At 64.8% G+C, this 57,333-nt stretch carries 49 protein-coding genes and 2 tRNA genes (1 of these 51 only partly in view); 22 read left to right on the top strand and 29 right to left on the bottom strand.

Annotated elements, in window-relative coordinates:
- The 6 genes from wecB to AB4Z10_RS19360 all read left to right on the top strand — a co-directional run.
- Positions 1-242, top strand: the final stretch of a protein-coding gene (gene wecB, locus AB4Z10_RS19385) for a non-hydrolyzing UDP-N-acetylglucosamine 2-epimerase (RefSeq protein ID WP_441472021.1). 1,018 nt of this gene lie to the left of the window's left edge; only the last 242 of its 1,260 coding nucleotides appear in the window; the start codon falls outside the window, past its left edge; it ends in the stop codon at positions 240-242.
- Complete coding sequence (locus AB4Z10_RS19380; RefSeq protein WP_441472020.1) at positions 239-1,429, top strand: glycosyltransferase family 2 protein; 1,191 nt, start codon at positions 239-241, stop codon at positions 1,427-1,429. Before wecB ends, AB4Z10_RS19380 begins: the two co-directional genes overlap by 4 nt.
- 50 nt (positions 1,430-1,479) lie before the next feature.
- Complete coding sequence (locus AB4Z10_RS19375) at positions 1,480-2,469, top strand: hypothetical protein (RefSeq protein WP_441472019.1); 990 nt, start codon at positions 1,480-1,482, stop codon at positions 2,467-2,469.
- A 668-nt stretch (positions 2,470-3,137) separates the two neighbouring features.
- A complete protein-coding gene (locus tag AB4Z10_RS19370; protein WP_441472018.1) occupies positions 3,138-5,324 on the top strand; it encodes a hypothetical protein in 2,187 nt (728 codons plus the stop codon).
- 233 nt (positions 5,325-5,557) lie between these two features.
- Positions 5,558-7,804, top strand: coding sequence for a type I secretion system permease/ATPase (locus tag AB4Z10_RS19365; RefSeq protein ID WP_441472017.1), 2,247 nt, complete (start codon positions 5,558-5,560; stop codon positions 7,802-7,804).
- Positions 7,791-9,776 (top strand): HlyD family type I secretion periplasmic adaptor subunit, encoded by a 1,986-nt coding sequence (locus AB4Z10_RS19360; RefSeq protein WP_441472016.1) that lies wholly within the window; start codon positions 7,791-7,793, stop codon positions 9,774-9,776. Before AB4Z10_RS19365 ends, AB4Z10_RS19360 begins: the two co-directional genes overlap by 14 nt.
- Before the next feature lie 82 nt (positions 9,777-9,858).
- Here the strand turns inward: AB4Z10_RS19360 and AB4Z10_RS19355 are convergent, their stop codons facing one another.
- The 6 genes from AB4Z10_RS19355 to recJ form a co-directional block, all read right to left on the bottom strand.
- The gene (locus AB4Z10_RS19355) at positions 9,859-10,467 is read right to left on the bottom strand and encodes a sigma-70 family RNA polymerase sigma factor (RefSeq protein ID WP_441472015.1); all 609 of its coding nucleotides are present in this window, start codon (positions 10,465-10,467) and stop codon (positions 9,859-9,861) included.
- 97 nt (positions 10,468-10,564) lie between these two features.
- Positions 10,565-11,851, bottom strand: coding sequence for a polysaccharide biosynthesis/export family protein (locus tag AB4Z10_RS19350; RefSeq protein ID WP_441472014.1), 1,287 nt, complete (start codon positions 11,849-11,851; stop codon positions 10,565-10,567).
- 23 nt (positions 11,852-11,874) lie between these two features.
- The gene (locus tag AB4Z10_RS19345; RefSeq protein WP_441472013.1) at positions 11,875-13,449 is read right to left on the bottom strand and encodes a Wzz/FepE/Etk N-terminal domain-containing protein; all 1,575 of its coding nucleotides are present in this window, start codon (positions 13,447-13,449) and stop codon (positions 11,875-11,877) included.
- A 131-nt stretch (positions 13,450-13,580) separates the two neighbouring features.
- Positions 13,581-14,294, bottom strand: a complete 714-nt coding sequence (locus tag AB4Z10_RS19340) for a DUF3102 domain-containing protein (protein WP_441472012.1) — start codon at positions 14,292-14,294, stop codon at positions 13,581-13,583.
- A gap of 430 nt (positions 14,295-14,724) precedes the next feature.
- Positions 14,725-14,799: transfer RNA gene (locus tag AB4Z10_RS19335), tRNA-Glu, on the bottom strand.
- 117 nt (positions 14,800-14,916) lie between these two features.
- On the bottom strand, positions 14,917-16,713 hold the full coding sequence (recJ, locus tag AB4Z10_RS19330; RefSeq protein WP_441472011.1) for a single-stranded-DNA-specific exonuclease RecJ: 1,797 nt from the start codon (positions 16,711-16,713) through the stop codon (positions 14,917-14,919).
- A gap of 128 nt (positions 16,714-16,841) precedes the next feature.
- Here recJ and AB4Z10_RS19325 point away from each other — a divergent pair, with 128 nt between their 5' ends.
- Positions 16,842-18,497, top strand: a complete 1,656-nt coding sequence (locus tag AB4Z10_RS19325) for an FAD-binding dehydrogenase (protein WP_441472010.1) — start codon at positions 16,842-16,844, stop codon at positions 18,495-18,497.
- Positions 18,498-18,522: 25 nt separating this feature from the next.
- Here the strand turns inward: AB4Z10_RS19325 and AB4Z10_RS19320 are convergent, their stop codons facing one another.
- The 7 genes from AB4Z10_RS19320 to AB4Z10_RS19290 form a co-directional block, all read right to left on the bottom strand.
- On the bottom strand, positions 18,523-19,185 hold the full coding sequence (locus AB4Z10_RS19320) for a helix-turn-helix transcriptional regulator (RefSeq protein ID WP_441472009.1): 663 nt from the start codon (positions 19,183-19,185) through the stop codon (positions 18,523-18,525).
- Positions 19,186-19,325: 140 nt separating this feature from the next.
- Positions 19,326-20,324: a class II fructose-bisphosphatase gene (gene glpX / locus AB4Z10_RS19315; RefSeq protein ID WP_441472008.1), complete on the bottom strand. Its 999-nt coding sequence runs from the start codon at positions 20,322-20,324 to the stop codon at positions 19,326-19,328.
- A 47-nt stretch (positions 20,325-20,371) separates the two neighbouring features.
- Entirely contained in the window at positions 20,372-21,718 is a 1,347-nt protein-coding gene (locus AB4Z10_RS19310; protein ID WP_441472007.1) for a homoserine dehydrogenase, read from the bottom strand.
- A 76-nt stretch (positions 21,719-21,794) separates the two neighbouring features.
- A complete protein-coding gene (locus AB4Z10_RS19305) occupies positions 21,795-22,607 on the bottom strand; it encodes a class I SAM-dependent methyltransferase (protein ID WP_441472006.1) in 813 nt (270 codons plus the stop codon).
- A gap of 147 nt (positions 22,608-22,754) precedes the next feature.
- A complete protein-coding gene (locus AB4Z10_RS19300; protein ID WP_441472005.1) occupies positions 22,755-23,186 on the bottom strand; it encodes a hypothetical protein in 432 nt (143 codons plus the stop codon).
- A gap of 111 nt (positions 23,187-23,297) precedes the next feature.
- Positions 23,298-24,518, bottom strand: a complete 1,221-nt coding sequence (locus AB4Z10_RS19295; RefSeq protein WP_441472004.1) for an LL-diaminopimelate aminotransferase — start codon at positions 24,516-24,518, stop codon at positions 23,298-23,300.
- A 183-nt stretch (positions 24,519-24,701) separates the two neighbouring features.
- Entirely contained in the window at positions 24,702-25,157 is a 456-nt protein-coding gene (locus tag AB4Z10_RS19290; RefSeq protein WP_441472003.1) for a hypothetical protein, read from the bottom strand.
- Positions 25,158-25,273: 116 nt separating this feature from the next.
- Between AB4Z10_RS19290 and AB4Z10_RS19285 the strand changes: the two genes are divergently transcribed.
- Positions 25,274-27,097, top strand: coding sequence for a PHA/PHB synthase family protein (locus tag AB4Z10_RS19285; protein ID WP_441472002.1), 1,824 nt, complete (start codon positions 25,274-25,276; stop codon positions 27,095-27,097).
- A gap of 277 nt (positions 27,098-27,374) precedes the next feature.
- Here the strand turns inward: AB4Z10_RS19285 and AB4Z10_RS19280 are convergent, their stop codons facing one another.
- Positions 27,375-28,691, bottom strand: a complete 1,317-nt coding sequence (locus tag AB4Z10_RS19280; RefSeq protein WP_441472001.1) for an OmpP1/FadL family transporter — start codon at positions 28,689-28,691, stop codon at positions 27,375-27,377.
- A gap of 427 nt (positions 28,692-29,118) precedes the next feature.
- Here AB4Z10_RS19280 and AB4Z10_RS19275 point away from each other — a divergent pair, with 427 nt between their 5' ends.
- Entirely contained in the window at positions 29,119-29,967 is an 849-nt protein-coding gene (locus AB4Z10_RS19275) for a fumarylacetoacetate hydrolase family protein (RefSeq protein ID WP_441472000.1), read from the top strand.
- A gap of 274 nt (positions 29,968-30,241) precedes the next feature.
- Here the strand turns inward: AB4Z10_RS19275 and AB4Z10_RS19270 are convergent, their stop codons facing one another.
- The 4 genes from AB4Z10_RS19270 to AB4Z10_RS19255 form a co-directional block, all read right to left on the bottom strand.
- The gene (locus tag AB4Z10_RS19270) at positions 30,242-31,342 is read right to left on the bottom strand and encodes a helix-turn-helix transcriptional regulator (RefSeq protein ID WP_441471999.1); all 1,101 of its coding nucleotides are present in this window, start codon (positions 31,340-31,342) and stop codon (positions 30,242-30,244) included.
- Positions 31,343-31,456: 114 nt separating this feature from the next.
- The gene (argC, locus tag AB4Z10_RS19265; RefSeq protein WP_441471998.1) at positions 31,457-32,392 is read right to left on the bottom strand and encodes an N-acetyl-gamma-glutamyl-phosphate reductase; all 936 of its coding nucleotides are present in this window, start codon (positions 32,390-32,392) and stop codon (positions 31,457-31,459) included.
- Between the two features lie 347 nt (positions 32,393-32,739).
- On the bottom strand, positions 32,740-33,696 hold the full coding sequence (speB, locus tag AB4Z10_RS19260; RefSeq protein ID WP_441471997.1) for an agmatinase: 957 nt from the start codon (positions 33,694-33,696) through the stop codon (positions 32,740-32,742).
- 14 nt (positions 33,697-33,710) lie between these two features.
- Entirely contained in the window at positions 33,711-33,989 is a 279-nt protein-coding gene (locus tag AB4Z10_RS19255; protein ID WP_441471996.1) for a hypothetical protein, read from the bottom strand.
- A gap of 237 nt (positions 33,990-34,226) precedes the next feature.
- On the opposite strand from AB4Z10_RS19255, the gene AB4Z10_RS19250 reads away from it, so the two are divergent.
- Positions 34,227-34,553 (top strand): hypothetical protein, encoded by a 327-nt coding sequence (locus AB4Z10_RS19250; protein WP_441471995.1) that lies wholly within the window; start codon positions 34,227-34,229, stop codon positions 34,551-34,553.
- Positions 34,554-34,729: 176 nt separating this feature from the next.
- On the opposite strand, the gene AB4Z10_RS19245 is transcribed toward AB4Z10_RS19250, so the two are convergent.
- From AB4Z10_RS19245 to AB4Z10_RS19225, 5 genes are all read right to left on the bottom strand, one after another.
- Positions 34,730-35,482, bottom strand: a complete 753-nt coding sequence (locus AB4Z10_RS19245; protein WP_441471994.1) for an SDR family oxidoreductase — start codon at positions 35,480-35,482, stop codon at positions 34,730-34,732.
- Positions 35,483-35,700: 218 nt separating this feature from the next.
- Entirely contained in the window at positions 35,701-36,912 is a 1,212-nt protein-coding gene (locus AB4Z10_RS19240) for a hypothetical protein (RefSeq protein WP_441471993.1), read from the bottom strand.
- Positions 36,913-37,442: 530 nt separating this feature from the next.
- On the bottom strand, positions 37,443-37,922 hold the full coding sequence (rpsI, locus tag AB4Z10_RS19235; protein ID WP_441471992.1) for a 30S ribosomal protein S9: 480 nt from the start codon (positions 37,920-37,922) through the stop codon (positions 37,443-37,445).
- Positions 37,923-37,924: 2 nt separating this feature from the next.
- Positions 37,925-38,386, bottom strand: a complete 462-nt coding sequence (gene rplM, locus AB4Z10_RS19230; protein ID WP_199090932.1) for a 50S ribosomal protein L13 — start codon at positions 38,384-38,386, stop codon at positions 37,925-37,927.
- Between the two features lie 313 nt (positions 38,387-38,699).
- On the bottom strand, positions 38,700-39,128 hold the full coding sequence (locus AB4Z10_RS19225) for a PaaI family thioesterase (protein ID WP_441471991.1): 429 nt from the start codon (positions 39,126-39,128) through the stop codon (positions 38,700-38,702).
- A 128-nt stretch (positions 39,129-39,256) separates the two neighbouring features.
- On the opposite strand from AB4Z10_RS19225, the gene AB4Z10_RS19220 reads away from it, so the two are divergent.
- Complete coding sequence (locus tag AB4Z10_RS19220) at positions 39,257-40,066, top strand: enoyl-CoA hydratase (RefSeq protein ID WP_441471990.1); 810 nt, start codon at positions 39,257-39,259, stop codon at positions 40,064-40,066.
- A gap of 42 nt (positions 40,067-40,108) precedes the next feature.
- Here AB4Z10_RS19220 and AB4Z10_RS19215 read toward each other — a convergent pair whose 3' ends face one another.
- The gene (locus AB4Z10_RS19215; protein ID WP_441471989.1) at positions 40,109-40,537 is read right to left on the bottom strand and encodes a hypothetical protein; all 429 of its coding nucleotides are present in this window, start codon (positions 40,535-40,537) and stop codon (positions 40,109-40,111) included.
- A 145-nt stretch (positions 40,538-40,682) separates the two neighbouring features.
- On the opposite strand from AB4Z10_RS19215, the gene AB4Z10_RS19210 reads away from it, so the two are divergent.
- From AB4Z10_RS19210 to AB4Z10_RS19200, 3 genes are all read left to right on the top strand, one after another.
- The gene (locus tag AB4Z10_RS19210) at positions 40,683-41,213 is read left to right on the top strand and encodes a CoA-binding protein (RefSeq protein ID WP_441471988.1); all 531 of its coding nucleotides are present in this window, start codon (positions 40,683-40,685) and stop codon (positions 41,211-41,213) included.
- A gap of 54 nt (positions 41,214-41,267) precedes the next feature.
- A complete protein-coding gene (locus AB4Z10_RS19205) occupies positions 41,268-42,491 on the top strand; it encodes an FAD-dependent oxidoreductase (RefSeq protein ID WP_441471987.1) in 1,224 nt (407 codons plus the stop codon).
- 68 nt (positions 42,492-42,559) lie between these two features.
- Positions 42,560-43,837, top strand: coding sequence for an O-acetylhomoserine aminocarboxypropyltransferase (locus AB4Z10_RS19200; RefSeq protein WP_441471986.1), 1,278 nt, complete (start codon positions 42,560-42,562; stop codon positions 43,835-43,837).
- A 132-nt stretch (positions 43,838-43,969) separates the two neighbouring features.
- On the opposite strand, the gene AB4Z10_RS19195 is transcribed toward AB4Z10_RS19200, so the two are convergent.
- Positions 43,970-45,097, bottom strand: a complete 1,128-nt coding sequence (locus AB4Z10_RS19195) for a COX15/CtaA family protein (RefSeq protein ID WP_441471985.1) — start codon at positions 45,095-45,097, stop codon at positions 43,970-43,972.
- 69 nt (positions 45,098-45,166) lie between these two features.
- Here AB4Z10_RS19195 and AB4Z10_RS19190 point away from each other — a divergent pair, with 69 nt between their 5' ends.
- Entirely contained in the window at positions 45,167-45,376 is a 210-nt protein-coding gene (locus AB4Z10_RS19190) for a DUF2842 domain-containing protein (RefSeq protein WP_441471984.1), read from the top strand.
- A 9-nt stretch (positions 45,377-45,385) separates the two neighbouring features.
- On the opposite strand, the gene AB4Z10_RS19185 is transcribed toward AB4Z10_RS19190, so the two are convergent.
- A complete protein-coding gene (locus AB4Z10_RS19185) occupies positions 45,386-46,438 on the bottom strand; it encodes a polysaccharide deacetylase family protein (RefSeq protein ID WP_441471983.1) in 1,053 nt (350 codons plus the stop codon).
- A 174-nt stretch (positions 46,439-46,612) separates the two neighbouring features.
- Between AB4Z10_RS19185 and AB4Z10_RS19180 the strand changes: the two genes are divergently transcribed.
- Complete coding sequence (locus tag AB4Z10_RS19180; protein ID WP_441471982.1) at positions 46,613-47,806, top strand: GNAT family N-acetyltransferase; 1,194 nt, start codon at positions 46,613-46,615, stop codon at positions 47,804-47,806.
- Positions 47,807-47,821: 15 nt separating this feature from the next.
- Here the strand turns inward: AB4Z10_RS19180 and AB4Z10_RS19175 are convergent, their stop codons facing one another.
- On the bottom strand, positions 47,822-49,987 hold the full coding sequence (locus AB4Z10_RS19175) for a GumC family protein (protein WP_441471981.1): 2,166 nt from the start codon (positions 49,985-49,987) through the stop codon (positions 47,822-47,824).
- A gap of 181 nt (positions 49,988-50,168) precedes the next feature.
- On the opposite strand from AB4Z10_RS19175, the gene AB4Z10_RS19170 reads away from it, so the two are divergent.
- Together AB4Z10_RS19170 and AB4Z10_RS19165 are read left to right on the top strand one after the other, a co-directional pair.
- Positions 50,169-50,729 (top strand): polysaccharide biosynthesis/export family protein, encoded by a 561-nt coding sequence (locus tag AB4Z10_RS19170; protein WP_441471980.1) that lies wholly within the window; start codon positions 50,169-50,171, stop codon positions 50,727-50,729.
- A 19-nt stretch (positions 50,730-50,748) separates the two neighbouring features.
- A complete protein-coding gene (locus AB4Z10_RS19165) occupies positions 50,749-51,915 on the top strand; it encodes a glycosyltransferase (RefSeq protein ID WP_441471979.1) in 1,167 nt (388 codons plus the stop codon).
- Positions 51,916-51,922: 7 nt separating this feature from the next.
- Here AB4Z10_RS19165 and AB4Z10_RS19160 read toward each other — a convergent pair whose 3' ends face one another.
- Positions 51,923-52,258: an SMR family transporter gene (locus tag AB4Z10_RS19160; protein ID WP_441471978.1), complete on the bottom strand. Its 336-nt coding sequence runs from the start codon at positions 52,256-52,258 to the stop codon at positions 51,923-51,925.
- On the bottom strand, positions 52,255-52,644 hold the full coding sequence (locus tag AB4Z10_RS19155) for a DMT family transporter (protein WP_441471977.1): 390 nt from the start codon (positions 52,642-52,644) through the stop codon (positions 52,255-52,257). The genes AB4Z10_RS19160 and AB4Z10_RS19155 overlap by 4 nt, the downstream gene beginning before the upstream one ends.
- A 292-nt stretch (positions 52,645-52,936) precedes the next feature.
- Between AB4Z10_RS19155 and AB4Z10_RS19150 the strand changes: the two genes are divergently transcribed.
- The 4 genes from AB4Z10_RS19150 (at position 52,937) to AB4Z10_RS19135 (ending at position 57,285) form a co-directional block, all read left to right on the top strand.
- Positions 52,937-54,490 (top strand): undecaprenyl-phosphate glucose phosphotransferase, encoded by a 1,554-nt coding sequence (locus tag AB4Z10_RS19150; protein ID WP_441471976.1) that lies wholly within the window; start codon positions 52,937-52,939, stop codon positions 54,488-54,490.
- Complete coding sequence (locus tag AB4Z10_RS19145; RefSeq protein WP_441471975.1) at positions 54,487-55,755, top strand: O-antigen ligase family protein; 1,269 nt, start codon at positions 54,487-54,489, stop codon at positions 55,753-55,755. The genes AB4Z10_RS19150 and AB4Z10_RS19145 overlap by 4 nt, the downstream gene beginning before the upstream one ends.
- Positions 55,756-56,551: 796 nt before the next feature.
- A tRNA-Pro gene (locus AB4Z10_RS19140) sits at positions 56,552-56,629 on the top strand.
- Positions 56,630-56,805: 176 nt separating this feature from the next.
- Positions 56,806-57,285 carry a DUF5131 family protein gene (locus AB4Z10_RS19135; RefSeq protein ID WP_441471974.1) on the top strand — a complete coding sequence of 160 codons (480 nt, stop codon included), beginning with the start codon at positions 56,806-56,808 and terminating at the stop codon, positions 57,283-57,285.
- The last annotated feature ends 48 nt before the right edge of the window (positions 57,286-57,333 follow it).

Genomic DNA, 57,333 nt, shown 5'->3' with positions numbered 1-57,333 from the left:
ATCGCGCCATGGCGCAAGCCAAAAATCCGTTCGGCGACGGCCACGCCTCCGAACAGATACTCGACGTGCTCGCCAGGTCGCTCGGCAGCACCGAGCGCCGCGAACAGACCGATTCGACAAGAGCGCCCGAGAACCTTGCGCTGGCGCCGAGAGTGCCGGCCGAAGCGATCCTCCAGGCGGCGCTCGCCGCAGAGGGCCCGGCGCGGATGCCAACGAGCGTTCAGGGACCGGGTTCATCATGACAGCCGTGATCGGGACAGCCACCTTCACACTGGTGATGCTGGGTCTCCTGACCGCGATCCCGGTCGCCTTTCTCTTTATACAGATCGGCGCGGCGCTCCTGCCGACGAGGCGATCCACGTCGACCGCCTCCATGCCCTGTCCGCGCTTCGCGGTGATCATGCCAGCCCATAACGAAGAAGCGATCGTCGCACACTCGATTGCTTCGATAATGGCTCAATTGCCCCCGGTCGGGCGCCTGCTGGTGGTGGCCGATAATTGCTCCGACGGCACCGCGCAGGTGGCGGCAGGCGCGGGAGCGGATGTGACCATCCGCCAGGACACGACCCGGATCGGAAAAGGCTATGCGCTGGATCACGGGGTCCGGTCGCTCGGCGCCGATCCGCCGCAGATCGTCATCGTCATCGACGCCGATTGCGAAGTGATGCCTGGCGCGCTCGAAACTCTGGCGATGCAATGCGCCGCGACCGGGCTCCCGGTCCAGGCGCGATACTCGATGCTGGCGCCTCCATCGCCGAGCCCGGCGGACAAGGTCTCGCGGCTGGCCTGGACGATCAAGACCTTCGTGCGGCCGCTGGGCTCGGCGCATCTGGGATGGCCGTGCCAGCTGATGGGCTCCGGGATGGCCCTGCCCTTCTCCCTCGCCAGCCAGCTCGATCTTGCGACCGGCCATCTGGCGGAAGATCAGAAATTCGGCGCCGAGCTCGCGATCGCTGGAAAGGCGCCGTTCTTCTGCCCCGACGCGCAGATCGTCAGCCAGCTTCCCCAGGGCGAGACAGGCAAGCGCCAGCAACGCACGCGATGGGAACACGGACATCTTGCGATCATCGGAGAGTTCTTCCTGCCGCTGATCAGGCGCGCGCTCTCGAAGCGCAGCCTGCACCTCTTCGCATTCACGCTCGACCTCTGCATTCCACCGCTGACGCTGCTGGCAATGTCGATCGTGCTGATGGCGGGCCTGAGCCTGTCATGGTTCGTCATGACGGGTGCCGCGAGCCCGCTGGTCGTTTCCTCCACCGTGCTGGCCTGTTTCACCGGAGCTATCGGCGTCGCATGGTGGCGCTTCGCCCAGGAGATCATTTCCTGGCGCGAGCTGGCGGCGGGGTCGGCGTATTGCCTGCTCAAGATCCCGTCGTTCATCCGCTTCTTCGTCAACCGCCAGATCGATTGGGTCCGGACGGAGCGATGAAGGCGGGCTGCAGCCGGGTTTGGCGCTTTCCTCTCGAGGCAGTCGGTCGGATGAGATCGCATCGCACACTGCAAAGCCTTTGGGCTCTGCCCTTTCCGGTTCTGGCCTTGCTCGCCTGCCCGCTCGCGATTGCCGCGGCCACCGGGTGCTGTTCATCCGCTTTGGCAAATGACGCGCGGAATGCTGCCAACGAAAGACCAAGCGGTCAGTTCACTCTCGGCGAGCGGCCCTTCGTAGCCAGCTCGTCCTGGAACACGCCACTCGCCTCGAACGCCACTTTCGAAGAGATCGATTGGCCAATGGGCGCCCGGTTCGGCGTCGCCTGGAGCAGCTATTCTCCTGCCATTCACGTGAGTTCGGCTTCGGACCCCGTCGTTTCCGTCGAACACCCGGCAAGCTGGGGACTTCCCGCAGGCACCCTCAAGATCCGCATCCCCGCGGATGCGGATGGCGCTCCGGGGACCGACGGGGAATTGCTGGTGATCGACGGCGATACCGTTCACAACTTCTGGCAATTCAAGCGGCTGAGCCCCGAGGCGGCGACGGCGCGGTCCTATGCCGCGACGAACCTCGTCACCGGAGACGGCTGGGGGCGCAGATCGCCCTTTCTCGGCGCCGGCATCGTGGCGGCGGGATCGAGCCAGCTCGCCGGCTTGCTGGTCCAGGCGGAAACCGACCGCGGCGACATCTCACACGCGTTGCAGATCGCGGTCGATATGGCCTACGCGAAACCGGGCCGCGTCGGCGAGGCGATCAATGGCGACGGCGTGAATCCGGATGGGTTGGTTCAGGAAGGCGAACGCCTGGCCATTCCGTCCAGCGTGGCGATGCCGCGAGGGTTGTCGCCTCTCGGGCAAAAAGTCTTTCGCGCCTATCAGGTCTACGGAGCATTTGTGATCGACGTGGCTGGAGGCGTCACTAATTTGCGCGCCCAGGCGAATGCCTACGACCGTATGACGATCGTGGCACTGCAACAGGACCTTGCCCGGATCTCCCCGCTGCTTCAGCGCGTGGGGCAGCCAAGCAAGGGAAATCCCTGACCATCCCGGGAGGGGCGCAGGCAAGGGCCTGTTCGAAACGATCGTCTCGATCATTGCATTAAACGCATAGCGGTCAGCCATACGGCTCGATAGGCCGCCTTTTGCGCATTGCAGCTTCATTCTGCATATCGAGAGAATCGCTGATTCTATATAGCGTTTAGCCAAAAGCGCAGATCATATAGTCAAGATATCCCCAGATTTTCGTGCCCAAACAATTTCATTTTGGCATCACATTCCAAACACGATATCTGGCCACGTTCGCTGGTGGATGGGCCTTTGATTCGCCGCCTCATATGGCGATGACCCGTCATCCGACCGCTAATCGCGCGGCGTGCCTGTCTATTTCGCTGCGTTTCCACGGAACGGCGAGGACTACCCGGCTGGCCTACTAATTCCGCTCCCGTTCCTTTCTATATAAAACTAAGGAAAATAGGCTTATGAGCTCACTCGAAACTCGCCCATTTACTGCGTCTTCGAGTTGGAATACAGAAGTAGCTAGCGATGCAAACTTCACAAAACTCAATTGGCCCGCGTCAACAGGCTACAATTACAGCGTTGCATGGAGCAGTTATTCCCCAGCGGTTTACGTTGCTTCTTCTTCAGATCCACTTGTACAAGTCACTTACCCCCCGGGATGGGGTTATCCTGGCGGCACCATCAGCGTTCACATGCCGGCCGCCGCGAATGGCGCCGCGGGTACTGATGGCGAACTAATCGTCATCGATGGCGACGTCGCCTACAACTTCTGGCAGTTCAAAAGAACCAGCAACACGAGCGGTTCGGCCGCTTCATTCGCGTCCGAAAACATCGTCACGGGCGATGGCTGGGGCAGCAAGTCGCCCTTCCTCGCCGCGGGCATCACGGCTGCCGGCGCAAGTCAGCTCGGCGGTCTGCTCGTCAAGGCGGAAACAGACGACGGGGTGATCGATCACGCGCTGCAGCTCGCGGTCGACTTCTCGCTCGCCAAGCCCGGCGCTGTCGGCCAGGCCATCAACAGCGACGGCAGCAGCGCGTCGGGCATCGTCCAAGAAGGGCAGCACCTCGCGATCCCGCCGGGTACCCCTATGCCTGCCGGCCTCTCCCCGCTTGGCCAGCAGGTCTTTAAGGCCATGCAGCAGTACGGCGCCTATGTCATCGACGTAGCCGGCGGCACGACCAATATTCGTGCGCAATCCAACGCCTATGACGACGCAACGATGACCGCGTTGTGGCACGACATGGGGAACATCACGCCATTGCTGCAGGGCGTGAGCGGTGGCACGCCGGGTTCGGGCAATTCGGGCACCAACCCTACCAATCCGACGAACCCGACCAACCCGACAACACCGACGAACCCTACGAACCCGACGAACCCAACCACGCCCAGCGGCGACACGACTGCGCCGACGGTGCAGTGGGTTGCGGCCAACGGGCCGGGGGTCACGAATGGTACCGGCACGGTCAAAGCCGGCGACACCGTGAGCCTGACGCTGAAGTTCAGCGAGTCGGTCAACGTCAGCGGCACGCCGACTTTGTCGCTCAACAGCAGCGGCACCGCCAAGTATGTCGGCGGCGCCGGAACGGACACCTTGCAGTTCGAGTACAAGGTTGCCGCAGGTGAGAATGCTGCCGATCTCGAGATCAGCGGTTTCAACCTGTCCGGTGTGAAGGACCTGGCCGGCAACGCCGCCAATGTGACTGGTGCCCCGCACCAGCCCGGCGGAACGCTTGCCATCAACACCACGGCGCCCGTCGACCCTGCGAAACCGGTCGATACAACGGCGCCGAACGTCCAGTGGATCGCTGCCACCGGGACGGGCCTCAGCAACGGCAACGGCACGGTCAAGGCCGGCGACACCGTTCGGTTGTCGGTCAACTTCAACGAGGCGATGACTGTCAACGGCACGCCGACCTTGTCGTTGAACAGCAACGGCACCGCCAAGTATGTCAGCGGCGCCGGCACCAACACCCTGCAGTTCGACTACAAGGTGGGCGCCGGCGAGAAGGCCTCGGACCTCGCGGTCTCCGGGTACAATCTGGGTGGTGTCACGGATCTGGCGGGTAATGCCGTCAATCTTGCCGGCGCGCCGCTCCAGCCTGCCGGAACGCTGGTCGTCGACACCAAGACGTCGTCGGCCGACACCACGAAGCCCAAGGTCCAGTGGATCGCGGCCAACGGGTCCAGTCTCAGCAATGGGAACGGCACCGTTCGCGCCGGCGACACTGTCCGGTTGTCGGTCAACTTCAACGAAGTTGTCACCGTCAACGGCACGCCGACCTTGTCGCTGAACAGCAACGGCACCGCCAAGTACGTCAGCGGCGCCGGCACCAACACCCTGCAGTTCGACTACAAGGTGGGAGCCGGCGAGAAGGCCTCCGACCTTGCGGTCACCAAGTACAACCTGGGTGGTGTCACCGATAAGGCAGGCAATAGCGTCAACCTCTCCGGCGCGCCCCTCCAGCCCGCCGGAACGCTTGTCGTCAGCACGACGTCGGCCAGTCAACGGACCACAGCACTCACCTCGTCGGCGACCGCTCTTGCGGCCCCTGCGACGGTGGCGTCCACTGTGGACCCGTCGGCTAGCAGCTCGTCCTCGACTTCACCGACCGCCACAGACACCTCGCTTAGCACCACCAGCCAAGCGAAAAATCTGTTGGACCTGACGTTCGGTAGCCGCAAGACGGTTGGTTTCCCCGGCTTCCAGGATCAAGGCGCAAGCGCTGCGCCGTCCGACAGCTCGGTGACGCCCAAGCTTGCCCTGTTGAGTCAGTATGCGGCATCGAGCTTCGCCGCGCCTTCGGCGACATCCAGCGCTGCTCAGATGCAGGGATGGTTGAACAACGTCGCCCAGACCCTGGCGAAGCCACACGCGTAATGCATCAGCCCGAAAGGTGGCATCCCACCTTTCGGGCATCCGATGCGTCAACGATGACGCCGTGCGCCCGGAAGGGCGCACGGCGATCTGAAACGACAATCAAAATCAACGAAACACCGAATCTGGCGTCTTCGTATCAACGCGGCATGAGAGCGTTCTGACGCTCGTCGTGGTTTGCATGTGGGGGAACTCCCCGCGCATGCGTCAACGATTTATACGCGGGACAGAAAAGCTTGAAAAAGCCCGATAACGACACCCTTCCGTTGCCCGATGGCGGCCTGGCCGCGCTTATGTTCATCCTGAGCAGTCAGGGCGTGAGCGTAACCCCGGAGCAGATCCAGCATCAGTTTCCCGGCCGCCGCATCGGCGTCGTGGAGATGATCCGCTGCGCCAAAAGCCTCGGTCTCAAAGCCCGGTCTGTGACGACGAACTGGGAGCGCCTGGCGCATACGCCGCTCCCCGTGATCGCCGCCATGCGCGACGGAAGCTTCCTCCTGCTCGGACGATGCGGCGAAGACAGCATCCTCGTCCAGGCCCCGAACGCCCCACGGCCGAGCATGATGTCTCGGGCCGAGCTGGAAGCGGCTTGGGACGGCCGGCTCGTGTTGATGACGAAGCGGGCTTCGCTGACCGATCTCGCCCGCCGTTTCGACGTCACATGGTTCATGGGCGCCATCCATAAGTACCGGTGGCTCCTCACCGAAGTTCTGGTAGCGTCCTTCTTCCTCCAGCTCTTCGGCCTGATCTCGCCGCTGTTCTTCCAGGTCGTCATCGACAAGGTTCTCGTGCATCGAAGCATGAGCACGCTGGACGTGCTCGCTTTCGGGCTTGTGGCCATCGCCGTGTTCGAGGTCGTCCTCGGCGCCTTGCGAACCTACCTGTTCTCACACACCACGAACCGGATCGACGTCGAGCTCGGCGCGCGCCTGTTTCGTCACTTGCTGGCGCTGCCGATCGGCTATTTCCAGGCGAGGCGTGTCGGCGATTCCGTGGCCCGCGTACGCGAGCTCGAGAACATCCGTAACTTCCTCACCAGTTCAGGGCTGACCCTCGTCATCGATCTGTTCTTCACGGTCGTCTTCGTCGCCGCGCTGTTCTTCTATTCGCCGCAGCTGACCTGGATCGTGCTCGCGTCGCTACCCATCTATGTTGCGATATCCGCGGGCGTGACGCCGCTCTTTCGTCGGTATCTCGACGAGAAATTCGCCCGTGGCGCGGAGAACCAGGCCTTTCTGGTCGAGAGCGTGACGGCAGTCGAAACGCTCAAGGCCATGGCGATCGAACCCCAGATGCAACAGCGCTGGGAGGAGCAGCTGGCGGCCTATGTCGCAGCAAGCTTCCGGGTGCTGAGCCTGGGCAACGTCGCCAGCGAGACCGTTCAGCTCGTCAGCAAGATCGTGACCGCAGCGATCCTGTATGTCGGCGCGAAGCTGGTCATCGGCGGCAGCCTTTCTGTCGGCGAGCTCATTGCGTTCAACCTGCTCGCCGGGCGCGTCAGCGGCCCCGTGCTGCGGCTGGCGCAGATCTGGCAGGAATTCCACCAGACGCGGCTGTCGATCGCCCGCCTCGGCGATATTCTCAACACCACGCCAGAGCCGGCCTACAACCCCAGCCGCACGGCCCTTCCGTCGGTCCGCGGCGACATCTCCTTCGAGCATGTCACGTTCCGTTACCGGATCGACGGGCCGGAGATTCTTCGCGACGTCAGCCTCAACATTCCGGCCGGGCAAATGATCGGCATCGTGGGCCCATCCGGGTCCGGCAAGAGCACCCTGGCCAAGCTCGCCCAGCGGCTCTACGTGCCGGAAAGCGGCCGGGTTCTGGTCGACGGGGTGGATGTCGCCCAGATCGATCCTTCCTGGCTGCGCCGTCAGATCGGCATCGTTCTGCAGGACAATATCCTCTTCAACCGCTCGATCCGCGACAACATCGCCTTGGCCGACCCTGCTCTTCCGGCGGAAAAGGTGATCGAGGCCGCGACGCTGGCAGGCGCGCACGATTTCATTCTCAAACTGCCCGAGGGCTACGACACGATCGTCGGCGAGCGCGGCGGCAGCCTGTCGGGCGGGCAGCGGCAACGCATCGCCATCGCTCGCGCCCTGGCGACTAATCCGCGCATCCTGATCTTCGATGAGGCGACGAGCGCACTCGACTACGAGAGCGAGCACATCATCCAGCAGAACATGGCGCAGATCGCGCGCTCCCGGACCGTGCTTATCATCGCGCATCGCCTTTCCACCCTGCGGATGGCCGATCGCATCGTGACTATCGAAGGCGGCCGCCTGATCGAGGATGGCACGCACGAAACACTGATGCGGACAGGCGGCCGGTACGCCACGTTGCACCGCCTCCAGTCCGGATTGCCGGAGGCCGGAAGCACGCCGGCGGCGGCGAGCCAAGCGGCCGCGCGATCCGCGACCACGAATACCATCGAGACAACCGCTCTTTCCATAGCCCAGGGGACTCATGCGGCGCGCTGATTTCCCGGAGGGAAACAGCCGCGGCGAAGCAAACGCCATGCACGCGCTCACAAACGATCAGTCTGGCCTTCTTGCTCTGGAGATGCTGCTGCGGCTGCGCGGCGTCGCTGCCACGGTAGAAGAGCTTCGCCGCCATATCGGCAACGGCGCCGTCGGCATCGCCGAGATGCTCCGAGGTGCTCGGGCATACGGCTTCGCAGGGCGGTCTCAGTCCGTCACCTGGGACAAGCTCGCCGATCTTCCGCTGCCCTGCATCGCAGAGCTTCGCGGCGGGGGTTTCCTGCTGCTTGGCAAAGTGAGCGAGGAAAAGGCGGTTGTCGTGGCCTCGAACATCACGCAGCCCACCTTGCTGACGCGGGCCGAATTCGAGGCCCAATGGGCGGGGCGTCTCGTCTTGCTGAAACAGGCCGAGGAAGTCGCGGGGCTCATGCCCCGCTTCGACAAGGCTGTCGCGATCCGGGCACGCCAGGCTCTGACGACGACGGCACAATGGGGCGAGCGCAGTACCCGCGCGGCGGTGACGGGTCTAGCGACCCGCTCGCAAGCCCTTCAAAAGGCAATTATCGCACGATCCATGAATGAAAATCGTATGAGATCCCAGGAACTTGCGTTCCTGCCGGCTGCGCTCGAGATCGTGGAAACCCCGCCTTCGCCTTTGGGGCGCACCATCGGCCTGAGCATCATCGCCGTCTTCGCCGTCGCGTTGGTCTGGGCGTGCATCGGCACCGTTGACATTGTTGCCGTTGCACCCGGGAAAATCATTCCCAGCGGCCGGACCAAAACGGTCCAGCCATTCGAGACCGGCGTCGTACGCGCGATCCGGGTCCATGACGGCCAGAGCGTCAAGGCCGGCGATGTGCTGGTCGAGCTCGATACGACCACCGCCGATGCCGAGCTCGGACATCTGCAGAGCGACCTGATGGCCGCGCGCCTCGATATCGCCAGGCTGCAAGCAGGGATCGCCAACAAGGACGACCCGCTTTCGGCATTCAACCCGCCTGAGGATGCCCCGGCCGATCTGCTCCGGATGTACCGTGGCTTCCTTGTTAGCCAAAACGGCGAGCAAAAGGCCAAACTCGCCGCCATTGACGGTCAGCTCGCACAAAAGGGAGCCGAACGCGATACGATTCAAGCCTCCGTCGACAAGCTGAAGTCCACCATCGTCCCGCTCCAGCAACGGGTCGAAATTCGCGAGCAGCTTTTCCAGAAGGAGCTCGGATCCAAGGTGACTTATCTCACCGAACTGCAGGATCTCGTCGGCCAGCGCCAGGACATCCTCGTTCAGGAGAAACGCGGCAACGAGACAAATGCCGCGGTTACCGCACTGATGGAGACACGCACGAAAACCATCGCCGAGTACGAGCGGACCCTTTTCGACGAGCTGACCAAAGCCCAGCAGAAGGCAGCTGGCCTCAAGCGGGATATCGTGAAGGCCGAGCAGCGCAAAAGCCTGCAAAGGCTGACGGCACCGGTCGATGGCATCGTGCAGCAACTCGCGATTCACACGATCGGCGGCGTCGTGACGCCCGCACAGTCGCTGATGTTCGTCGTTCCTGCGGAAAACCGGCTGGAAATCGAGGCGATGATCTCGAACCGGGACATTGGCTTCGTGAGCGCCGGCCAGGAGGCCGCCATCAAGATCGATACCTTCAATTTCACACGATACGGCCTGCTTCGCGGAACCATTCTCAGCGTTTCGCAGGATGCTATCGCGCGCGACAAGATTCCCGACAGCTCAAGCGACAAGACGTCGGGCGCGAACAATAACAGCAGCGAGCCGCGCGGCCAGGAACTGCTCTATTCTGCGCGCATTTCCCTCGACCGCACGCAACTGGCGATCGAGGACAAGCAGGTCAATCTATCGCCCGGCATGGCTGTGACGGCGGAGGTCAAGACCGGACGGCGGCGGATCATCAGCTATCTGCTCTCGCCGCTCTCCCGCTATCAGCACGACAGCTTGCGCGAACGGTAAGCGCGGCTGTCTCGCCAGAGCTCCGGGCGGGAACTTTCAGAGAGCCAAGAACCATATCGCCGGAGCTTACCTGCTCCGGCGATCAAAAAAACCACCGCGTGGAATCGCCGCCCTGATGGCCGACCATGACCGCGCGTGTCTGACTATCGGAACCGATCTCGCTGACGCTCTCGATCGCAAGCAGCGCCGCGAGTCGCGAGCGGGCTCGGTTGATCCTGCTCTTGATCGTTCCGGTCGTGGTGCGGCAAAGCGTGGCCGTATCTTCGTAGGATAGTCCGGCCGCGCCGACCAGCAGGAGCGCCTCGCGCTGGTCGAACGGGATTTCTCTCAGAGCCGCGCAGAACTCCTGATATTCAAGCTGGCCTTCCTGCTCCGGCGCCGAGCGCAACGCCTCGGAATAGCAGCCGTCCGCGTCCTCCACCTCATGCCGGCGCCTCCGGAGATCGGAGAGGTAGCAGTTTCGCAGGATCGTCGTCAGCCAGGCGCCAAGGTTCGTGCCCGGCCGAAAGGTGTCGATTTTGCTGATGGCACGCAGCAGCGTTTCCTGCACCAGATCGTCGGACCTGTCTGCGCTGCGACTGATGGACATGGCGTAGGCACGTAGCTGCGGCTCAAACGCCAGCATCTGCTGCTGAATGGAGGGCCCACCAGCTTCCTTCGTCTTCCCGGAACCATTGTCTCCGAAGGCCATCGTCGATCTCCCACTCACATCCACGGGACGCAACAATCCATCACTCGCAAGCGAAACGAGGCCGGCTCGCGGCTGCGCAGATCGCGCAGCCGCGCTGCTACTGCTTGACCCGCGCAGGAACCATGACGTTGGTCTGTTCAAGCGGACCGATACCCAACCCGCCCGGAAGGATGCTCCTCTGGACCCTGAGCACATCTCCGGGCAGGAGTTCGGTGCTCTCCAGCGCGTCGATCGTCTGCGCCTTCCCGTCCTGCATGCGCACGACCGTCAAGCTGCGGGTTTCGACAGCGCCGTCGGAATTGCCGACCAGGGTCGGGATCGTCACTTGGGCCTCGACCAGAAGACTCCTGTTGGTCTCGAATTTGACGCTGATGTCGTCGAGATCCATCCGAACTTTCTGCACTTCGGCAGTCAGGGACGCATTCCGTTCGCTCTTCAGGTCGAAGATCCTCTGATCGGCCTGCGTGATGTTCTGGCGCGCCCGCAAGATCAGCGTCTGGAAGCCCTGCTCGTTCATATCGAGCTGGGCCTGCATCCGTTCGAGGTTCGTCAAACGGCTCAGGGTCGACAGGCCACGCTTGACCAAATCCCGAACTTCCACGAGCTCCTTTTCAACGCTCGCATATTGGGCCTTGGTCGCTTGGATCTGGAGCTTGATCGCGTCGATCTCGCGTTCATACAGGCCGCGATTCCGCTCGACGCTATCAATCTGGGTTTTGAGCGCGTCGACGTGAATGTTCAGAAGCGAGCGCTCTTCGTCGATCAACTGCCGTACCCCCGTGTCGTTCTGCGACCGCGACACGAGATCGGACGGAAACTGGATATCGGCCTTCATCACCAGCTCGGCGTTCAGGCGAGCCCGGCGCGCCGTCAGCTGCTGATACCGTCTGACGAGAGTCCGCATTTCGCCGGTTATGTTGATGCTGTCGCGATCCAGCCGCATCAGGCCGGGATCGTTGAACCGCAGCCACCCGCCGGACAGGCTGACGACCTGCAGAACGGTCATTCCCGGACGGAATGGATACTCACCGGGCTTCTGCACGTCGCCCAGGACATAGACCGGCCGTGTCTCGAGAATCTCGACCGACGCGCCGGGCTTGTCGGAAATGCCCGCACGGATAAAGCGGTCGGAAATCTGGTTCGCGATCTCCTTGGCCGAAAGGCCGTCGACCGGAATATCTCCAACGGGAGCAATCGAAATCGTACCGTTCGCGCGAACCGTGTATTCGCCGCTCAGCTCAGGATACTGGAAGATCTTGATCTTGAGCTTGTCGTTGGCACGAACACTGTAATCGGATGTCGCACGGACGGCACTTCCGCTGAGGACGCACAGAACCAAAGAAATTGATCCGGCGACGTTAACCCATGAACGGTTCTGCTTCATTGTAGCACCTCTCCGATTCATGATTACACGGCGGCAGGCTCGGCTGGCATCGCCAGTCCGAAGGGGAGCCGTCGGGTAGTCGTTGCTGCTTCCGCCTCCCAGAGCTTGTCTCCGAACTGTCCGATCATCCGATCGTCGACCATGTTCAGGACCGCTCCGATGAAGTCCGATGGCATAGCGCCAGATACTGCGAAGGCGCGCTCGACCCGTTCCGTCTCCGTGTCACCCCACTTGATAACCAGCAGGATTCCGTCGAGGTTCTGCGCGGCCATGCGAAATTCGGCTCCGCGTTCAAGCGGTGGCAAGCTGACGACGATAAGGTCATAATCGACCGAGAACTTTTGATTGCTGTGCATCCACCAGTTTGCGGCGCCGTCGATATTGTCCGAGACCGAAGTCACGAGAACATCGGGGCCGCTTCCACGGTTGTTCCGGAGGCTGCCGTCAAGCGGCCGCACGTTCGTATCGGAAGCAGCTGCCCCCCCGGGCGGCACTTCTTGAGCAGGGGTGCGCGACGTCCGGTTCCGATCGAGTTCCACAAGCAACACTCTCCGCTGGCTGCGAGCGGCCAGGTGCGCGAGCTGCCTTGCAACGGTCGTCGCCCCCTCTCCTGCTATCGAAGAAGCAATGCCGACGACGCGCGCCTTCGATGCTTCGATCGCCACCGTCATCCGAAGCAGCGTCTGGTTCAGCAGCGGAGCGGGTAGAAATTGATCGTCCCTGGCCGACTCTTTTGTCGAATGGAGGGACCTCGAAACCGCCGGAACACCGCTTTTCAGCAAAGGGATCGCGCCTATGCATTCCAGGCCGAAATCTTCAACCTGCGCGGCAGTGCGGATCGTCTTGTCCTTGAAGTCCAGCAACAGAGCCAACACCGATCCGACGGCAAGCCCGGCAATGACGGCCGCCAGGATGACGAGAATCTTCCGCGGCCCGCTCGGCTTGTCCGGAGCAAGGGCCCGCGTCATCACATACACACTGGGACCCAACCCCTGCAGCCGCTCCCGCAGCAACGGCGACCTGCTGCCGTCCTCCGCGCTGACTCGCGCCTGAAGCATGATCTGGCTGATGCCGTTCGCGATCCGCTCGGACTTCTCCGGATCGGAGGTCGTTACGTTGACGAGAATCGTGTGGCTTGTTCCAACCCGCTTCAGTTCGATGCGCTTGGCGAGCGTGTCGACGGCGAGCTCCTGTCTGCCGCGGCTTTCATCGGGCGTCGCCGACGGCGCGCCAAACAGCCGCTGCGCGATGCTATGAAACGGCATCGCGGTCGGAACGAATTCGGGATCCTCGGACAAATTAAGCGATTGCACGACCTTGGTCAGGGTGCCGCGCGAGCGGATAATCTCGATCTCGTTCTCGACCTGCGTCAGATCGGCACGTCCCAGAAAAATGACCAGATCCGGACCCGGCTGAACTTCCTTCACATAGATCAGGAGTTGGGTTGATGCGGTATAGTTCGCTGGCTTGAGGAAAGCGAAAAACAAGCCCAGCATCATGGACAATACGACACACGCACCAACGAGCTTCCAGCGGCGACGGAGGCTGCCAAAGCCGAGCGGTGTTAAAGATTGGCGCTCTCCAATATAATCCGGCATCGGGCTTCCGATCTTTATCTACCCGCCATCCGATGCCCGCGCGGCGATGTCGTCTCTTGAAAAGACTGCATTAACGCCCTCACTCGACTTCGGTACGGCAGAGAACGAATAAAAAACAACCGCAACAATTGTCACTGCAACTTGGCCGGCAGCGCCTCGAAGCTCTGAGCGGCAGGAGCGTTGGACAAAGTGAGCTCTACCCGTTCGGAATCCACGATCCGCGCGGCCCTCATCCAGACGAAAGCCCGGTTCCACACTTCCCAACTCATTCCTTCCATGATGCTCTCGTAGTCTTGCGGGCTGAGACGACGAAGAATCAGTTCAGCCACCATCCGGGCGCGGTCGCCGCCCGCATTGCTTCGCTTCTCCTCGGTCCTCCTCAGAAGTTCGGGCTTGGAGAAGAATGACGAGGCAATCTCTTCGCGCTCCGGGCGATCACCTGCGTCCACCTTTTCCTTCGTCCTTGAATCCGAAACCTGAGAATAAATATCGCTGCGCGACACGCGCTCGCCGCTCTCGAGCCGCTTCAGAATGGTGTTACGGACCGCAGGCGGAGTTTTCTTGGAGAGGTAGACGCGAAGCGTCGAGGGAACCATCAGCGCGACAAGTTTCGTATCGGACTCTGCCTCACGCGCAAGCTTCATCAAGTCCTGCGCGGTCCTTATCTTGAACTCGCACGCCTTTTCGACCCATTTAACGAAAGCGCCATGGGGCATCTTTTCTTTAATGCAGAGAAGTTCAYGCCCGATTTCGACAGCGTGTTCAGTCGCCGCCCGTCGAAGTGCCTTGATCCTCTGTGCGGCATCATGCAATTCCGTCGCGGAGATTTCTGCGTCCGATGCCACGATTACATCCTCACTACTCAACCCACGAGAGTAATGAGCTTACGCTTGGAGCAGTGCACAACGAAGCGAGCAAAGGGATTCCCGCCCGCACAAATGAGGTAGCCCTTCTGGATTACCTCGAAATTCGTCGCGTATGCTCTGAAGATCAGGCGAGGCGCCGGATGAGGCCATGGCGGACGTGATATAGAGGGATGCGCCGACCGCGGAGATCACATCCCGGCGTCATTCCCGGGCCGCCGGGCGCGCCAGATCCAGACGAAGAGCGCCCTATGAGCCCTCGGGCTGAACGGCGAGAGGCGAGCCCATCGCGTTTGGCTTTCGCGGCTTGGTCGTCCGCACCTTCAACGACGAGGCACCACGAGGGGCTTCCTCGATTCCCGCAACAACATGACTCGTTGCTTTCAGCAACTTACGCCACACACCGAATCAGTGGCGCGGTCTACGGGAATCGAACCCGTCTTCCCAGCGTGAAAGGCTGGTGTCCTAACCGATAGACGAAGACCGCTTTGTCTCGAACCGTGTAGATCCGTGCCGAAGCGGGGCGAGGTATAGTGGCAGGCCTGCCGCTCTGCAAGCGCCCGTTCACAAGAAATGTGGATGACGTGCCTTGGCGGGCAGGCAGCTAGACCGGGCGAGCAAGATCGAGGATGCGCAGCTCCGCCGTTTCACTGCCGCCCCAACGGTTGAGCGAGAGCGTCGCGGCCAGATGCACGGTCTCGCCCCGTGCCGCCAGCAGGGCTTGCCCCAGCGGCTCCTGGGCCGCGCGGAAAGCGATGCCGCCAATGCTGGCGCCATCGCCCGAGCGCAGCTTGATGCGGACATGGCCGCCGCTGCCGATCTCGATGGCGTCCGTCAGGCGGTGCGCCGGAAAGACGAAGACCGGCTCCGGGCTGCCGGAGCCGAACGGTCCGGCCTTATCGATCTCGGCGATCAGGCGCGGGCTGGCACCGCCCGCGCTGAGTGCGGCATCGACGAGGAGCGCCTCTGCCTCGCCGGCGGCGCCGACCTCGCGCGCGAGATAATCGTTCAGGAACGCGTGGAACGGCGCGGCCTGCCCGCTTGCCAGCGTGACACCGGCCGCCATGGCATGGCCACCGCCCTTGATCGCCAGGCCGGCCTCGACGGCGGAGCGCACGGCCCGCCCGAGATCGACGCCAGCGACCGACCTGCCGGAGCCTGTTGCCCCGCCCTCACCGTTCAGCGCGAGCGCAAAGGCCGGGCGGCGGAAGCGCTCCTTGAGCCGCGCCGCGACCAGACCGACGATACCGGGGTGCCAATCGGCGCTGCCTGCGAGCAGGACCGGCAATTCGGCCATGCCGGCAAGCTCATGCTCGGCCTGCGACACCGCCTCCAGCACGGCGAGCCGCTCGATCTCCTGACGCTCCTGGTTGAGGCGGTTGAGCTCGGCGGCGATGCCGCGCGCCTCCACCTCGTCATCGCTCAGAAGCAGGCGCGCGCCGAGCGCGGCGTCTCCGATGCGTCCGCCCGCATTGATGCGCGGCCCGAGCAGGAAGCCGAGATGCCAGGGCTGGATCGGGCCGTCCAGGCCCGAGACATCCATCAGCGCCGCTAGGCCCGGCCGCGCGCGGCTGCGCATCATCGCCAGCCCCTGCCGCACGAAAGCGCGGTTGAGCCCCTGCAGCGGCACGACGTCGGCGACCGTTGCCAACGCGACGAGATCGAGCACCGCCAGCAGGTCGGGCTCGCCGCCGCGCGCCGCCCAATGGCCCTGGCGGCGCAGCGCCCGGCTGGTGGCGACCAAAGTGAGAAAGACCACGCCGGCGGCGCAGAGATGGCCGAGCCCGGAGAGGTCGTCCTGCCGGTTCGGGTTGACCAGCGCCTCGACAGCCGGCAGCCGCTCGGGCGCCTGGTGGTGATCGAGGACCACGACATCGAGGCCGAGCCTGCGGGCCTCCGCCAGCGGCTCCTCGCTGGTCGTGCCGCAGTCGACCGTGACGAGGAGGGTCGCGCCCTCGCCTGCGAGCATGCGGATCGCCTCGCTGTTGGGGCCATAGCCCTCGATCAGCCTGTCGGGGATATGGATCCGCGGGCGGGCTCCGCCTTGTGTCAGGAAGCCGGCGAGCAGCGCGGAGGAGCAGGCGCCGTCGACGTCATAGTCGCCGAAGATCGCGACACGCTCCCCCTTCATCGCCGCCTGGGCGAGCCGCGCCGCAGCGGGCTCCATGTCGGTGAGGACGGCCGGGTCCGGCAGCAGATCGCGCAGCTTCGGCTCGAGGAAGCGCGCAGCCTCGGCGGGCTCGACACCGCGGGAGGCGAGCAGGCGCGACAGGATATCGGACAGCCCCTCGCGCTGGGACAGCGCCTCCGCCCGGCCGAGACCCGCGGTATCGAGCCGGTCGCGCCAGGGGCGGCCAAGCGCCGAACGGGTCACACCAAGGAAAGCGCGGGATTGCTGCATCGGACTCATCGTCCCAACGGCGTCGCGCAAGCTGGGCGCCAGGTCAACCAGCGTCGACCTTGGCCCGGCTCTATACCGCCGCCATACTGCCACCAAGCCGCCAGCCAAGGCGGCGCCCGGGGTGGATCATGCAGCACGAAACCGATGTGGCGATCGTCGGCGCAGGGCTTTCGGGCCTCGTCGCGGCCTGCGAGATCGCGGAAGCCGGGCGCAGGGTCGTGCTGCTTGATCAGGAGCCGGAGCAATCGCTCGGCGGTCAGGCGTTCTGGTCGCTGGGCGGGCTGTTCTTCGTCGACAGCCCCGAGCAGCGGCGGCTGCGCATCCGCGATTCCCGCGAACTGGCGCGGGACGACTGGTTCGGCTCGGCGGGCTTCGACCGGCCGGAGGATGAATGGCCGCGGCGCTGGGCCGAGGCCTACCTCGAATTCGCAGCCGGCGAGAAGCGCAGCTGGCTGCATGCGATGGGCATGCGCTGGTTCCCGGTCGTCGGCTGGGCCGAGCGCGGCGGAAATCTCGCGACCGGCCATGGCAATTCGGTGCCGCGCTTCCATGTGACCTGGGGCACGGGCCCAGGCGTGCTGGAGCCCTTTTTGCGTCGGGCGAGGGGGGCGCAGGCAAAGGGTCTGCTCTCCTTCCGCTTCCGCCATCGCGTCACCGGCATCACGCGCCGCGGCGGCGCGATCGACGGCATCGAAGGCGAGGTTCTGGAGCCGAGCGACGTCGCGCGCGGCAAGAAGAGCGGGCGCGGTGTCACCGGCTCCTTCAAGCTGAAGGCGCAGGCCGTGATCGTCACCTCCGGCGGCATCGGCGGCAATCACGAGCTCGTCCGGGCGCATTGGCCGGCGCGCCTCGGAACGCCCCCTGCCCGGCTGCTCTCGGGTGTGCCCGACCATGTCGACGGCGCGATGCTCGCCGTGGCGCAGGCTGCCGGCGGCCGGCTGATCAATGGCGACCGGATGTGGCACTATGTCGAGGGCATCGCCAACTGGGCGCCGATCTGGCCGCGCCACGGCATCCGCATCCTGCCCGGCCCCTCCTCGCTCTGGTTCGATGCACGCGGCAATCGCCTGCCAGTTCCGCTCTTCCCGGGCTTCGACACGCTCGGCACGCTCGAGCACATCATGAAGACCGGCTACGACTATTCCTGGTTCGTGCTGAACCGCAGCATCATCGCCAAGGAATTCGCGCTGTCGGGCTCCGAGCAGAACCCGGACCTGACAGGCAAGAGCTGGCGGCAGGTGCTAGGTCGCGCCGGCGGAGGCGTACCCGGCCCCGTGCAGGCCTTCATGGACAAGGGCGAGGATTTCATCGTCGAGAGCGATCTCAGCCGCCTCGTCGAGCGCATGAACGAACTGACCGGTGAAAAGCTGATCGACGAGGCGTATCTGCGCGGGCAGATCGAGGCGCGCGACCGGGCCCTCGCCAACCCCTTCGGCAAGGATCTGCAGGTCACGGCGCTGCGCGGCGCGCGCAACTATCTCGGCGACAAGCTGATCCGCACGGCCAGGCCCCATCGCATCCTCGATCCGGCCCATGGCCCGCTGATCGCTGTGCGTCTCAACATCCTGACCCGGAAATCGCTCGGCGGGCTGATGACGGATCTGTCGTCGCGCGTGCTGGACGCGGCGGGTGAGCCGCTGCCGGGGCTCTATGCCGCTGGCGAGGCCGCCGGCTTCGGTGGCGGCGGTGTCCACGGCTATCGCGCGCTGGAGGGCACCTTTCTCGGCGGCTGCATCTTCTCGGGCCGAGCCGCCGGGCGCGCGGCCGCTGCGGCCATAGCCTGAGGGCGCAATCCCTTCCATCAACAACTTACGGTGGTGTATTTCCGAAAAGCCGCGCCACGGCTTGCGCGCGGCTGCGGGCACCGAGTTTGCGCTTGGCATTCTCGACGTGGCTGTGGGCGGTCGTCTGCGCGATGCCGAGCTTTTCGGCGATCTCGCCATCGGACAGGCCATCGGCGACATAGGCAAGGCAGTCACGTTCGCGTTGGCTGAGGCCAAGCGCAAGCGGGGCGGGCATGGCGGTGAACCGTGTCATCCGCTCATGTGTCATCACGGCAGCCAGGGCGATGACCTGAATGTCGCGCGGGGAGAAATCGAAGCGCTCGAAGCTCATGCTGATGACACCGACGCGCCCGTCCGGCTCGTGACAGGGAACGGCCAGGCCATCCTCGACGCCGATCTCGCGCGCAAGCTCGAGGCCGCGCCAACCGGTCAGCTCCGGAAAGCCCGGCGCGCTCCAGCGAAAGGGCGAGACGCGTCTTGCCGGCGCGAAGATCACGGGGTTTCCCCGATCGAGCCCGCGCCTCATATATTCGTCCAGCCAGCCGGGCGGTGAGAACTGCGCATAGCGCCGACCACCGGCAACGATGCGCTCCAGGGGCAGCGCTGGAGAGGCGGGAAACGACCCCGCAAAGAAACCGCAACTTCCAAGCGGAGACAGCGCCTGACGTAGAATAAGCCCTGCAGCCATCGGCGACGCGGCCCGATCGAGGCCGCCGACGAGGTCAATAGCTCGGGCGAATGCGGGCAAAACAAACCCCGGAAAGATTGCTTTCCGGGGCTAGCACAAGTTCCGCTAGGTTAGAATGCCATTCGACATGTGAAACCCGCTCAATCGAGCTGGAACTTCGAGAACTCGCGGTGCTCGCCATAGATGCGGCGGACCGTGCCGGTGATCGAGCGGTAGACCAGCGTCTCGGTCTCGATCATGTCCTTGCCGAACTTCACGCCCGAGAGGAGGCCACCATCGGTCACCCCCGTGGCGCAGACGATGACGTCGCCCGAGGCCATCTCCGACATGTCGTACTTCTTGTTCGGGTCCTTGACGCCCATGCCCGCCGCGCGCACGCGCTTCTCCTCGGTGTCGAGGATGAGGCGGCCCTGCATCTGGCCGCCGACGCAGCGCAGGGCAGCAGCAGCCAATACGCCCTCGGGCGCGCCGCCGATGCCGAGATAGAGGTCGATGCCGGTCTTCTCCGGCTGGGTGCAGAAGATCACGCCGGCGACGTCACCGTCGGTGATGAGGCGGATCGAGCAGCCGGTCTTGCGGACTTCCTCGATCAGCTTGGCATGGCGCGGGCGGTCCATGATCAGCGTCGAGATCTCATGCGGCTTCACGCCCTTGGCCTTGGCCAGCGCGTTGATGTTGTCGGCCGGCGAGGCATCGAGGTCGACCACGCCCTTGGCATAGCCCGGGCCGATCGCGATCTTGTCCATGTAGACGTCCGGGGCGTAGAGCAGGCTGCCGGCGCCGGCCATCGCCATCACGGCGATCGAGCCCGGCATGTCCTTGGCGCAAAGCGTCGTGCCCTCGAGCGGATCGACCGCGATATGCACCTTCGGGCCCTGCTTGTTGCCGACCTTCTCTCCGATGAAGAGCATCGGCGCCTCGTCGCGCTCGCCCTCGCCGATGACGATCTCGCCGTCGATCGGCAGGCGGTTCAGCTCGCGGCGCATCGCGTCGACGGCGGCCTGGTCGGCGGCCTTCTCGTTGCCGTGGCCGCGCAGGCGGGCGGCGGAGACGGCGGCGCGCTCGGTGACGCGTACGAGTTCCATCGAGAGATAGCGCTCGATGATCTGATCGGGGGCGATTTGAAGAGCGACGGACATGAAATGGTTTCCCCTTGCAATGCTGCGGGTGGAATCGACCCGAAGGCCTATTCCCGCTCTATGCGGATAACTTGCGGCGGTTCCGCGACATGACCGTCCGCGGTGACCTTTTCGAGCGCGGCACGGATGGCTGTCTCGCTCGTGGCATAGGTGATCAGCACGACCGGAACCGGCGCGCCGGAACGGCCTCCCGGATCACGGTTGGCGGCTTCGGGCGAGCGGCGCTGGACGATGCTCTCCAGCGAGATGTCCGCCTCGGCCATGCGGGTCGCGATCGCGGCCGCCGCACCCGGCCGGTCCGCGACGGCGAGGCGGACATAGTAGCCGCCTTCATGACGCTGCATCGGCGCGCGCTTGGCCTCCTCCAGACGGGCAACCGGCAAACCGAACGGCAGGCCGGCCGTGCCGCGCGCGACATCGGCGATGTCGGCGACCACCGCGGAAGCGGTCGGATCGCCGCCGGCGCCCGGGCCGACCAGCGTGATCTCGCGAACCGCATCGGCATCGACGCTGACGGCGTTGAGCACGCCCATCACCTGCGCGATGGCGGAGGATTTCGGCACCATCGTCGGGTGCACGCGCTGCTCGATGCCGGTCTTGGTGCGCTCGGCGACGCCGAGCAGCTTGATGCGGTAGCCCAGCTCATCGGCCATCTTCAGGTCGAGCGGCGTGATCGCGGAAATGCCTTCGACATGAATCGCTTCGGCATCGATCTTCGTACCGAAGGCGAGGCTGGTCAGGATCGCCAGCTTGTGGGCGGTGTCGAAGCCCTCGACGTCGAAGGTCGGATCGGCCTCGGCATAGCCCAGGCGCTGTGCGTCCCTCAGGCAGGCCTCGAAGGTCAGCCCCTCCAGCTCCATCCGCGACAGGATGTAGTTGCAGGTGCCATTGAGGATGCCGGAGATCCGGCCGACATTGTTGCCGGCCAGCGCCTCGCGCAGCGTCTTCACCACCGGGATGCCGCCGGCCGATGAGGCTTCGAAGGCTAGCGCTACGCCCTTGCTTTCGGCCAGTTCCGCCAGTGCCACGCCATGGGCCGCGAGCAGGGCCTTGTTGGCGGTGACGACATGCTTGCCGGCCGAGAGCGCGGCTTCGACCGCCGCCTTGGCCGGGCCGTCCGAGCCGCCCATCAGCTCGACCACGCAATCGACGTCGTCGGATTTCGCCAGCGCGACCGGATCATCGAACCAAACCAGGCCGCCAAGATCGACGCCGCGGTCGCGCTTGCGATCGCGGGCCGAGACGGCAACCACCCGGATCGACCGGCCGCAGCGTGCCGCCAGCGCATTCTCCTGCCGTTGCAGGATCTTCAGCACCGAGGCGCCGACCGTGCCGAGGCCGGCGAGGCCGATGCGCAGAGGGGACGATGAAGCTTGCGGCAGGGTCGAGATCATGGCGCCGGGTTGGCATGCGGCACGGGGCAAGTCAACGGAGAGCAATGCTGCACCGCCCTCCGAAATATCGTCGGCGCTACTCGCGCTGGGCCGAAACAACGAATGCGGCGATGCCTCCCTCGATCGGGCCGGAGCCGAACCGACGCTCCAGCGCCCTCGCCACAGACTCGGTCGCAGCCATCAGCCCCGGCGCGCCCCGTGCCTCGATTTCGCCGCGGATCGGCGTGCCCTGGCAGAAGCCCGTCGCGACATCGATCGCGGATTCGGCGCGGGAGCGCTTCTCGACACGCTCGATCACCGGCCGCGCGAAGCCGCCGGCCAAAAGATCGAGTTCTATCGTTCCGACGTCATGATAACCATGCGGCGTGCGCTCGATGAAGCGAGGAGGATCGGCCGGGAATGTCTCCGCCAACGCGTCCAGCAGCACCGCAGCGAAGTCGTTACTGGCGACCGCGTCCCAGACATTGAACAGATAGCGGCCGCCCGGGCGCAGAACGCGCCGCACTCCGCTATGGCTTTTCGGCTTGTCGGGAAAGAACATCACCCCGAACTGGCAGACTACGACATCGAAGCTCTCGTCCGCGAACGGCAGATCGAGTGCGTCCGCCTGCTGCCAGACGACCCTGTCGTCGCCCGCCAGCTGCGCAGCGGCAAGGTCGAGCATCGGCTGATTGAGATCGGTCGCGACGATGCTCGCGCCATCGAGACGCGCAGCCATCGCGCGCGTCAGCGCGCCCGTCCCGGCTGCAAGTTCGAGAATGCGCGAGGGCCGTGAGGCCATGACGCGAGCTGCCAGATCCTCGGCATAGGGTCGAAAGATCAGAGGTACGAGCAGCCGGTCGTAGATCTGCGGAATGGGACCGGCGAAAACCTTGTCCGTCGCTTCCATGGCAGCACCTGTTACAGCACCCCTCGGACAGGATAGCTCAGCGACTGACGTAACGAAACCGCATTATTCAAGCCACCGCGCGCATGCGCGCGGTGGTGAAGCACCGGCCCGAAGGACACGGCGCTTCAGCGATTTCCGCAACCTGTCTCAGCCGAAATGGCAGACGACCTCGGCAGCGACGCGCTTCACCTTGCCGTCCTCGAAGCCGAGATAGATGCGCAGCAAGTTGCTGCCGAAGGCCGTCGCCTTGATGGTGTGCAACGCCTCGATGGAGTTGCCTTCGGAAACCGTGCTGTTCTCGACCGCCGGGGTCCAGAACCAGGGCTTCGGCGGATCGATCGTGATCTCCGTGAGCTTGCGCTCGGCCTCGGCCCGCTCCGTCCCGACGGGGATGAAACGGGAGACGATCTCGGTGGCGTCGCGGGCGCATTCACGCCCGTTCGTGACCGACAGCACGTCGGAAACCAGCGCCGAGCGGGTCTGCGGGATGCGCCCCTTCGAGTAGTCATAGGTCGCAACGAGGCAGACCAGGGCGAAGACGGCAAAAGCGACGCCGAGCAGGCGGCCTTTTCGGAGCATGGAGACGGGCCTCGGACGCGGTGCGGAGCAGGCTGTCCGCACCGCATCGGTTCCCATGTTTTGCGCCCCCGTGTCCAGAGGCCGCAGCACCACACCCTCCGGAGATCCGCCCTACCCCGCCTTCGGCATCTGGATGACGTTGTGCAGCGTGGCGTCGGCGCCCTTCAGGAAGCGGCCGACATTGCGCGCTGCCTGGCGGATGCGCTGCTCGTTCTCGACGATGGCGATCCGGACATAGTCATCACCATGCTCGCCGAAGCCGATGCCGGGTGCGACCGCGACCTCGGCCTTCTCGATCAGGAGCTTGGAGAACTCCAGCGAGCCCAGATGGCGGAACTTTTCGGGGATCGCGACCCAGGCGAACATCGAGGCTTCCGGCGCCGGAAACTCCCAGCCCGCCTTGCCGAAGCTCTCGACCAGAGCGTCACGGCGCTTGCGGTAGATGTCGCGCATCTCGCGAATGCAGTCGTCGGGCCCGTTAAGCGCAGCCGCGGCCGCGACCTGGATCGGCGTATAGGCGCCGTAGTCGAGATAGGACTTCACCCGCGCGAGCGCGGCGAGCAGGCGCTCGTTGCCGACGGCGAAGCCCATGCGCCAGCCGGCCATGGAAAAGGTCTTCGACATCGAGGTGAATTCGACCGCGACGTCGATCGCGCCCGGCACCTGCAGCATCGAGGGCGGCGGGTTGTTGTCGTCGAAATAGACCTCGGCATAGGCGAGGTCCGACAGCAGGATGATGTCGTGCTTCTTCGCGAAGGCGACGAGGTCACGGTAGAAGTCGAGCGTCGCGACATAGGCCGTGGGGTTCGCGGGATAGCAGGTGACGAGCGCGATGGGCTTCGGCACCGAATGCGCCATCGCCCGCTCCAGCGCCGGGAACATCGCCGGGGTCGGCTCGGCGGGAACCGAGCGAATCACGCCGCCCGCCATCAGGAAGCCGAAGGCGTGGATCGGATAGCTCGGATTCGGCACGAGCACGACATCGCCCGGGCCGGTGATGGCCTGCGCCATGTTGGCGAAACCCTCCTTGGAGCCCAGCGTCGCGACGACCTGCGTCTCGGGGTTGAGCTTCACGCCGAAGCGGCGCTCGTAATAATTCGCCTGGGCGCGGCGGAGGCCGACAATGCCCTTCGAGGCGGAATAGCGGTCTGTGCGCGGCTTGCCGGCCGTCTCGACCAACTTCTCGATCACATGCTTCGGCGCCGGCAGGTCGGGATTGCCCATACCGAGATCGATGATGTCGACGCCCTTGGCGCGCTCGGCTGCCTTGATCTTGTTGACCTGTTCGAAAACGTAGGGCGGCAGGCGCTTGATACGGTGAAAATCGGTCATTTCGAACAGGTCCTCGGCCGGCGGCGCCGGCAGTGTCTTTTCGGGCGCGTGTCACTTCTTTGCGCAGGAGGTGCTTAGCACCGCATCTTTCGTCCGCACAGAACAAAAAACGCAATATTTTGCTGCTGCGACGAAATGGCGACACGAGCGCCGAACACCCCCTCTCTTCGCCGAGGCCGAAAATCAGTTCTGAGGAATCTTCGCAGGCTGAGGAGCGGGCGTCTCGCCCAGCGACTTCGCCTGAGTGCCGGCGCTTTCATTGGCCTGGCGCTTGGCCTCGAGCTGAGACTCGATCTTCTGGAAGTCCGAGCGCTTCTTGCACGGGTCATTGGGGCCGCGGGCCGGCTTCGGCGCCGCAAAGCGGGCCGCCTGCCCCGTCGGCACATAAGGAGCCGGTGGATTCGGCCCCGGGCAAAGCTGATCGACCCCGATCGTGCTGCCAACGGGGATGTATTGCGCATCCGCAGGGCGCGTCTCGCGGACGAAGCTCTTTGCCTCCTGCGGCGTCGTCGCCATGCCGGCCGCTTCCGCCACGCCCTTGACGCCCTCATCCCCGGCGCAGCCCGCCAGGGCGATGCCAGCAGCGGCCATCACCACCGCGATCCGAAGCGGCTTCCTCGCAGGCATCTCGATCGGCATGGGTTCTTCCAGCAAGTTTGTCGAATGTGCTTGGTAAAGCACAGCGGTTGCGTCCTTAATAGGACCAAAGTGGGAAGCCATGCGCTATCCTATGACGACAAGGGGGAAGACGACTCATGAACCGCCATGTCGACGACCGAGCAAAGGACCACAAAGGTTCCGCCGAGTCTCCGGTTCCTGACTTCGACCAGTTCGCGCAGAACATGGGACGGCTCGTAGAGGAATACGGCAAGGTCACCGCCGCCTATCTGAAGCCTCTGGAACGCGGCCAGACCAAGACCGGCCAGGCCGACGAGGCGAGCGACATGGTCAAGACGCTCGGCCGTGTCGCCGAGCAGTGGGTCAACGACCCCGCAAAGATCATCGAGGCGCAGGCTTCGTTGACCCGCGACTTCATGAATCTGTGGAGCGCGGCGCTGAAGCGCGCCAGCGGCGAGGAGGTCGCCCCGGTCGCCGAGCCCGACAAGCGCGACAATCGCTTCAAGGATCCGGACTGGACGAACCTCCCGACCTTCGACTTCATCAAGCAGGCCTATCTCATCGGCTCGCGCTGGGCCGAGACCATGGTCGAAAAGGCCGACGACCTCGACCCGCATACGCGCAACAAGGCGCGTTTCTACATCAAGCAAATCGCCGGAGCGCTCTCGCCGACCAATTTCGTCGCGACCAATCCCGAACTGCTGCGCGAGACGCTGCGTCAGAACGGCGAGAATCTGGTGCGCGGCATGAAGATGCTCGCGGAGGACGTCGAAGCCGGCGGCGGCGAGCTCAAGATTCGCCAGTCCGACGCCAAAGCCTTCGAGGTCGGCGTCAACATTGCGATGACGCCCGGCAAGGTGATTTTCCGCGACGACGTCATGGAACTGATCCAGTACACGCCGTCGACGCCGCAGGTACTGAAGCGACCGCTGCTGATCGTGCCGCCCTGGATCAACAAGTTCTATATCCTCGACCTCAACCCGGAAAAGAGCTTCATCCGCTGGTGTGTCGAGCAGGGGCTGACGGTGTTCTGCATCTCCTGGGTCAACCCCGACGCCCGGCATGCCACCAAGGATTTCGAAAGCTATATGCATGAGGGCATCTTCGCCGCCCTCGATACGATCGAACGCGCAACGGGCGAGAAGCGCGTTTCGGCCATCGGCTACTGTGTCGGCGGCACGCTACTTGGCATGACGCTCGCCTATATGGCCGCCATCGGCGACAAGCGGATCGAGAGCGCCACCTTCTTCACCACGCAGGTCGACTTCTCGCAGCCGGGCGAGCTTTCGGTCTTCGTGGACGAAGAACAGATCCACGCGATTGAAGAGCAGATGGCCAAGACCGGCTATCTCGATGGCTCGCGCATGTCGGGCGCCTTCAACATGCTGCGGCCCAACGACCTGATCTGGTCCTACGCGGTCAACAATTACCTGAAGGGCAAGACGCCCGCTGCCTTCGACCTGCTCTACTGGAACTCGGATTCGACCCGGATGCCGGCGGCGAACCATTCCTTCTATCTGCGCAACTGCTATCTCGACAACAAGCTCGCCAAGGGCGAGATGACGATCGACGGGAAGAAGCTGAATCTGCGGCGTGTGACGATGCCGGTCTACAATCTCGCCACGCGGGAGGATCACATCGCCCCGGCGCAATCCGTCTTCAACGGCTCGCAATGTTTCGGCGGCCCGGTGGAGCACGTCGTCGCGGGCTCCGGCCATATCGCAGGCGTCGTCAACCCGCCGAGCAAGGCGAAGTACCAGTACTGGACGGGCGGCCCGGCCAAGGGAAGCTATGCCGACTGGCAGGCGAAGGCCGAGGAACACCCGGGCTCGTGGTGGCCGCATTGGTTCGCCTGGCTCGAAGCGCAGGCACCGAAGAAGGTGGCGGCGCGCGAACCGGGGGGCGGCAAGCTGCCGGCGCTCGCGGATGCGCCCGGCACCTATGTCAAGGTCCGGGTCTGAGACGGTCCGAGGCGTGCCATCATCGGCGGATGGGCCGATACGCTGCGCAAGCCCGCGCCGCCTCGTCGAAGTCATCGAGAGGGCCAGGTATCGGAGCCCCGGAATAAGCAGGTGGATTGGCGCGCTCGCGAGCAGATGAACGAGCGGCCGATCCGCGCCTGCCGCTGAAATATCGGCCTGAACCCTTCGGGGCGGATCGCCGCCAACGACCTTGCCAGCATCGGAAACAGAAAAGCCGGCCCGAGGGCCGGCTTTTCGAGCACGTTCTGCGCTGAAGTCAGTACTTGCGAACCACCGGATGGACCGGGACGGTCTGAGTCGGGTCGTCCCAGCGATAGGTGATGCCGACCGAGGCGACGTGAACATAGGGCTTCGCTTCGGCGGTGTAGAACACGGCGCCCTGCTGCGGATGCGCGCCGTCGTAGTTCACCTTGGCCTTCTTCACGTCGATATAGGTGTAGCCGAGGTCGAGCTTGATCTTGTCGGTCAGCTGGTAGCTCGCGCCGGCGGAGAGCCAGAGCCGGTCGTTGTCGGAGATGAAGATCGTGCGGTTGCGGTCGTTGACGGCCGAGAGCTCATAGCCGACGCCAGCGCGCAGGGTCAGCGCGTTGCTGTACTTGTATTCCGCGCCGAGCGAGAAGAACCAGGCATCGTCATACTGGAAGTTCAGGCTCGTCGCCGGGATGCCGGCCTTGCTGACGACCGGGATGTTGCGGAAGCGGCTCCAGTTCGTCCATTCGACGCCAGCATGCACCTGCCACTGGTCGTTGATGACCTGCGAGACGCCGAACACCACCGAATCCGGCAGGTTGAGATTGGCCCTGACCGGGATGACCGCAAGTGGGGTGCGCAGCGTGCCTTCCAGCGTCTGGCGCACTTCCGAGCGATAGGCCAAGCCGATGTTGGTGCCCTGGAACGGCGTCAGCGTGAAGCCGAAGCGGTAGCCGAAATCGATCGTGTCGCCTTCGATGATGACCGGCGGTGCCGTCGGGCCGATGCCGGCTGCCTGCTTGAGGCTCGTATTGAGGTACTGGACCTGCAAAGCGGCACCGACGGAGAGCCAATCATTGACCTGGTAACCGATGGTCGGCGAGACGTTGATGGTCGTGACCTTGGCGGAACGGCCATAGATCTGAGCGGCATTCACCTGATCCTCGGCCTTCGAACGCAGGCCATAGGGCGCGCCGGTGTGCATACCGATCCAGAGGCGATCCGTGAGCTGCCAGGCCGAATAGGAGGCCGGGATGAAGCCGCCGTCACCGCCGATATTGCCCGTCCCGTTCTGGATCGGGCTGGCCGGCCCGAATGGCGAGCCGAGGCGTGTGACCGAAGTCGGATCGTAGCTGGCATTGGCGTTGAGGTAGGTGAAGTTCCAGTTGCTGGTGCGACCCGGGAACATGGTGATGGTCGCCGGGTTCCAGGCCATCGCGCCCATGCCGATGCCGCCGGACGCCGCGCCGGCAAACGCCATGCCGAGGCCTTCGGCACTCTGTCCGCTGCGGATCGCAAAGGAGCTCGCCGAAGCAGCGCCAGCAGCAAGGAGAGCAGCAAGTGAAACCGTGGCGGCTGCGGCAGTACGAACGAGGCCCTTCATCGAATCCATCCCGGCTAAGGTTCTTCGAGGTTACGCGCCCTCGCTTGATTCGAAGCATGCCGCGAGCGGTTTCCTGCCGCAATCCCGCCGGCATCGCCCAAAAACGGCCTCTGGATTTCCTTATTCGCGGTTGCGAGAGGCCAAAAATGGCCAAAAGCGACCGATTTCGCGACATCGCTCGCTCGATCGTTCAGAAAAGGATGGTTTATATCAGAACTATTGCCGATTTTGCGCCGGCAGCATCCCCCCGGCCTGCCGCGCACTCATCGTTGAGAAAGTCGCTTTGGAGCGCGCCGTTGCAATCGGGCAACATCTTGGGCACCCTGCTGCCGCGGGCGGGCCATGCACAGAGACGGACTTGTGTTTCGCCGTCACATCCGTTCAGAGTCAAAAACCCATTTAGATCGTTTGAAACGGGGGAAACACCTTGAAACTGCTCCGCTACGGCGCGCTCGGCCAGGAAAAACCGGCCCTTCTCGATGCCCAGGGCAAGCTGCGCGACCTGTCCGGCGTCATCCCCGATGTTGCCGGCAAGGCGCTGACCTCGGCCTCGCTCGCCAAGATCAAGGCGGTCTCGCCTGAATCGCTGCCGCTGGTGTCGGGCGCGCCGCGCATCGGCGCCTGCGTCGGCGATGTGCGCAACTTCATCGCCGTCGGCCTGAATTTCGCCGACCATGCCGCCGAGACGGGCGCGGCGATCCCCAAAGAGCCGATCCTGTTCAACAAGACGCCGAACTGCATCGTCGGCCCCAATGACGACGTCATCATCCCGAAGGGCTCGAAGAAGACGGATTGGGAAGTCGAGCTCGCGATCGTGATCGGCGACGGCGGCTCCTACATCGAAGAGAAGGATGCGATGGCCGCGATCGCCGGTTTCTGCGTCTGCAACGACGTCTCCGAGCGCGAATTCCAACAGGAGCGCGGCGGCCAATGGGCCAAGGGCAAGGGCTGCCCGACCTTCGGGCCGCTCGGCCCCTGGCTGGTGACCGCCGACGAGATCAAGGACATCCAGGACCTCGGCATGTGGCTCGAGGTCGATGGCGAGCGCGTCCAGAACGGCTCGACCAAGACGATGATCTTCGGCGCCGCCTATCTCGTCCACTATATCAGCCAGTTCATGCGCCTCGATCCAGGCGACGTGATCACCACCGGTACGCCCCCCGGCGTCGGCCTCGGCTTCAAGCCGCCGCGCTTCCTGAAGGGCGGCGAAGTGGTGACGCTCGGCATCGAAGGCCTCGGCGAGCAGAAGCAGAACTTCGTCGCCTACAAGGGCTGAGTTCTCGCGCGGGACGCGCCAGGCGCCCGCTCAGCGACAGCATGAGACGCCGGCCATCGCCGGCGTCTTTCTGTTTGATCGATGGAAACGCCGCAAGCCATCCGATGGATGCGCGGCGCAACCGGTGGCCAGCGCGCATAAAAAACGCCGCCAGAGCCGCTTGACCCGGCCTTGACGGCGCAAAGTTACGTTCGCTGACGGCCACGCCGTCTTTGCCTCGCCACTCTCACCCGCTTTCGACGGGCTTACATCCCCCAAATGGGGGGTCCCGCACTCAACGCGGCGGCGCGGCCGTCTTGAGCAGTCCGACGAGGTCCGCCTGCCGGCGTGAGCCCGTTTTTGCCAGAATGCGCTTCAGCGTCGTGCGGGCCGTCGCCTCGGTCACGCCGAGGCGCTGCGCCGCTTCGCGGGGCGTGTGCCCGCCCGCGATCGCAGCCGCCAGACGCGCTTCCGCCGGCGTCAGATCGAAGAGCCCGCCGATCAGCCCGGCCTCAGGCCCGGCCCCCGCCGTTACCGGCGTCGCGACCACGATGGCGCTGGCGAAGGAAAACACGTCACGGGCCTGCCCGCGTACCGGCGAGAGATGCAGCACCATCGGCGCCCCGCCACGGCGTGCCGGTATCGGCAGAGACCGCACCGGTTGGGGCAGATCAGGCCGCGACAGAGCCGCAATGGCGGCAGCCAGCAGATCGTCCGCGGGAGCATGCGCCACGGCAAGGCGTGCCGCGCGATCCTGGAAGACACCGGGCATCAGATCCTGAAACAGAGCGTTGGCATCGATCACCTGCCCCCGCAACCCAAGGACGGCGGCGGGAAGCCCCATCACTTCGAGGGCCTGCGAGGCGGCTCGCGCCCGCTCCATCGCCAGCCGACGCCCAAGCAAACCAGCGCGCGCGAAATGCGACCGCAGGCTGTCCAAGGCGGAGATGCCCCTGGCGTCGACATAGCCTTCGGTCAAGGACCGCTCGCAATGAACGATCGTCATGTCGCCTGACGGCGCCGCGATGGCGGTCGCGACAGCGGAACCATAGCCGGCCGGAATCAGGATGTCCTGATAGAGCGGCGCGCTCGCGATCTCGTCCGGGCTGAAAACGTCCTTGTCCGTGATGAAGCCATGCCGGCCATGGACGAGCAGACGTTGCGCCCGCTCGTTGATGCCGAACGGGATGCGCCGCAGCACTTCCTCGTAAGCCTCGCCAAACTCGGGAGAGGATGCGATCAGGCGTGCGTCGTCATCAAGTACCGTGCCGAGCAACGCTTCCTTGCAGCCGGCGAGTCTGGCCGTATCCCGCAGGACGCGAGACCAGCCCTCAGGCACGATCGCGGCTTCATAAATGCCGTCGATCAGCGTGTTTTCGAACTCACTGCCCGCCACGATTTCCCTCTGCCCAGGAGGGTAACCTTGCCGCAGCAAGCTGGCCTCCCCCAATTGGTGGAGGCCAGCTTAGCCTTTAGACGTAATCGGCGGTCGGGAGCCCTCTGCGCGCGCTCAGCCTTCCGGCAGGCCGAGCATCAGGCGGATGTTCTGGACAGCCGCGCCCGAGGCACCCTTGCCGAGATTGTCCAGGCGAGCGACGAGCACGGCCTGGCCGAGATCGTCCTGCCCGAAGACGCGCAGCTCGAGCTTGTTGGTGTCGTTCAGCGCTTCCGGCTCGATCTTGCCGCCCATGCCGTCCTGGGAGTGCACGCTGACATAGGTCGAGCCGGCATAGCGCTCGGCCAGCGTATGGTGGAGATCGCCGACGCTCGGCCGCCCCGGCAGCGTATCGAGATGCAGCGGAACCGAAACCAGCATGCCCTGCCGGAAATTGCCGACGGAGGGCACGAAGATCGGCCGCCGGGTCAGCCGCGAATAGGCCTGCAACTCGGGCAGGTGCTTGTGGCGCAGGCCGAGCCCGTAGAGCTCGAAGGCCGGCGCGACACCGGTCTCGAACTCCTCGATCATCGACTTGCCGCCGCCGGAATAGCCGGAGACGGCGTTGACCGTGACGGGATAGTCATGCGCCATCAGCCCGGCATCGACGAGGGGGCGCAGCAGCGCGATGGCGCCTGTCGGGTAGCAGCCCGGATTGGCGACGCGATCGGCCTTGGCGATCTTCTCGGCATGGCCCGGCTCGAGCTCGGCAAAGCCGTAGACCCAGCCTGGCGCAACGCGATGGGCGGTCGCGGCATCGACGATCTTGGGCGCGTCCGTGCCGAGCTGGTCGGCAAGCGCAACCGATTCCCTGGCAGCTTCGTCCGGCAGGCAGAGCACGACGAGATCGACGCTCGCCATCATGTCCTTGCGGGCAGCCGGGTCTTTGCGCTTGCCCGGGTCGATGCTCTTGACCGCAACCTCCGGCACGGCCGCCAGCCTCTCGCGGATACCGAGACCCGTGGTGCCGGCTTCGCCGTCAATGAAGATGGTTTTCAGGTTCTGGCTCATCAGGACCCCCGATCGCTGGACACGCGCGTCAATGGATGGGCTTCAGGCATAAAAAAACCGCGCTTCACGGCGCGGTCGCGGGCGTTCGGTCACAGGCCGAGCGTCATCGCGGGCGCGCCGGAGCGGCCGGAAACGAGCGACGTCGGGAAAGGTTGCTGACCATGGGCTCGATATGAGGGAGCCACAGCGCCCTGTCAATAACGACACGGCGCAGCCTGAAGCATAACCGCACCGCGCCATGTTCGCGGCGGTTCCGGTGGTCGACGGCGGCGCTCGTCTTTTCCGAGTCGCTGCAACGGCTTGCAGGCGCTGGCTCCGACTTCAAATCCGCGGCTTCGCAAACTGATTCAACCCGCGTTCTTCAGCGCCAGCGACTGGATATGGTGCTGTGCGATGGTCGCGGCGGCGATCGCGGTGATGTCGGCATGGTCGTAGGGCGGCGAGACCTCGACGACATCCATGCCGCGGATGTCGAGCTCGCGGAACGCCCAGAGCATGCGCAGGGCCTGATCCGCGCTGAGCCCGCCCGAGACCGGCGTGCCCGTGCCGGGCGCGAAGGCCGGGTCGAGCGCATCGATGTCGAAGGTGAGGTAGGCCGCCCCCTGCCCCACCCGCTCCCGGATGCGCTCCGCCGTCCCGGCGACGCCGAGCGCATGCGCATCATAGGCGTCAATCCTGGCGATGCCGCAGTCGCGCGGTGCGACCGTGCGGATGCCGATCTGGATCGAGCGCTCGACATCGATCAGCCCTTCCCGGACCGCTTCCAGCACGAAGCTGCCATGACCGATCCCGCCGGGACCGTCGTCCCAGGTATCCTGATGGGCATCGAACTGGATCAGTGCCAGCTTGCCATGGCGGGCGACATGGGCGCGCAGCAGCGGCAGGGTGATGAAATGGTCCCCGCCCAGCGTGACGAGATGGGCGCCAGTGGCGAGGATGCCAGCAGCCTCCGTTTCGATCGCCGCGGCACAGCCCGGCAGATCGCCGCGCGGCAAGGCGCAGTCGCCATAGTCGACGGCCGAAAGTCGTGCAAAGGGGTCGATGCCGGACGGGTATTGCGGATCGCCGTCGAAGATCGCGCTGGCGCGCCGGATCGCCTGAGGCCCGAAACGCGCGCCCGGCCGATTGGTGACGGCGAGGTCGAAGGGTACGCCCCAGATCACGAGATCGCAGCCCGCGACGTCCTTGCCGTAAGGCCGGCGCATGAAGGACAGCGCGCCGGCATAGGTCGGATCCGCAGCGCCGTCGCGCCTGCCGCCAGTGAAGGCGTGATCGATAGGCGGCTTGTCGCTGGCTTCGGTCATGATCGTCCTTCGAATCAGCGGCGCGCGGTGAACCAGACAAACAGGCACCAGGGCAGGATCAGCGCGAGCGCCGTCAGCACGAGCCGGAACATCGTCCAGGCGTTGGGATTGTTGAGCGCGCGGCCGTCCAGCTCCGGCACGCCATGGATGAAGCCGAGCGCCACCGCCGGAGCGAGGAAGATGGCCAGCGCCCGGCCGATGCGCCGCGCACGCGGCATATCCTCGCGCGCCAGCATCAGCAAAGCCGGCACCGCAATCATGCCGAAGGCGATGAGAGTGAGAATGACGCGCATGGGCTCTTGCTACATCAGGGGCGAACAGCGCGCGAGAGGCAGCTCTCTCCTTCACGCCCGAGCGCAATTCGTAAGCCTCCGCATAATAAGGAAGCACATGATTGTGATCGCCGCTCCAAAATGCCACGGATCAAGCCGCAGGAGCGTCTCTTTCCGGGAAGCATCCTTCGGTGTTCCTGCAAGCCTGCGGGAACGAATAACCCTTGCCTATCAATGCAGTGGTTTCGGAGGCAGCTTATGAAGACAACACTGGCCGCAACGGCGTTCGCCCTGACCCTCGCCCTTGGAGGCATCGCCGTGCAATCGGCCGCCTCAGCCCATCCGGCAGCACCAAATCCGGCGCTGATGGGTACCGGGGGCCTGGTCACCACCGTAGCCGCCAAGGCGCATCAGCCGGCCGAGAACAAGCTCGCTCCGCAAACCCAGCAGGAGCCGCAGGAATATCCGAAGTACCACGACCAGGCGACGGACGCCTACTACTCGCCGCCCCTGAAGGCCAATCCCTGCCGATTCACGCAGGCTCCCATCGATGGCGTGATGAAGCAGGTCGAGGTCTGCGACTGACGATCTCGAGTTGCTCGGGGCCATCCTTGCCCCGCAACGAGTTGTTGAGTGTGGCGTTGCGTTGCGTTGCGTCGCGAGCGGGTCATCCGACCCGCTCGCTCCGAGGCCCGATCACGAGGCCTGCGCGCTTTGAAGCCGCCGAGCTACAGCCTCCGGCGGAAGCCCGCGCGGCGACATCAGCGGCCGCCGGAGACCTTCAGGATCACGCCCGTCGTGTAGCTCGATGCTTCCGACAGAAGAAACAGCACCGCCTCGGCGATCTCGTCGGCAGTCGCTGCGCGCTTCAGCGGGATCAGCGGCGCGATGCGCGCGACACGGCCGGCCTCCCCCGTCGAAAGCGCGTGGATTTCCGTCTCGGTGATGCCGGGCGCCACCGCATTCACGCGGATGCCATGGCCCGCCAGTTCCTTGGCGAGGCCGATGGTGAGGGAATCGACGGCCCCCTTCGAGGCGGCGTACCAGACATATTCGCCGGGAGAGCCCAATTCCGCCGCGACGGAGGATATGTTGACGATCGCCCGTGCCGGCGCCGCTTCGTTGGCGAGAAGCGCCCGGGCCGCCTCGCGCGCGACCAGAATCGCACCGGTCACGTTGACGTCGATGCACTCCCGGATCACGGCGGTATCAGCCTCGGCCAACGAGCTCGACTTGCCGGTGATGCCGGCATTGTTGACGACATGGGTGAGCGGGCCGAGCGCTGCCTTGGCTTCCGCGAAGATGCGGATGATGTCGGTTGCGCTCGCCATGTCGCCCCGCAACGCGACAGCTTTCGCGCCGGCGGCCTGGCAGGCTTCGACGACCTCGGCCGCGGCCTTGTCGTTGCTCTGGTAGTTCACCGCGACATCGTAGCCGCGCCCCGACGCCATGATGCAGGTCGCCGCGCCGATGCCGCGGCTGCCACCGGTGACGAGAAGGACGGGGCGGGTCATGGCGGGCTCCTGCTGATCGGTCGAAGAGGCGCCAGAGAATACGAAAAGGGCGACTCTTGCGAAGCCGCCCTTCCGCATATCGGATGATCCGGAAACGATCAGCGCTTCGAAAAATAGAATCTTACATTTACGAATAGCGTCGCGCGCGAAGGTCAATCACGCGCTCGTCGCACGGCCTTCGACACGAACCGCCTGAGCGCTCCCACCGGTCGAGACGGTCAAGGACGTGATGTGACGCGTTCGAGCCAGATCTCGTGCCAGAAGATCAGTTCATTCTGGGGGCATAGCCCGAGATATTCTCCGGTCGCGGCCACACCTGCCAGGACAATGCAAGCACTGCCCATCGACAACATTTTTCCGCTGGCCTCGTCGACAATGGTTCGCACAACCGACGCGACGCGAAACTCCCCGCCGCAAAACCGATGCATTTCGCGATCGAACCACAACCCACGATTTTTCGACAGGTAATTCAACGTTTGTTCGATCTCCAATCGCGTCTTCACGCGCACGATTTCTCCCGGCTGGAGATCGAGCACTTCCTTTGGACTGGTCTTGCGGTCTGTCGGCTCGCGGTAGGGCGCCTCCGCACCGCGGAGTTTGCGCTGCACGGTGTTGAACAGCGCGAGTGCGACGGCCACGATGAACGGACCGAGCCGGACATTGCCCGAACGCAATTCACGCCAGTAGTGCCTCGGGTCACGCCAACTCAATCGTGCTGTCGCCGTCGGCAGCTCGGTCATTTGACAAGCGTACCGCTCCTCGCCATCGGCCGATCTGACCCTCGTGTATGTGTTCAGCCTCGACGCGTCGGCCGCTTCCAGCGCGGGCAAATCCACCTCGGCGCTGTCGCTCGGGGCGAGCCAAGCCTCTTTCCAGATGAGTTGACAACCGGCCTGGCAGCCACCGTGTCCTGCGCCATCACACCGCAATTCATCCAGCAGCACCGCGTCCTGCAAACGCCGCAGATGAGGTGCCGTAGGGCCGTAATAATAGTGGATCTTCTCGACACGCCGAAAGACGCGGAGACGTTTACCGCAGTGGCGCGACATCTCGGGCATGAACGGCAGGCCGTCCAACCGACCTTCGTCATCGAGTGTCGTCGCGATTTCCGCGAAGGGCCGGATCTTGACCCACTCGCCCGGCCGGAGCCGCAATCGAGCCGGCGATCCGGGAAGCAGGCTTAGCAGCTTCCGTCGTAGGTGAACGAAAGCACCGGCGGCGCATTCGCGCGGACGCTTGGAGTAGTAGGGTTGGCCGCGCAGTTCCATCGCGTCACGGGACAGACCAATGAGTCCGCCCAACACGACGAGACCAGCGAGGGCTGCGGCCGCCAAACAAAACACGAAGAACAGGATCGCGACGAGCCAGGGAACAGCAAAGGCTGCACCTCCGGTCAGTATCGCTATTAAAAAGAAGGCCGATGCGGCCACAGACGTCCTTTGGTAACTGCTCCGATTGTTCGACATGCAGTTGGCGCCCCGTTAAAAATTCATAAAAATCTCTCTTTTTAAAACAACTACACGGCTTAACTTGATTTATACGTCGATATAATCGGCCTATAACCAATTATCGTAGTTTCAACCTATTACATTCCGTAACTGACTTCAAGTTTCCACTCTGTCGAACCCAGTTGCCGGTCTTCTCGGTCAATTTGCGAAAACTGGAGCGCCTGTGAAAGCCAATCAGAGCCGGTACCGGCGTTTCCAAAGATTCTGCCATCTTATATTTCCCGCAATCCCTCGGGCGCATTGACGTGCCCCGCCCGAATTCCAGTCATCGACAAGCTTGGTCCATCGCACCGGAGATGGACCGTGCGGCGCGATCGTTTCAATGTGGAGATGTCAAAAACCGAGGCTGGAATCCCGGCCCCGTCAGGGGCGTTTCCGAGCCCATGTCAATAAAAAAGAGGGTTGGCATTTCTGCCAACCCTCTGATTTTGAAACTCTTTTGAAGAGTGTAATCAGCGCTTCGAGAACTGGAAGCTGCGGCGGGCCTTGGCCTTACCGAACTTCTTACGCTCGACGACACGCGAGTCGCGGGTCAGGAAGCCTTCCTTCTTGAGCGGGCCGCGAAGCTCCGGCTCGTAGAAGGTCAGCGCCTTGGAGATGCCATGGCGCACCGCGCCGGCCTGGCCGGAGAGGCCGCCCCCCTTGACCGAGACGACGACGTCGTACTGGGTCACACGGTCGACGAGCTGCAGCGGCTGCTTGAGCACGAGGCGCAGCACCGGGCGAGCGAAGTAGATCTCCTGATCGCGGCCGTTTACGGTGACCTTGCCCGAGCCGGGCTTGATCCAGACGCGGGCGATCGCGTTCTTGCGCTTGCCGGTGGCGTAGGCGCGGCCCTGCGCATCGACCTTCTTGACGTGGACGGGAGCAGCGGGCTGCTCAGGCTTGGCGACTTCGCCGAGCTGGGCGAGAGACTGAAGAACTTCGGCCACGGTCAGACCCTCTTGTTCTTGCTGTTGAGCGCGGCGACGTCGAGCGCCTCCGGCGACTGGGCAGCGTGCGGATGCTCCCCGCCCTTGTAGACGCGCAGGTTGCCGAGGATCTGGCGGAAGAGCGGGCCGCGCGGCAGCATGCGCTCGACAGCCTTCTCGACGATACGCTCCGGGAAGCGACCTTCCAGGATGAACTTGGCCGAACGCTCCTTGATGCCGCCCGGGAAGCCAGTGTGGTGGTAGTACACCTTCTGGTCACGCTTGCGGCCGGTCAGGGAGACCTTCTCGGCGTTGATGACGATGACATTGTCGCCGCAGTCGACGTGGGGGGTGTAGGCGGCCTTGTGCTTGCCGCGCAGACGCATCGCCACAACGGAGGCGAGACGGCCGACGACGAGCCCGGAGGCGTCGATCACAACCCACTTCTTTTCGACATCGGCGGGCTTGAGCGAGACGGTCTTCATCGCGGTACCCCTTCGGTTGCGTAAAAAAGGACAAGCCGCCGGAGAGCCCGGCGGCGGTGTGGCGTCGGGATAGGGGCAAGGAAGCCGGCTGTCAAGCGTTACCGTCGACACTCAAAAGCAGAAAACGCCGATTTTTCAATTGCCTGAGAAAAACGGTATCATGATACCGCATTAATTTGCGCACCCCCGTCATTGCGAGCGCAGCGAAGCAATCCAGGAGAGCCGGGCCGAACGGTCCCAACCAGTCCTCCTGGATTGCTTCGTCGCTTCGCTTCTCGCAATGACGGGATAGGCTTGCAGAACGGACATCGACTCACCGCTCCGCCGGGATCGAATAGGTCCCCGTCGCATGGCAGACCATCTCGGTCTCACCCTGCGAATAGAGGCGGACTTCGCCGACGGCGAGCCGCTTTCCGAGTTTCAGGAGCTTCGCTTCGCCGATCAGGGCCGCCTGCCCGGGCTTGCGCAGGAAGTTGAAGCTGAGGCTCGTCGTTACCGCGAGGCCGACCGGGCCGATCTGGGCGAGGATCGCCGCATAGAGCGCTAGGTCGGCCAGCGCCATCATCGTCGGCCCCGAAATGGTCCCGCCCGGACGCAGATGCTTCTCGTGGTAGTCGCAGCGCATCCGGGCCGTCATGGGCCCGACCTCCTCGATGAAATAGGTGCGGCCGCCATGGTGGAGCTGCGGGAATACCTCGTCGAGATAGCTCTCGATCTCGGCGGCGCTCATGCGGATCGTCATGCGAAAAACCGAAGCCTAAGGCGGAAGTTCTCCCCTTGCAGCATGGTCGGCCGCCCCCGACAATAGGGCAAAATGCGAAGGCGGCTCGCGCAAATATGGCGGCGCGGGCGGTGCCGGGAAGGATCGTCATGAACGCGCATCACCAACCGGACACCGCCATCCTCCTGCGCGAGGATGCCGAGGGCATCGCGACGCTGACGCTGAACCGCCCGCAGGCTCGCAATCCTCTGAGCGAAGCAATGCTGGCCGCGCTGAGCGAGGCCTTCACCGCCATCGCCGCCGACCGCTCGGTGCGGGCCGTCATCCTTGCCGCCGCAGGCCCCGTCTTCAGCGCCGGGCATGATCTGAAGGAAATGACCGCCCATCGCGCCGATGCGGATCGGGGCCGCGCCTATTTCGAAGATATCCTCGGGCGCTGCTCGGCGATGATGCAGCAGATCACCGCCCTGCCCCAGCCGGTCATCGCGGCCGTCGAAGGCACCGCCACCGCCGCAGGGTGCCAGCTCGTCGCGAGCTGCGACCTCGCTGTCACTGGCAGCGACGCCCGTTTTTGCACGCCGGGCGTCCATATCGGCCTGTTCTGCTCGACGCCGATGGTCGCGCTCTCACGCAACCTCTCGGCCAAGCACGCCATGGAGATGCTGCTGCTCGGCGAGATGGTGCCAGCCGACGAGGCCTTGCGGATGGGGCTCGTCAACCGCGCCGTGCCGGCGGGCGGAGCCCTGGCGGAAGCCCGTCGTCTCGCCGCGACCATCGCCGCGAAGTCATCAGCGACGGTCAAGATCGGCAAGCGCGCCTTCTACGAGCAGCGCGAGATGGGGCTGAAGGCCGCATACGACCACGCTTCGGCGGTCATGGTCGAGAACATGCTCGCGCGCGACGCCGAGGAAGGGATCGGCGCGTTCATGGAAAAGCGCGCGCCGATCTGGGAATCATAGCAGGCCCGGCACATCGACTGCCGGGCTTGTCCTGCAGTGTATTCAGACGATTTCCCGATAGTGGTGTTCCACGACCGGTGCAGGCGTGGCGGCCTCGCCCTCACGAGCCGGCTCCGCCGGCAGTTGCAGGACTGTGGCGCGCTGGCCCTCCACCAAGCTCGTCACCATCACCAAGCGGCCGTCCGGCAGTTCGAGCGCATCGTGATGGACATAGGGCTTGTCGAGATCGACCTGGCGGAAACGCGCGACCCTGGCACGATATCTCCGGTTGGGCAGCAGCCCCATGCCGCGATCACACTCGATATCGGCCGCGAAGGCCAGCTCCGTCCCGGGCATGACGCAGACGGCCACGTCCGCCCGGCCGACAGCGCAGAAGCCGCGGGTGCTCGCTTGCGGAAAGCGGGTCGAAACCAGCTCGTCGCCGACCTTGGCTGGAGTGGACATCACATTGTGCAGGCTATAGTCGCACATGGCAGGCCCTCCTTTTCACTGACAGGTCGGGGGCCATCCCCGACGCATCAGCAAAGCACGAAAGCATGGCGGGCCTATGTTGAGCGTGCCTTGACATGCCGCAGGAGCGTTTTGATACCCTTCACTTTTCTGCGAGTGCCCGCAATTGAGCCACGATTCCTACGACGATGCTGCGATCCGTCGCATCCTGCGCGAAACGAAGCGGATCGCGCTGGTCGGCGCCTCCGCGAATGAGGCGCGCCCAAGCTGGATCGTGACGAAATACCTGCTCGACCGCGGCTACGATGTCGTTCCGGTCAATCCCGGCCTCGCCGGGCAGACCATCCTGGGCAGGACGGTCTACGCCTCGCTCAAGGACGTCCCCGGCCCGATCGACATGGTCGAGATCTTCCGCAACTCGCAAGCCGCCGGGCCGATCACCGACGAGGCATTGGCGCTCGATCCCCTGCCCAAGGTGATCTGGATGCAGCTCTCGGTGCGCAATGACGAGGCCGCGGCCCGCGCCGAGGCGAAGGGCGTCACCGTCATCATGAATCGCTGCCCGAAGATCGAGTATGGCCGGCTGTCGGGCGAGATCGGCTGGCAGGGCATCAACTCGCGCATTCTTTCCGCCAAGAAGCCGGTACTGGCCGGCAAGGGCTTCCAGAAGCTGACGATCAATCGGCCGGGGACATAAATCCGAGTTTCTCGGGTCAAGCCCGAGAATGACGCGCAAGGGAGAGGCAGGACAATGCGCGAGCTCGCGACGACCTGCTGCATCGTCGGCGGCGGACCGGCCGGGATGATGCTGGGCTTCCTGCTGGCACGGGCCGGCGTCGACGTGACGGTGCTGGAAAAGCACGCCGACTTCCTGCGGGATTTCCGCGGCGACACCATTCACCCCTCGACGATGCAGTTGATGCAGGAACTCGGCCTGCTCGACGACTTCCTGAAGCTGCCGCACACCGAGGAACGGCGCATCGTCGCGCGCTTCGGCAACGAGGACGTGCCGATAGCGGATTTCAGCCATCTGCCGGTCGCGGCGCCCTATATCGCCTTCATGCCGCAATGGGATTTCCTGGATTTCCTCGCCGATCGAGGCAGGGACCTGCCGCATTTCAACCTGCTGATGCGGGCGAAGGCGACCGGGCTCATCCGCGAGGGTGGGCGCGTGACCGGAATCACCGCGGAAACGGAGGACGGCGAGACGACGATCACGGCCGATCTCGTCGTTGCGGCGGACGGGCGCCATTCAGACCTGCGGCGGGCGGGCGGCTTCACCGTCAACGAGATCGGCGCGCCGATGGATGTGCTCTGGTTCCGCCTGTCGCGGCGCGAGAGCGATGCGGCGCAGACTTTCGGGCAGGTCGCGCGCGGGCGCTTCGCGGTGATGCTCAACCGCGGCGACTACTGGCAATGCGCCTATGTGATCCCAAAGGGCACGCTGGAAAAGCTTCAGGCTGCCGGCCTCGACGCCTTCAAGGCGAACCTCGCCGAACTGCTGCCGATCCTGGCCGATCGCGCCGGCGAGATCGCAAGCTGGGACGATCTCAAACTGCTCTCGGTCGCCGTCGACCGGCTGGAGCGCTGGTGGCAGCCGGGGGTGCTCTGCATCGGCGATGCGGCCCATGCGATGTCGCCGATAGGCGGCGTCGGCGTGAATCTGGCGATCCAGGATGCTGTGGCCGCCGCCAACCAGTTGGCGGCCCCGTTGCGGGAGAGACGAGTCTCAGACAGCGACCTTGCCGCCGTGCAGGAGCGCCGGACCTTCCCCACGAAGGCGACGCAAGGCCTTCAGGTCGCGATCCAGAACCGCGTCATCACGCCTATCCTCGCCGGTAGCGGACCGGTGCAGCCGCCGCTCCTGCTCAAGCTCCTGCAGTGGTGCCCACCGCTACGCCGCATCCCGGCGCGGCTCGTAGGCATGGGTTTCAGGCCCGAGCATATCGGGCCGGAGCTGGCGCTGCGCCCCTGAATTGACGCTGCCGGCAGCGTTCGTTAAATCGAACGAACGGTTTCATCAAAAGTGTCAGGGAGAACGCCATGTCCGATCGTGCACCCGGTTTCAGCACACTCGCCATCCATGCCGGAGCGGCTCCCGATGCGGCGACGGGCGCCCGCGCCACGCCGATCTACCAGACAACCTCCTTCGTCTTCGACGATGTCGACCATGCCGCCTCGCTGTTCGGCCTGCAGGCCTTCGGCAACATCTACACTCGTATCGGCAACCCGACGAATGCGGTGCTGGAGGAGCGCGTCGCGGCGCTGGAGGGCGGTACGGCGGCGCTCGCCGTGGCCTCGGGCCATGCGGCCGAGTTCCTGAGCTTCCACGCTTTGCTGCAGCCGGGCGACGAGTTCGTCGCGGCGCGCAAGCTCTATGGCGGCTCGATCAACCAGTTCAACCACTCCTACAAGAACTTCGGCTGGAACGTGATCTGGGCCGATTCCGACGATATCGAGAGCTTCGCCAAGGCGGTGACGCCGAAGACCAAGGCGATCTTCATCGAATCCATCGCCAATCCCGGCGGCGTCGTCGTCGACATCGCCGCGATCAGCGCAATCGCCAAGAAGCACAATATCCCGCTCATCGTCGACAACACGATGGCGACGCCCTATCTGCTGCGCCCCTTCGAGCACGGCGCCGACATCGTCGTGCATTCGGCCACCAAGTTCCTCGGCGGCCACGGCAACTCGATCGGCGGGCTGATCGTCGACGGCGGCTCGTTCAATTGGGTCGGCGACGACCGCTACCCGATGCTCTCCAAGCCCCGGCCTGAATATAACGGCATGGTGCTGGGCGAGACCTTCGGCAATTTCGCCTTCGCCATCGCGACCCGCGTGCTCGGCCTGCGCGATCTCGGCCCGGCGCTCTCGCCCTTCAACGCCTTCATGCTGCTGACCGGCATCGAGACCCTGCCCTTGCGCATGCAGCGCCATTGCGAGAGCGCGCAGAAGGTCGCCGAGCATCTTGCCAAGCACCCGGCGGTGGAATGGGTCAGCTATCCCGGCCTGCCCGGCGACAAGTACCATGACCTCGCCAAGCGCTATGTGCCGAAGGGCGCGGGCTCGGTGTTCACCTTCGGGCTCAAGGGCGGCTACGACGCCGGCGTGAAGCTGGTCTCGAACCTCAAGCTGTTCTCGCACCTCGCCAATATCGGCGATACGCGCTCGCTGGTGATCCACCCGGCCTCGACCACCCACCGCCAGCTCACCGACGAGCAGAAGGCGGCATCAGGCGCCGGCCCACAGGTCGTCCGCCTCTCGATCGGCCTCGAGGATGTCGAGGATCTGGTCGCGGATCTCGATCAGGCGCTGGCGTGACGTCCCGCGTCATTCTCGGGCGGCGCCATGCGCCGACCCGGGAATCTCCTGCCGGAAAGGGCGCCCTTCCGCGTTGGCAATCGGGAGCTCACCGTCAAGAGATGCTCGGGGCGAGCCCGAGCATGACGAGCCTCATGCTCCCGCCACCCGCCCCGTCCGGGTGACATGGACCACCGCCATCGCCAGCACTGCGAAGGCGAGCGCCTGATGCGCCAGCCCGGCCCAGAGCGGCACGACCAGCAGCAAGGTGACGATGCCGAGCGCAGCCTGCGCCGTCATCAGGCCGGCGATCGCCGTCGCGCGCTTCGCCGCGCTCGATTGAGGGCCGACCCGCCGCAGGCGAACCGCCTGCCAGAGGGCGAAGGCGAACAGCACATAGGCGCCGAGGCGGTGGTTGAACTGCACCAGCGCGACATTGTCGACGAAGTTCTCCCAGAACGGCGTCTGGGCGAAGAGCAACGAGCCGGACGGCACAAGCGCTCCGTCCATCAGCGGCCAGGTGTTGAAGGTGAAGCCCGCCTTCGAGCCGGCGACGAGCCCGCCGAGCGCGATCTGGACAAAGGTCAGCGCAAGGAGCAGCCAGGCCATGGCGCGGCTGCCGACGGTTTCGGGCCGGCGCAGCGGCGTCAGCCATGTCGCGAAGGCGACGACCGAGGCGAAGAATAACCCGGCGAAGGTGAGGTGCAGCGTCAGCTTCACCGGCGCGACGGCGACCATGCCGGGCTGCAGGCCGGAAGCCACCATGATCCAGCCGATCGTGCCCTGCAGGCCGAGCAGCAGCCCCATGCCGAACAGCGTCGCGATCTGGCGCGCCGGCAGCAGGCGGCGCAGCGCCACGACGAGGAAGCCGGCGAGATAGACGAGCCCGATGAAGCGGCCGAGCTGACGATGGCCCCATTCCCACCAGTAGATGAACTGGAATTCGCCGAGGCTCATGCCGTTGTTGAGGATCTGGTATTGCGGGCTCGCCTGGTACTTGGCGAACTCCTCGGCCCAGGCCTGTGCCGAGATCGGCGGCAAGGCCCCGGTGATCGGCTTCCATTCGGTGATGGAAAGGCCCGAACCGGTCAGCCGCGTCGCGCCGCCGACCACGACCATCACGAAGACGAGGCCCGCCACTGTCCAGAGCCAGCGGCGGATGCCGGCATGATCGGCCTTGGCGATATCGCCGGCAGTCTGGTTGAGCGCAACGGTCACGGGTGCGGGGCTTTCGGTCGCAGAAGCTGGCTGGCGCTTCACAAGCGCCTTCGCCGGTGACATAGACCCCTCGCGACGGCGCGACAACGCCCGCAATGCCGCAGCAGCCGCGTCCGCGCGGCGGAGAGTCTGATGAAACAACGCAACCGCAAGCTGCTCGGGACGGTGCTGATCCTTGTCTTCGTCTGCGTCTACGCGCTGGTCGCGATGGCGCTGGCGCAGGGACGGATCACCGAGGCGCCGAAGCTCGTGCAGACGATCGCCTATATCGCGCTCGGCCTCGCCTGGGTGCTGCCGCTGCTGCCGCTGATCAAGTGGATGGAGCGCAAGGACCAGGCTTGAGGCCTCGCCTCAACCGACATCGAGGCTGCTCCCGCGGTTCCGCAGCCAGAACGGCAACCCCGCCAGCAGCGCCCGCAGCGCCGTCTCGTTCTGGTGCAGCCCGTTAAGCGAGACGCGCGGCAGCGCGTGAAAATGGCTTACATGGTCCGGGAAGAGATGCCCCGGCCGCGTCGTCACCGCACTGACGAACCCCGCGTCCTGCGCCAGCGCGAATTCGCGCGGCCCGGCGGAGCCGGGATCTCCGACCGGATAGGCGAAGTGCCGGATCGGTATCGCCAGCTCCGCCTCCAGTCGCGCCTTGCTTTCAGCGATCTCGCGGCGCGCGGTCTCGGCATCGTGCTTGGCCAGCATCGGATGCGTCAGGGTATGAGCGCCGATGGTAACGCCCGGCGCGCCGGAGAGCGCGCGCAGCGTCTCCCATGGCAGGCATTCGCGCTCGACGAGTGCAGCCGGGTCGATGCCAGCCCGGGCCGTCAGCTCGGAGATCGCCGACAGCAGGACGGCTTCCGGCCCCTTGCGCAGGCGCCAATAGAGCCTGTCGAAGGCACGGTTCTTTTCGGCGTCGGTCTCGGTGCGGGCGGCGAAGGGGCCGTCAGACAAGGCGATGTCGAGGCGCGGCAAAGCACGGATCGCCTCTTCCAGCTCCAGCCACCAGAGCCGCGCCGTACGATCGGCGAAGCCCGGCGTGACGAAAAGCGTCCAGGGCACGCCATGCTTCGCCAGCACCGGCCAGGCGTGCTCGACATTGTCTCGGTAGCCGTCGTCGAAGGTCAACGCCACGAAGAAGCGCCCGCGCTTCGGCTGCCGCAGTCGCAGGATGGCCTCGTCGAGCGAAACGATGTCGTAGCCCTCGGCCTTGATAAGGCTCAGAGCCTCGTCGAGGAATTCGGGCGTGATCTCCAGCAAGGCATTTGGCGCGAAGCCGCGCGCCATCTGCGGACGCACGTGGTGCAGGGTCAGGATCATCCCGGCGCCTTGCGTGAAGCCGCGGCTCCAACGATCGGCCCGCGTCGCCGCCATCAGCTTGAATGCGGCCGCGATGGCCTTGTGACGTCCGTTCATCGCCAATCCATGCAACTGCCCGCTAACGCTGTTGCGCAATAGCGCTGCCGGGCCGAACGATCATGACCGATCCGTTCACAATGGCGGGTTAAGGAGGACGGCCTCAATCCTCCAAGGGGCCGAGGGACCATGCCCGCCATTGCCGCCGAAACATCGCATCCCAGAACCGCGGCCATGGACAGTCGCGCAGGCGAGCGCGCCTGGGCGTCGATCGCCATCGAAAGCGATATCCGGTCGCTCGAAGACATCTGGCGGCCCTTCGAAGCAACGGCGCTGGCGACCCCCTATCAGGCCTATGGCTGGATCCGTCCTTTCGTGGAGACGATGGGCGCCGACCACGGGATGACGTTTCGGTATGCGCTCCTGCGTGATGCGCAGGGCGCCCTCTGTGCACTGCTGCCGCTGGTCATCACCCGGCGCAGCGGTATCCGCTTCGCCGAAATCATCGGCGGCAAGCATGCTAATTACCATATGGGGCTCTATGCTCCCGCCTTCGCCGCCAGGCTCGATGCAGCGCTCGCACAACAGATGCTGGCCGAGATCGGCGCGGCGATCGGCGCGGCGATCGGCGGCCTCGATGCACTCGTCTTCGTCAACCAGCCGACGCACTGGCGCGGGTATCTCAATCCGCCCGCCCTCCTTGCAGCCGGCCCGAGCCCGAGCCGGGCCTACAAGCTCGCGCTGATCACGGGTGATGGCGATGCCACGCTGAAACGTTCGATGAGCAGTCATGCGCGCAAGAAGCTCAAGAACAAGCACAGCCGCTTCAGGGATTTCGGCCCGTCGGCGATGAACCGAGCGAGGACGCCCGATGAGATCGAGCGCGTTCTCTCGGCCTTCCTCGAACAGAAAGCCGCGCGCTTTCGTGCGATGGGCGTGCCCGATCCATTCGCAGAACCGGCGGTCCGCAGCTTCCTTTCACGGGCCGCGAGCTGCGAGGGCAACGCTGCGCCCGCCATCGAGCTCTACTCGCTCGATCTGGCGGGAAAAAGCACCGCCACCTATGTCGGCGCCACACTGGGCGAGCGGTTCTCGGGAATGGCGACCTCGTTCGACATGGAGAGCGAGACCGTCCGGACCAGCCCGGGCGAGTTGCTGCTGGCCGAGCTGATCCGGCAGAAATGCAATGATGGCTCGGCCGCTTTCGATCTCGGCGTGGGCGAAGCGCGCTACAAAACCACCTTCTGCGACGACCACGACGATCTGGTCGACACCTTCCTGCCGCTGACCTTCAAGGGCCGGCTCTTCGCCACGATGGCCCGGGCAAAACGCGAACTGAAGCGGCGGATCAAGGCCTCGCCGGTCGCGCTCAAGCTGGCGCAGCGAGCCTCGGGCTGGCTGCACCGCAAGGAGCGGGACGAAGACTGAGGCCCGCCGGGGTGATTACGCCTCGGCCGGCACCTCGGCGCGCGGCGAGGACGCCGTGGGAACGCCGCCTTCGGCGTCGAGGATGAGCGTGACCGGCGCTTCTGTGAGCTCGCTCAGGCGATAAGCGGCTTCGAGGGCGTGACCGTTGCCGAACTGGCCACTCATCACAAGGCCACCCTGGGCGCGACGGGCGACGGGGCTCAGCATCGCACCATCGTCGCTGGAGGCAGCGGCAACCAGCACCCAGTCGTAGGTCTCGCAGAGCGCATCGAGCGCAATATCCACGAGGTCGGGCGCCGCCAGCACGGCAGCGCGCCCCGCACGCCCGGGACCGATGCTGTGCAGACGCGAGCCCGGCGCGCGCATAATGATGTCGGAGAACAGGGCCTCGCCTGCAAGGAGTTCGGAGAAGCCCGGCTCGTCGTGCTCATCATCCACCGTCAGGTCGACGAGAATGCAGCGGCAGCGCTGCGCAAGCAGCTTGGCGAGGTCGCGCGCGTTGGCAGCCCCCTCCCCGCCGCCATCGAGCACGAGCATCATCGGGGCCATGCCGCGCGGCGCCTCCTGCGTCCGCTCGGCGATCTCCGCGAGGGTCCGCTCCGGCCGGTCGAGGTCGAGCCGCAACTGGCCCAGGCGCCCGGCATGGGTCAGCAAGCCGGCGACGCGCTCGTGGCGGGGCTCCTGCGGCGCAGGTCCAGCCTGCTCCGTCTCGTCCTCGTTCTTGCCGGCAGAGACCCAGCGCGGCCGGCGCGGAGTCTCCGGCAGCGGCCGGCCCTGGCCGTTGAGCAGCTCGCGCGTGACGATCGTTGCCAGCGCGACCAGGAAGGTCGCGAGCGTAGCGACCAGCATGACGGGAACCTTCTTCGGGAAGGACGGCTCGGTCGGCTGCACGGCACGCGAGATGATGCGGGCATCGGCCGGCGTGGCATTCATGGTGTCCCGCGCCACCGCCTCGCGATAGCGCTGCATGTACTGCTCGAGCTGGTCGCGCAGGGTGCGCGCCTCGCGCTCGAGCGCCCGCAGCTGCACCTCGCTGTCATTGGCGGACGAGACATTCTTCTTCTGTCCGTCGAGCGCAGCCTGGAAACTCTCGACGCGCTGGCCTGCGATCTTGGCTTCGTTCTCCAGCGTCCGCACGGTCCGCTCGGCGGCGGCGCGCAGCTGCCCTTCGAGGTCGAGAAGCTGGGCGTTGAGCTCCTTGATCCGCGGGTGCTCGGGCAGGAGGCTGCGCGACTCCGCCGCAATCTGCGCGCGCAGATTGACGCGCTGCTCGATCAGGCGGCGCACGAGATCATTATTGGCGACGTCGGGGATCTCGAAGGTCCGACCCTGCTTGATCGCATCGCGGATCAGCCCTGCCTTGGCCTGTGCCTCGGTCTGCTGGCTGCGCGCGGACGAAAGCTGGCTCGAGAGATCGGTGAGCTGCTGCGAGGTGATGGTCGTGTTGTTGGAACCGACCAAAAGGCCGTTCTTGGACCGGAAATCCTCGACTTTCGCCTCGGCCTCGGCCACACGCTTGCGCAGCGGCTCGATCGTGGTCGAAAGCCAGTTCGAGGCGCTGCGGGCGTTTTCCTGCTTCGCCGCCTCCTGGAACTCGAGATAGGTCTCGGCGATGGTGTTCGCCGCCTTCGCCGCAAGCGCCGGATCGACCGAGGTGAATTCGATCGACACGATCCGTGAACGGCCGACGGGGAAGACCAGCAACCGGTCGTAATATTTTTCGAGGACGCGGTCCTCCGGCGAGCGATCGGCAGGGTGCCCACCCAGCCCGATCATAACCGCCAGCTTGCGTACGCTGCTGAGCGCGCCGACGCCGGAATCGAACTCGGGGTTGCCGACGAGTCCGATGCGCTTGATCGCCTCGCGGGCCAGATCGCGCGACATGATGACCTGGACCTGGCTCTGCACCGCTTCAGCGTCGAACTGACCGGAGGAATCCGGCAGCGACTGGCCCGGCAGTGCGTAGAAGGTGCCGCGGCTTTCCAGCAGCAGCCGCGCCTCGCCCGTATAGCGCGGCGTGACGATATTGACCGCAAGGAACGACAGGCCGAGCGCCGCAAGCGTCGGCCCGATGATCCAGAGCTTGCGGCGCTTGATCGCGGCCCACAACGCGGAGAGGTCGAGCATGTCGCCCCGGCCATCGCCGGCGCTGCGCGCTTCAATCCCTGCCTGAGCGGTCATGACACACCTCTGGACGCAAAACTCATGCATCCCGGACAGGGACGCGGGCGTCATTGAAGCCTCAGTAAGGTTATTGCCCGGTTAAGACGGTTCCTGAGCGGTTACCGCTGGCCACCGGGAAGCCTTTGTTAACCATATGACGCCTAAAGCTCGGGGGTATTCTGCACGGATAGCCTTTGTGATGAGTCGACGCCTCGCCTCTCTCGCCTTGGCCGCCGCCATGCTGGCGGGCGCATGCGCCCCCCGATATGTGGCGTCGGACTATACGCTTGCCGAGCCGGCGGGTCCCTACAGGCTCGCCAGCGGCGACAGGCTGCGCATCATCGTGTTCGGGCAGGACAACCTGTCGAACATCTATGCGGTCGACGGCTCCGGCCGGATTGCCATGCCGCTGATCAACACCGTCGAAGCGCAGGGCCGCACCACCCAGCAGCTCGCACAGGCGATCGAAGCCAAGCTGCGTGGCGGCTATCTGCGCGAGCCCAAGGTTTCGGTCGAGGTCGACACCTATCGTCCGTTCTTCGTGCTGGGCGAAGTCACCAATTCCGGCCAGTTCCCCTTCGTGAACGGCATGACCGTGCAGACCGCGGTTGCGATCGCCGGCGGCTTCACTCCGCGCGGACAGCGTTCCTCGGCGGAAGTCACCCGGCAGATCGACGGCCAGACCGTGACTGCGACCGTGCCGATCACCTACCCGGTCCAGCCCGGAGACACGATCGTCATCAAGGAACGCTGGTTCTGAAGCCCCGCGGATTCCTGCCATGACGGACGCCGCCGGCACGCGCCCCTTGCGAATTCTGCACGTCTTTCGCGCCCCCCTCGGCGGGCTGTTCCGGCACGTCCTCGATGTAGCCCGCGGGCAGGTGGAACGCGGCCACGCCGTCGGCATCTTCTGTGACTCGAACACCGGCGGCCAGAGAGCCGACGAAGTCTTCCAGGAGCTGTCGGGCCAGCTGGCACTGGGCGTGACCCGCGTGCCGATGTCTCGCTATCCGAGCCTGACCGACGCCAAGGCGCAGCTCTCGGCCGTCGCATTGCGGCGCAAGTTGGCACCCGACATCGTGCACTGCCATGGCTCGAAAGGCGGGGTCTACGGCCGGTTCCCGGCACTGCTCTCGCCCGGACGGCGCTATGTCACCGCCTATACGCCGCATGGCGGCAGCTTCAACTACAAGCCCGGCAGCCGCGAACACAGAGTCTACATGGCGGTCGAGCGCCTGCTCGAGGGCGCGACGGACATGTTCCTGTTCGAAAGCCGCTTCATCGCCGGGCGCTTCGAAGCGCATATCGGGCACGCACCGCGGACCGGCCACCGCGTCGTCCTGAATGGCGTCTCGAATGCCGAGTTCGAGCCGATCGACCATGCGCAGGCGCAATTCGACCTGCTCTATCTCGGCGAACTGCGCTCGGCGAAGGGGGTCGACACGCTGATCGATGCGCTGCAGCTGCTGCGTCAGCGCGACGGGCTGAGGCCGCGTATCCTGATCGTCGGATCGGGGCCGGACGAGGCCGAGCTGAAGCAGATGACGCGGGACCGCGGCATAGCCGATCAATGCGTGTTCGAACCACCCGGGCCCATCCGCAAGGCGCTGGCGCAAGCGCATGTGATGGTGATCCCGTCGCGCGCCGAGTCTCTCCCTTACGTCATCCTCGAGGCCGCGGCCGCGGCGCAGCCGCTGATCTCAACGGATGTCGGCGGGATCGCCGAAATCTACGGAGCGCGGCACCGTGACCGGCTGATCAAGACCGACGATCCGCAGATCCTCGCCGGCGCGATCCGCACCATGCTCGAAACACCGGAATCGGAACGGCTGGCCCAGGCTGTCGACCTAGCCGCACATGTCCGGCAGAATTTCTGCATCGACGCAATGGTCGACGGCATCATCGCCGCCTATCGCGGCGCAATGGTCGCGCGCGGCATGGCGTGAAGCGGCGTCAGACCAGCTTCAGCGCGGCGACGCCGGCAACGACCAGCACGATACCGAGCCAGCCGACCGGGCGGATGCGCTGACCGAAGGCCAATGCGCCGACAACCGCGGTGATCACCAGCCCGGCACCGCCCCAGACGGCATAGGCGACAGCCAGGTCCATGCCCTTGATCGCCTGCGCCAGGGCGGCGAAGGCACCCATGACGAAGACGATTCCCCCGGCGCCGACCACGCGGTGGCTCATGCCGTCCGACAGCTTCAGCAGGTAGGTGCCGGCGATCTCGAAAGTGACCGCCAGCAGCAGCCAGAGGAAGGGAGCGGCCTGAATGAACGAGGCATTCACACAAGCCTCCCGCCAGCGAGCGGCTCATCCTGCTTGCGGCCATGGCCGACGCCATTCTCGATGAGAAGGATGCCGGCCAGGATCGCAGCGAAACCGAGCATTCGGCCAACTGTGAGGTGCTCCCCGAAGAGGAGATGGCCGATGACGGCGATGCCGACGATGCCCGCCCCTTCCCAGACGGCATAGGCCACCGCCATCAGGGACAGCCAAGCAATCGTTAGAGTTTTAAATCGACAGATCCGAAAAGAAGCAGTTGCAGAGGCTCGACCTCGACAATCGGCGTCATGGGAAAAACAATGATCCCGACGCCATGCCCCAAGCGGGCGATATATGCTTCTCAGACACTCATCGAAGAGGAATATGCCGCCACCCTCGGCTAATGTCAACTCTCGATAACTTGCAATAACAACGACTTACGGGAAACCGACTGATTTATACGTAGCTTTACCCTCGAGCAAGCCATTGGCCCTCCAAGACAAAATCAGCATTTCACGCCATGTTTTTTAAGCCCCGCGCTCAGGCATTTTCGAGGTCCGGAACGCCTCGGTTTTGCCCGATCCCTTACTGATCCTGCGAAACAAGACGCGGTCGGGTTAAGCGTTCCGAGAGCAATTTCGGGTAGACCGCGACCGGGACCGCCGCGCCCGGCGCTGCGATCCGGCTTGAGGATTGGACGCTATGGGGACTTTCGATGTCCGCGATATGATGAAGGCGGACGCGGCCGCCTCGGCAACGCCGGCGATGTTCGGCGGAGCGGAAGCGGGCCCGACGCGGCGCTTTCATCCCCTCGCCGAGCGCATCGCCGCCATCCCAGTCAAGCCGACGCTATCGCCCGTAATGATCGAAGGAGTCGCCCGGCTTGTCGATGCGCTCGCGGTGATCGGAACGGGCGCCCTGATCTACTGGCTCTACGTGGCGGGCAAGGACGAATACGCCCTGCCCTATCAAATCGCGATCCCGACGCTGGCGGTTACAGCCCTCGGCACCTTCCAGGCGCTGCAGCTCTATCCGATCGGCGCGCTGCGCAACCTCATCGCCAGTGCCGTCCGGCTCCTGACCGGCTGGACGATACTCTTCCTCATCACGATGGCGGTCTTCTTCATCCTCAAGATCAGCGATCAGGTCTCCCGCGGTTGGCTGATTGGCTTCTATTTCGCTGGCGCCGGCGCTCTCTTGAGCGGCCGCATCGTCGTGATGCTCGGCGTGCGTCATCTGACCCGCAACGGCCGGCTCGAGCGACGCACGGCGATCGTCGGCGGCGGCGAGGCGGGCGAGGCCCTGATCCGCGCCCTGGAAAGCCAGAAGGACACCGGCCTGCGCATCTGCGGCGTCTTCGACGACCGCAATGACGAACGCTCCCCCGATCTTGTCGCCGGCTACCCCAAGCTCGGCACGATCGACGACCTCGTCGAATTCGCGCGCCGAACCAAGCTCGATCTGGTGATCTTCACCCTGCCGATCTCGGCCGAGGCGCGGCTCCTGACCATGCTGCGCAAGCTCTGGGTACTGCCGATCGACATCCGTCTGTCGGCGCATCTGTCCAAGCTGAGGCTGCGGCCACGCTCCTACTCCTATTTCGGCACCGTGCCCGTGCTGGATGTCTTCGACCGGCCGATCGCCGACTGGGACATCGTCGTCAAATGGATATTCGACAAGGTCGTCGGCGTGCTGGCACTGATCGCGCTTTCGCCCGTGATGCTGGCGACAGCCATCGCCATCAAGCTCGACTCCAAGGGGCCGGTTTTCTTCCGCCAGAAACGCTATGGCTTCAACAACGAGACCGTCGAGGTCTTCAAGTTCCGCTCGCTCTACCACGACAAAAGCGACTTCAAGGCGGCCAAGCAGGTGACGCGAGACGATCCGCGCGTGACGCGCGTCGGCCGCTTCATCCGCAAGACATCGATCGACGAACTGCCGCAACTGCTGAACGTGGTCTTCAAGGGCGATCTGTCGCTGGTCGGGCCGCGCCCGCACGCCATCCACGCCTCGACGGCCAACCGCGCCTATGAGCAGGTCGTCGACGGCTATTTCGCCCGCCACAAGGTCAAGCCCGGCATCACCGGCTGGGCCCAGATCAGCGGCTGGCGCGGCGAGACGGACACGGATGAGAAGATCCAGCGGCGCGTCGAGCACGATCTCTACTACATCGAGAACTGGTCGGTGCTGCTCGATCTCTACATCCTGTTCAAGACGCCGCTCTCGCTGCTGACCAAGAACGAGAACGCGTATTGAGCACCGTCGCCGAGCACCCGTCGCATGAGGCGCCGGGCCCCCGGCTCGCGATCGCATATGCGGCGATCAAGCGCGGGACGCTCTGGCTCCTCGGCGCGTCAAGCGGCTTCGCGCTGATAGAGCCCTCGCCCTACGAACTCGTTTTCCTGCTGACGCTCTTCATCTTCGCCGTCACCGGGATCCGCTTCTCGCAGAAGCTGCTGCCGCTGGCCGTGCTGCTGCTCCTCTACAATATCGGTGGCATCTTCTCGCTGATACCGTGGATGGACGAGGGCGACTCGGTCCGCTTCACGGCCGTTTCCGTCTATCTGATGATCACCGGCATCTTCTTCGCGGCGATCATGGCGGAGGATGCGACAGGCCGGTTGGAAACCCTGTGGCAGGGCTATCTCTTCGCCGCCTGGTACGCGGGCATCGCAGGCGTGCTCGGCTACTTCGACGTCGCCGGTCTGGGCAGCAGCTTCACGCTCTATGGGCGCGCGTCCGGCACCTTCAAGGATGCGAACGTGCTGGGCCCGTTCCTCGTCCTGCCCATTCTCTACGTCCTGCATCGCATCCTCACCGGGCAGGCCGGGCTGGTGCGCGGCTTAGCCTTGATCAGCATGCCGCTGTTCGCGCTGTTCCTGACCTTCTCCCGCGGCGCCTGGGGCAATCTGGTGGCTTCGGCCCTGCTCATGATCGGGCTGGCATTCCTGACCGCCCCCAATGCCACGCAGCGCGGGCGCATCGCGCTGCTGACGCTCGTCGCGTTCATGGCGGTGGCAGCCGCGCTTGCCGTCGCGCTCTCCTTCGAGAACATCCGCGACGTCTTCGAGACCCGGGCGAGTCTCGACCAGAGCTACGATCAGGGCGTGACGGGGCGCTTCGGCAACCAGCTTCGTTCGATCTCGCTTCTGCTCGAAGCGCCCAACGGGTTCGGGCCTTTGCGCTTCCGCTGGCACTTCACGGAAGATCCGCACAACGTCTACATCAACGCCTTCGCTTCCTATGGGTGGCTGGGCGGCGTGGCGTGGCTCGGGTTGATGGCCGCGACCTGCTATGTCGGCTGGCGCCTCGTGTTTCAGCGCCGGCCGTGGCAGCAGCATGCCGTCGTGCTGTGGCCGGTGTTGTTCGTGACGATCCTGCAAGGCCTTCAGATCGACACCGACCATTGGCGCCATCTCTATCTGATGCTCGGCCTGATCTGGGGTCTGGCTGCCCTGCCGAAGCCCACCTCGCGGACAGAACGCGCCTCTCGATCCGAACTCGGCCGCGATCAGGGATGACGCCGGTGGCCCCGCGGGCGCCGGCATGGACGCAGGCCGCCGGGCCAGCAGCTCAGACCCCGGCTGAACCGCATCCGATCGGGTCCGCCACGATGACGCGGCTCGTCTTGCGCGCCTGCTCCGCCCGCAGAGCCAGATCGATGTGACGGCGATACTCTGCCCAGGAGCCGACCCTGCGACCGCAATTGCCGCATGAAACGATGCTGGCATCGGTGAGAGCCTGGGGGATCGAAACCCCCGGCGAACCGCAATCCTCGCAATGGAACCAGTCCTGCCTCAACACGGCCTCGCCTGCATTCATTCTCGCACGGCGACGGAGCGTCGACCGCGACCGCATCAAAGGCGACGGCAGATGACTGATTACTGAACGGTCGCTTGGCCGGCAAGAGAACCGGAGGCAGGCCTATTCGAAGGACCGCGACGGCCCGTCGCCTCCGCAAGTCGCCTTGAGGTGTTGGACGTTGTCGTTGGAGAAGACCAGCCGAAGCTTGGGGCGCGCGGCCTCCAGAGCCCGAGAGGCGTCTTTCCTGCTGGCGGCTGCGCGGCGAATCTGTGCGCGCCGCACGATCAGCGACATCTGATGCCTGCGTTTCATGGATACCAATTCCCGCGCCGCGCAATGATGATTGCAGCGGGGAGCATGATCGACACCCCCCATTTGGGGGACGCCATTCATATTTGTCGCACCGCAAAACGAGGCGGGGGGCCTTTCCGCACAAGTCATTCCACGAGAGCGAGCAAGATTGCAGCGAAGCGCATTGCATCTGCTGCGGCCCGCCACTATAAGCCGAGCCGTCGGAGCGTAGCGCAGCCCGGTTAGCGCACTTGTCTGGGGGACAAGGGGTCGGAGGTTCGAATCCTCTCGCTCCGACCATAAAACCTCACAAAATCAATATGTTGCCAACCACCCGTTTTCTGGCGCCGAAGAACGGATCGGCACCGAACGGGAGGGAATCGGCCATAGCGGGACAAAAAGTCCCGACAAAGTCCCGACAGATGTTCTGCTGACGTTCTCCGCATCCTTCCCCTCCCCCGCGAGGAGGGACGGCCGTGGGTGAGAACAGCAAGATCGAATGGACGCAGCACACGTTCAATCCGTGGATCGGATGCACCAAGGTCTCGCCGGCATGTGACCACTGCTATGCCGAGGCGATGATGGACGGGCGCTATGGCCGCGTCCGTTGGGGTGCTGGCGAAGATCGGTCGCGGACCTCGGCGGCGAACTGGCGTCTTCCAATCCGCTGGGATCGCGACGCGGCTGCCGCCGGCACGCGACCTTTCGTGTTCTGTGCCTCGCTGGCGGATGTCTTCGACAATGAGGTTGATCCGCTCTGGCGCAGCGACCTCATGGTCCTCATCGAGAAGACGCCGAACCTCATCTGGCTTCTGCTGACGAAGCGCATCCCCGCTGCGCCGGCAGTAGTGACAACGGAAGCGCACCACCACCCACGGAAAATCCCGAAGCTCGGTCTGGTCGTTCGGCTGTTTCATTGGTCATTCGGGTTCGCGAACAGGCCGCGCTCCCTGTGAGAACAGCCCGCGCAGATACCCGCGCGAGACGGAACGATCGGCGTCGGC

The organism is Allobosea sp. RAF48 (genome assembly GCF_052114025.1).
Lineage (GTDB): Bacteria > Pseudomonadota > Alphaproteobacteria > Rhizobiales > Beijerinckiaceae > Allobosea.
Note: the sequence above shows the minus strand (reverse complement) of the source record. Positions and strands in the feature narration are given on the sequence as shown.

Bases quoted from the DNA above. Each gene is read 5' to 3' on its own strand.
- AB4Z10_RS19380 (WP_441472020.1), top strand. From the start codon at position 239: ATGACAGCCGTGATCGGGACAGCCACCTTCACACTGGTGATGCTGGGT.
- AB4Z10_RS19375 (WP_441472019.1), top strand. From the start codon at position 1,480: ATGAGATCGCATCGCACACTGCAAAGCCTTTGGGCTCTGCCCTTTCCG.
- AB4Z10_RS19370 (WP_441472018.1), top strand. From the start codon at position 3,138: ATGCCGGCCGCCGCGAATGGCGCCGCGGGTACTGATGGCGAACTAATC.
- AB4Z10_RS19360 (WP_441472016.1), top strand. From the start codon at position 7,791: ATGCGGCGCGCTGATTTCCCGGAGGGAAACAGCCGCGGCGAAGCAAAC.
- AB4Z10_RS19355 (WP_441472015.1), bottom strand. From the start codon at position 10,467: ATGGCCTTCGGAGACAATGGTTCCGGGAAGACGAAGGAAGCTGGTGGG.
- AB4Z10_RS19350 (WP_441472014.1), bottom strand. From the start codon at position 11,851: ATGAAGCAGAACCGTTCATGGGTTAACGTCGCCGGATCAATTTCTTTG.
- AB4Z10_RS19345 (WP_441472013.1), bottom strand. From the start codon at position 13,449: ATGCCGGATTATATTGGAGAGCGCCAATCTTTAACACCGCTCGGCTTT.
- recJ (WP_441472011.1), bottom strand. From the start codon at position 16,713: ATGCAGCAATCCCGCGCTTTCCTTGGTGTGACCCGTTCGGCGCTTGGC.
- AB4Z10_RS19325 (WP_441472010.1), top strand. From the start codon at position 16,842: ATGCAGCACGAAACCGATGTGGCGATCGTCGGCGCAGGGCTTTCGGGC.
- AB4Z10_RS19320 (WP_441472009.1), bottom strand. From the start codon at position 19,185: ATGGCTGCAGGGCTTATTCTACGTCAGGCGCTGTCTCCGCTTGGAAGT.
- glpX (WP_441472008.1), bottom strand. From the start codon at position 20,324: ATGTCCGTCGCTCTTCAAATCGCCCCCGATCAGATCATCGAGCGCTAT.
- AB4Z10_RS19310 (WP_441472007.1), bottom strand. From the start codon at position 21,718: ATGATCTCGACCCTGCCGCAAGCTTCATCGTCCCCTCTGCGCATCGGC.
- AB4Z10_RS19305 (WP_441472006.1), bottom strand. From the start codon at position 22,607: ATGGAAGCGACGGACAAGGTTTTCGCCGGTCCCATTCCGCAGATCTAC.
- AB4Z10_RS19300 (WP_441472005.1), bottom strand. From the start codon at position 23,186: ATGCTCCGAAAAGGCCGCCTGCTCGGCGTCGCTTTTGCCGTCTTCGCC.
- AB4Z10_RS19295 (WP_441472004.1), bottom strand. From the start codon at position 24,518: ATGACCGATTTTCACCGTATCAAGCGCCTGCCGCCCTACGTTTTCGAA.
- AB4Z10_RS19290 (WP_441472003.1), bottom strand. From the start codon at position 25,157: ATGCCGATCGAGATGCCTGCGAGGAAGCCGCTTCGGATCGCGGTGGTG.
- AB4Z10_RS19285 (WP_441472002.1), top strand. From the start codon at position 25,274: ATGAACCGCCATGTCGACGACCGAGCAAAGGACCACAAAGGTTCCGCC.
- AB4Z10_RS19280 (WP_441472001.1), bottom strand. From the start codon at position 28,691: ATGAAGGGCCTCGTTCGTACTGCCGCAGCCGCCACGGTTTCACTTGCT.
- argC (WP_441471998.1), bottom strand. From the start codon at position 32,392: ATGAGCCAGAACCTGAAAACCATCTTCATTGACGGCGAAGCCGGCACC.
- speB (WP_441471997.1), bottom strand. From the start codon at position 33,696: ATGACCGAAGCCAGCGACAAGCCGCCTATCGATCACGCCTTCACTGGC.
- AB4Z10_RS19255 (WP_441471996.1), bottom strand. From the start codon at position 33,989: ATGCGCGTCATTCTCACTCTCATCGCCTTCGGCATGATTGCGGTGCCG.
- AB4Z10_RS19250 (WP_441471995.1), top strand. From the start codon at position 34,227: ATGAAGACAACACTGGCCGCAACGGCGTTCGCCCTGACCCTCGCCCTT.
- AB4Z10_RS19245 (WP_441471994.1), bottom strand. From the start codon at position 35,482: ATGACCCGCCCCGTCCTTCTCGTCACCGGTGGCAGCCGCGGCATCGGC.
- rplM (WP_199090932.1), bottom strand. From the start codon at position 38,386: ATGAAGACCGTCTCGCTCAAGCCCGCCGATGTCGAAAAGAAGTGGGTT.
- AB4Z10_RS19225 (WP_441471991.1), bottom strand. From the start codon at position 39,128: ATGACGATCCGCATGAGCGCCGCCGAGATCGAGAGCTATCTCGACGAG.
- AB4Z10_RS19220 (WP_441471990.1), top strand. From the start codon at position 39,257: ATGAACGCGCATCACCAACCGGACACCGCCATCCTCCTGCGCGAGGAT.
- AB4Z10_RS19215 (WP_441471989.1), bottom strand. From the start codon at position 40,537: ATGTGCGACTATAGCCTGCACAATGTGATGTCCACTCCAGCCAAGGTC.
- AB4Z10_RS19205 (WP_441471987.1), top strand. From the start codon at position 41,268: ATGCGCGAGCTCGCGACGACCTGCTGCATCGTCGGCGGCGGACCGGCC.
- AB4Z10_RS19200 (WP_441471986.1), top strand. From the start codon at position 42,560: ATGTCCGATCGTGCACCCGGTTTCAGCACACTCGCCATCCATGCCGGA.
- AB4Z10_RS19195 (WP_441471985.1), bottom strand. From the start codon at position 45,097: ATGTCACCGGCGAAGGCGCTTGTGAAGCGCCAGCCAGCTTCTGCGACC.
- AB4Z10_RS19190 (WP_441471984.1), top strand. From the start codon at position 45,167: ATGAAACAACGCAACCGCAAGCTGCTCGGGACGGTGCTGATCCTTGTC.
- AB4Z10_RS19185 (WP_441471983.1), bottom strand. From the start codon at position 46,438: ATGAACGGACGTCACAAGGCCATCGCGGCCGCATTCAAGCTGATGGCG.
- AB4Z10_RS19180 (WP_441471982.1), top strand. From the start codon at position 46,613: ATGGACAGTCGCGCAGGCGAGCGCGCCTGGGCGTCGATCGCCATCGAA.
- AB4Z10_RS19175 (WP_441471981.1), bottom strand. From the start codon at position 49,987: ATGACCGCTCAGGCAGGGATTGAAGCGCGCAGCGCCGGCGATGGCCGG.
- AB4Z10_RS19170 (WP_441471980.1), top strand. From the start codon at position 50,169: ATGAGTCGACGCCTCGCCTCTCTCGCCTTGGCCGCCGCCATGCTGGCG.
- AB4Z10_RS19165 (WP_441471979.1), top strand. From the start codon at position 50,749: ATGACGGACGCCGCCGGCACGCGCCCCTTGCGAATTCTGCACGTCTTT.
- AB4Z10_RS19150 (WP_441471976.1), top strand. From the start codon at position 52,937: ATGGGGACTTTCGATGTCCGCGATATGATGAAGGCGGACGCGGCCGCC.